The 57,671-nt window shown below is 37.3% G+C and carries 59 protein-coding genes, 1 riboswitch and 2 other annotated features (2 of these 62 only partly in view); of the genes, 49 read left to right on the top strand and 10 right to left on the bottom strand.

The window, feature by feature from the left end:
- The 3 genes from ACM26V_RS10610 to ACM26V_RS10600 form a co-directional block, all read left to right on the top strand.
- Positions 1-613, top strand: the 3' portion of a protein-coding gene (locus ACM26V_RS10610; RefSeq protein ID WP_416151388.1) for an ABC transporter permease. The gene continues 368 nt to the left of window position 1, outside the view; 613 of the gene's 981 nt are visible here — the last part of the coding sequence; the start codon falls outside the window, past its left edge; the stop codon is at positions 611-613.
- Positions 614-625: 12 nt separating this feature from the next.
- Positions 626-1,552, top strand: coding sequence for a carbohydrate ABC transporter permease (locus ACM26V_RS10605; protein ID WP_416151387.1), 927 nt, complete (start codon positions 626-628; stop codon positions 1,550-1,552).
- Positions 1,553-1,613: 61 nt separating this feature from the next.
- On the top strand, positions 1,614-2,621 hold the full coding sequence (locus ACM26V_RS10600; RefSeq protein ID WP_416151386.1) for an endo-1,4-beta-xylanase: 1,008 nt from the start codon (positions 1,614-1,616) through the stop codon (positions 2,619-2,621).
- 193 nt (positions 2,622-2,814) lie between these two features.
- Here ACM26V_RS10600 and ACM26V_RS10595 read toward each other — a convergent pair whose 3' ends face one another.
- Together ACM26V_RS10595 and ACM26V_RS10590 are read right to left on the bottom strand one after the other, a co-directional pair.
- Positions 2,815-4,407 (bottom strand): DUF4179 domain-containing protein, encoded by a 1,593-nt coding sequence (locus tag ACM26V_RS10595; protein ID WP_416151385.1) that lies wholly within the window; start codon positions 4,405-4,407, stop codon positions 2,815-2,817.
- Between the two features lie 14 nt (positions 4,408-4,421).
- Positions 4,422-4,895, bottom strand: coding sequence for a sigma factor-like helix-turn-helix DNA-binding protein (locus ACM26V_RS10590; RefSeq protein WP_416151384.1), 474 nt, complete (start codon positions 4,893-4,895; stop codon positions 4,422-4,424).
- Positions 4,896-5,074: 179 nt separating this feature from the next.
- On the opposite strand from ACM26V_RS10590, the gene ACM26V_RS10585 reads away from it, so the two are divergent.
- The 11 genes from ACM26V_RS10585 (at position 5,075) to ACM26V_RS10535 (ending at position 17,056) form a co-directional block, all read left to right on the top strand.
- Positions 5,075-5,527, top strand: a complete 453-nt coding sequence (locus ACM26V_RS10585; protein ID WP_416151383.1) for an NUDIX hydrolase — start codon at positions 5,075-5,077, stop codon at positions 5,525-5,527.
- 189 nt (positions 5,528-5,716) lie between these two features.
- Positions 5,717-6,910 carry a LysM peptidoglycan-binding domain-containing protein gene (locus tag ACM26V_RS10580; protein WP_416151382.1) on the top strand — a complete coding sequence of 398 codons (1,194 nt, stop codon included), beginning with the start codon at positions 5,717-5,719 and terminating at the stop codon, positions 6,908-6,910.
- A 20-nt stretch (positions 6,911-6,930) separates the two neighbouring features.
- Entirely contained in the window at positions 6,931-7,842 is a 912-nt protein-coding gene (locus tag ACM26V_RS10575) for a hypothetical protein (RefSeq protein WP_416151381.1), read from the top strand.
- Positions 7,839-8,849 (top strand): spore coat protein YsxE, encoded by a 1,011-nt coding sequence (gene ysxE / locus ACM26V_RS10570; protein WP_416151380.1) that lies wholly within the window; start codon positions 7,839-7,841, stop codon positions 8,847-8,849. The genes ACM26V_RS10575 and ysxE overlap by 4 nt, the downstream gene beginning before the upstream one ends.
- Positions 8,850-9,456: 607 nt before the next feature.
- Positions 9,457-9,749, top strand: a binding site (T-box leader).
- A gap of 58 nt (positions 9,750-9,807) precedes the next feature.
- The gene (locus ACM26V_RS10565) at positions 9,808-12,456 is read left to right on the top strand and encodes a valine--tRNA ligase (RefSeq protein WP_416151379.1); all 2,649 of its coding nucleotides are present in this window, start codon (positions 9,808-9,810) and stop codon (positions 12,454-12,456) included.
- 63 nt (positions 12,457-12,519) lie between these two features.
- A complete protein-coding gene (locus tag ACM26V_RS10560) occupies positions 12,520-13,350 on the top strand; it encodes an aminotransferase class IV (RefSeq protein WP_416151378.1) in 831 nt (276 codons plus the stop codon).
- Between the two features lie 176 nt (positions 13,351-13,526).
- Positions 13,527-13,895: a flagellar basal body rod protein gene (locus ACM26V_RS10555; RefSeq protein WP_416151377.1), complete on the top strand. Its 369-nt coding sequence runs from the start codon at positions 13,527-13,529 to the stop codon at positions 13,893-13,895.
- A 22-nt stretch (positions 13,896-13,917) separates the two neighbouring features.
- Positions 13,918-14,574 (top strand): PspA/IM30 family protein, encoded by a 657-nt coding sequence (locus ACM26V_RS10550; protein ID WP_416151376.1) that lies wholly within the window; start codon positions 13,918-13,920, stop codon positions 14,572-14,574.
- A 79-nt stretch (positions 14,575-14,653) separates the two neighbouring features.
- Positions 14,654-15,382 carry a cell wall-active antibiotics response protein LiaF gene (gene liaF, locus ACM26V_RS10545; protein ID WP_416151375.1) on the top strand — a complete coding sequence of 243 codons (729 nt, stop codon included), beginning with the start codon at positions 14,654-14,656 and terminating at the stop codon, positions 15,380-15,382.
- Positions 15,379-16,428 (top strand): histidine kinase, encoded by a 1,050-nt coding sequence (locus tag ACM26V_RS10540; protein ID WP_416151374.1) that lies wholly within the window; start codon positions 15,379-15,381, stop codon positions 16,426-16,428. Before liaF ends, ACM26V_RS10540 begins: the two co-directional genes overlap by 4 nt.
- Positions 16,421-17,056, top strand: coding sequence for a response regulator (locus ACM26V_RS10535; protein WP_416151373.1), 636 nt, complete (start codon positions 16,421-16,423; stop codon positions 17,054-17,056). Before ACM26V_RS10540 ends, ACM26V_RS10535 begins: the two co-directional genes overlap by 8 nt.
- A gap of 101 nt (positions 17,057-17,157) precedes the next feature.
- On the opposite strand, the gene ACM26V_RS10530 is transcribed toward ACM26V_RS10535, so the two are convergent.
- Positions 17,158-18,024, bottom strand: coding sequence for an ATP-grasp domain-containing protein (locus ACM26V_RS10530; protein WP_416151372.1), 867 nt, complete (start codon positions 18,022-18,024; stop codon positions 17,158-17,160).
- A complete protein-coding gene (locus ACM26V_RS10525; RefSeq protein ID WP_416151371.1) occupies positions 18,021-18,944 on the bottom strand; it encodes an ATP-grasp domain-containing protein in 924 nt (307 codons plus the stop codon). The genes ACM26V_RS10530 and ACM26V_RS10525 overlap by 4 nt, the downstream gene beginning before the upstream one ends.
- A gap of 148 nt (positions 18,945-19,092) precedes the next feature.
- Between ACM26V_RS10525 and ACM26V_RS10520 the strand changes: the two genes are divergently transcribed.
- The 4 genes from ACM26V_RS10520 (at position 19,093) to ACM26V_RS10505 (ending at position 24,176) form a co-directional block, all read left to right on the top strand.
- A complete protein-coding gene (locus ACM26V_RS10520; RefSeq protein ID WP_416151370.1) occupies positions 19,093-20,391 on the top strand; it encodes a bifunctional folylpolyglutamate synthase/dihydrofolate synthase in 1,299 nt (432 codons plus the stop codon).
- 167 nt (positions 20,392-20,558) lie between these two features.
- Complete coding sequence (locus tag ACM26V_RS10515) at positions 20,559-22,256, top strand: diguanylate cyclase (RefSeq protein ID WP_416151369.1); 1,698 nt, start codon at positions 20,559-20,561, stop codon at positions 22,254-22,256.
- A gap of 120 nt (positions 22,257-22,376) precedes the next feature.
- A complete protein-coding gene (locus ACM26V_RS10510) occupies positions 22,377-22,640 on the top strand; it encodes a hypothetical protein (RefSeq protein WP_416151368.1) in 264 nt (87 codons plus the stop codon).
- A 33-nt stretch (positions 22,641-22,673) separates the two neighbouring features.
- Positions 22,674-24,176 (top strand): VanW family protein, encoded by a 1,503-nt coding sequence (locus tag ACM26V_RS10505; protein ID WP_416151367.1) that lies wholly within the window; start codon positions 22,674-22,676, stop codon positions 24,174-24,176.
- 54 nt (positions 24,177-24,230) lie between these two features.
- Here the strand turns inward: ACM26V_RS10505 and ACM26V_RS10500 are convergent, their stop codons facing one another.
- From ACM26V_RS10500 to ACM26V_RS10490, 3 genes are all read right to left on the bottom strand, one after another.
- Positions 24,231-25,598 carry a hypothetical protein gene (locus ACM26V_RS10500; RefSeq protein ID WP_416151366.1) on the bottom strand — a complete coding sequence of 456 codons (1,368 nt, stop codon included), beginning with the start codon at positions 25,596-25,598 and terminating at the stop codon, positions 24,231-24,233.
- 93 nt (positions 25,599-25,691) lie between these two features.
- Positions 25,692-26,144: a PilW family protein gene (locus ACM26V_RS10495; RefSeq protein ID WP_416151365.1), complete on the bottom strand. Its 453-nt coding sequence runs from the start codon at positions 26,142-26,144 to the stop codon at positions 25,692-25,694.
- 4 nt (positions 26,145-26,148) lie between these two features.
- Positions 26,149-26,583: a prepilin-type N-terminal cleavage/methylation domain-containing protein gene (locus tag ACM26V_RS10490; RefSeq protein WP_416151364.1), complete on the bottom strand. Its 435-nt coding sequence runs from the start codon at positions 26,581-26,583 to the stop codon at positions 26,149-26,151.
- Positions 26,584-26,819: 236 nt separating this feature from the next.
- Between ACM26V_RS10490 and ACM26V_RS10485 the strand changes: the two genes are divergently transcribed.
- The 24 genes from ACM26V_RS10485 (at position 26,820) to ACM26V_RS10370 (ending at position 48,783) form a co-directional block, all read left to right on the top strand.
- Complete coding sequence (locus tag ACM26V_RS10485) at positions 26,820-28,484, top strand: GspE/PulE family protein (protein ID WP_416151363.1); 1,665 nt, start codon at positions 26,820-26,822, stop codon at positions 28,482-28,484.
- A 9-nt stretch (positions 28,485-28,493) separates the two neighbouring features.
- On the top strand, positions 28,494-29,534 hold the full coding sequence (locus ACM26V_RS10480; RefSeq protein WP_416151362.1) for a type IV pilus twitching motility protein PilT: 1,041 nt from the start codon (positions 28,494-28,496) through the stop codon (positions 29,532-29,534).
- Positions 29,534-30,739 carry a type II secretion system F family protein gene (locus ACM26V_RS10475; protein WP_416151361.1) on the top strand — a complete coding sequence of 402 codons (1,206 nt, stop codon included), beginning with the start codon at positions 29,534-29,536 and terminating at the stop codon, positions 30,737-30,739. Before ACM26V_RS10480 ends, ACM26V_RS10475 begins: the two co-directional genes overlap by 1 nt.
- A 4-nt stretch (positions 30,740-30,743) precedes the next feature.
- Positions 30,744-30,825, top strand: a riboswitch (cyclic di-GMP riboswitch).
- Positions 30,826-30,910: 85 nt separating this feature from the next.
- Positions 30,911-31,345: a competence type IV pilus major pilin ComGC gene (locus tag ACM26V_RS10470; protein ID WP_416151360.1), complete on the top strand. Its 435-nt coding sequence runs from the start codon at positions 30,911-30,913 to the stop codon at positions 31,343-31,345.
- 125 nt (positions 31,346-31,470) lie between these two features.
- Complete coding sequence (locus ACM26V_RS10465) at positions 31,471-32,253, top strand: prepilin peptidase (RefSeq protein ID WP_416151359.1); 783 nt, start codon at positions 31,471-31,473, stop codon at positions 32,251-32,253.
- Positions 32,238-33,230, top strand: coding sequence for a type IV pilus biogenesis protein PilM (gene pilM / locus ACM26V_RS10460; protein WP_416151358.1), 993 nt, complete (start codon positions 32,238-32,240; stop codon positions 33,228-33,230). Before ACM26V_RS10465 ends, pilM begins: the two co-directional genes overlap by 16 nt.
- Positions 33,231-33,233: 3 nt before the next feature.
- The gene (locus ACM26V_RS10455) at positions 33,234-33,866 is read left to right on the top strand and encodes a PilN domain-containing protein (RefSeq protein WP_416151357.1); all 633 of its coding nucleotides are present in this window, start codon (positions 33,234-33,236) and stop codon (positions 33,864-33,866) included.
- Positions 33,863-34,687 carry a hypothetical protein gene (locus ACM26V_RS10450; protein ID WP_416151356.1) on the top strand — a complete coding sequence of 275 codons (825 nt, stop codon included), beginning with the start codon at positions 33,863-33,865 and terminating at the stop codon, positions 34,685-34,687. The genes ACM26V_RS10455 and ACM26V_RS10450 overlap by 4 nt, the downstream gene beginning before the upstream one ends.
- Before the next feature lie 182 nt (positions 34,688-34,869).
- Complete coding sequence (locus tag ACM26V_RS10445; RefSeq protein WP_416151355.1) at positions 34,870-35,937, top strand: hypothetical protein; 1,068 nt, start codon at positions 34,870-34,872, stop codon at positions 35,935-35,937.
- An 89-nt stretch (positions 35,938-36,026) separates the two neighbouring features.
- Positions 36,027-37,463: an aspartate ammonia-lyase gene (gene aspA / locus ACM26V_RS10440; protein ID WP_416151354.1), complete on the top strand. Its 1,437-nt coding sequence runs from the start codon at positions 36,027-36,029 to the stop codon at positions 37,461-37,463.
- 114 nt (positions 37,464-37,577) lie between these two features.
- Complete coding sequence (locus tag ACM26V_RS10435; protein ID WP_416151353.1) at positions 37,578-38,144, top strand: Maf family protein; 567 nt, start codon at positions 37,578-37,580, stop codon at positions 38,142-38,144.
- Positions 38,145-38,222: 78 nt separating this feature from the next.
- Positions 38,223-38,903, top strand: coding sequence for a RadC family protein (gene radC, locus ACM26V_RS10430; RefSeq protein ID WP_416151847.1), 681 nt, complete (start codon positions 38,223-38,225; stop codon positions 38,901-38,903).
- A 252-nt stretch (positions 38,904-39,155) separates the two neighbouring features.
- Complete coding sequence (locus ACM26V_RS10425; RefSeq protein WP_416151352.1) at positions 39,156-40,196, top strand: rod shape-determining protein; 1,041 nt, start codon at positions 39,156-39,158, stop codon at positions 40,194-40,196.
- Positions 40,197-40,209: 13 nt separating this feature from the next.
- Positions 40,210-41,094 carry a rod shape-determining protein MreC gene (mreC, locus tag ACM26V_RS10420; RefSeq protein ID WP_416151351.1) on the top strand — a complete coding sequence of 295 codons (885 nt, stop codon included), beginning with the start codon at positions 40,210-40,212 and terminating at the stop codon, positions 41,092-41,094.
- Positions 41,094-41,618, top strand: coding sequence for a rod shape-determining protein MreD (gene mreD / locus ACM26V_RS10415; protein WP_416151350.1), 525 nt, complete (start codon positions 41,094-41,096; stop codon positions 41,616-41,618). Before mreC ends, mreD begins: the two co-directional genes overlap by 1 nt.
- A gap of 45 nt (positions 41,619-41,663) precedes the next feature.
- Positions 41,664-42,362: a septum site-determining protein MinC gene (gene minC / locus ACM26V_RS10410; protein ID WP_416151349.1), complete on the top strand. Its 699-nt coding sequence runs from the start codon at positions 41,664-41,666 to the stop codon at positions 42,360-42,362.
- A 76-nt stretch (positions 42,363-42,438) separates the two neighbouring features.
- Positions 42,439-43,239, top strand: a complete 801-nt coding sequence (gene minD, locus ACM26V_RS10405; RefSeq protein WP_416151846.1) for a septum site-determining protein MinD — start codon at positions 42,439-42,441, stop codon at positions 43,237-43,239.
- 247 nt (positions 43,240-43,486) lie between these two features.
- A complete protein-coding gene (locus ACM26V_RS10400; RefSeq protein WP_416151348.1) occupies positions 43,487-44,314 on the top strand; it encodes a peptidoglycan DD-metalloendopeptidase family protein in 828 nt (275 codons plus the stop codon).
- Positions 44,307-45,146 (top strand): M50 family metallopeptidase, encoded by an 840-nt coding sequence (locus ACM26V_RS10395; protein ID WP_416151347.1) that lies wholly within the window; start codon positions 44,307-44,309, stop codon positions 45,144-45,146. The genes ACM26V_RS10400 and ACM26V_RS10395 overlap by 8 nt, the downstream gene beginning before the upstream one ends.
- Positions 45,147-45,241: 95 nt before the next feature.
- Complete coding sequence (locus ACM26V_RS10390) at positions 45,242-46,759, top strand: Rne/Rng family ribonuclease (protein ID WP_416151346.1); 1,518 nt, start codon at positions 45,242-45,244, stop codon at positions 46,757-46,759.
- 63 nt (positions 46,760-46,822) lie between these two features.
- Positions 46,823-46,903, top strand: a sequence feature (ribosomal protein L21 leader region).
- Positions 46,904-46,915: 12 nt separating this feature from the next.
- A complete protein-coding gene (gene rplU / locus ACM26V_RS10385; RefSeq protein ID WP_416151345.1) occupies positions 46,916-47,224 on the top strand; it encodes a 50S ribosomal protein L21 in 309 nt (102 codons plus the stop codon).
- Between the two features lie 16 nt (positions 47,225-47,240).
- The gene (locus ACM26V_RS10380) at positions 47,241-47,573 is read left to right on the top strand and encodes a ribosomal-processing cysteine protease Prp (RefSeq protein ID WP_416151344.1); all 333 of its coding nucleotides are present in this window, start codon (positions 47,241-47,243) and stop codon (positions 47,571-47,573) included.
- 20 nt (positions 47,574-47,593) lie between these two features.
- Positions 47,594-47,887, top strand: coding sequence for a 50S ribosomal protein L27 (gene rpmA / locus ACM26V_RS10375; protein WP_280769758.1), 294 nt, complete (start codon positions 47,594-47,596; stop codon positions 47,885-47,887).
- 155 nt (positions 47,888-48,042) lie between these two features.
- The gene (locus ACM26V_RS10370) at positions 48,043-48,783 is read left to right on the top strand and encodes an MBL fold metallo-hydrolase (protein WP_416151343.1); all 741 of its coding nucleotides are present in this window, start codon (positions 48,043-48,045) and stop codon (positions 48,781-48,783) included.
- Between the two features lie 188 nt (positions 48,784-48,971).
- Here the strand turns inward: ACM26V_RS10370 and ACM26V_RS10365 are convergent, their stop codons facing one another.
- Positions 48,972-50,327: an IS1182 family transposase gene (locus ACM26V_RS10365; protein ID WP_416147931.1), complete on the bottom strand. Its 1,356-nt coding sequence runs from the start codon at positions 50,325-50,327 to the stop codon at positions 48,972-48,974.
- Between the two features lie 284 nt (positions 50,328-50,611).
- On the opposite strand from ACM26V_RS10365, the gene ACM26V_RS10360 reads away from it, so the two are divergent.
- The 7 genes from ACM26V_RS10360 (at position 50,612) to ACM26V_RS10330 (ending at position 56,299) form a co-directional block, all read left to right on the top strand.
- On the top strand, positions 50,612-51,601 hold the full coding sequence (locus ACM26V_RS10360) for a PstS family phosphate ABC transporter substrate-binding protein (protein WP_416151845.1): 990 nt from the start codon (positions 50,612-50,614) through the stop codon (positions 51,599-51,601).
- A gap of 81 nt (positions 51,602-51,682) precedes the next feature.
- Positions 51,683-52,621, top strand: coding sequence for a phosphate ABC transporter permease subunit PstC (gene pstC, locus ACM26V_RS10355; protein WP_416151342.1), 939 nt, complete (start codon positions 51,683-51,685; stop codon positions 52,619-52,621).
- A 1-nt stretch (position 52,622) separates the two neighbouring features.
- Complete coding sequence (gene pstA, locus ACM26V_RS10350) at positions 52,623-53,501, top strand: phosphate ABC transporter permease PstA (protein ID WP_416151341.1); 879 nt, start codon at positions 52,623-52,625, stop codon at positions 53,499-53,501.
- 24 nt (positions 53,502-53,525) lie between these two features.
- Positions 53,526-54,365: a phosphate ABC transporter ATP-binding protein PstB gene (pstB, locus tag ACM26V_RS10345; protein ID WP_416151340.1), complete on the top strand. Its 840-nt coding sequence runs from the start codon at positions 53,526-53,528 to the stop codon at positions 54,363-54,365.
- 16 nt (positions 54,366-54,381) lie between these two features.
- On the top strand, positions 54,382-55,038 hold the full coding sequence (gene phoU, locus ACM26V_RS10340) for a phosphate signaling complex protein PhoU (RefSeq protein WP_416151339.1): 657 nt from the start codon (positions 54,382-54,384) through the stop codon (positions 55,036-55,038).
- 26 nt (positions 55,039-55,064) lie between these two features.
- On the top strand, positions 55,065-55,826 hold the full coding sequence (locus ACM26V_RS10335) for a response regulator transcription factor (RefSeq protein ID WP_416151338.1): 762 nt from the start codon (positions 55,065-55,067) through the stop codon (positions 55,824-55,826).
- 113 nt (positions 55,827-55,939) lie between these two features.
- Positions 55,940-56,299, top strand: coding sequence for a YisL family protein (locus ACM26V_RS10330; RefSeq protein WP_416151337.1), 360 nt, complete (start codon positions 55,940-55,942; stop codon positions 56,297-56,299).
- A gap of 33 nt (positions 56,300-56,332) precedes the next feature.
- Here ACM26V_RS10330 and ald read toward each other — a convergent pair whose 3' ends face one another.
- Both ald and ACM26V_RS10320 read right to left on the bottom strand, forming a co-directional pair.
- A complete protein-coding gene (ald, locus tag ACM26V_RS10325) occupies positions 56,333-57,454 on the bottom strand; it encodes an alanine dehydrogenase (protein ID WP_416151336.1) in 1,122 nt (373 codons plus the stop codon).
- Positions 57,455-57,614: 160 nt separating this feature from the next.
- Positions 57,615-57,671 carry the end of a KTSC domain-containing protein gene (locus ACM26V_RS10320; RefSeq protein WP_416151335.1) on the bottom strand. It continues 162 nt past the right edge of the window, so only the last 57 of its 219 coding nucleotides appear in the window; its start codon lies beyond the right edge, outside the window; it ends in the stop codon at positions 57,615-57,617.

Genomic DNA, 57,671 nt, shown 5'->3' with positions numbered 1-57,671 from the left:
ATTACAGAACTTAACTTTCAAACGAGTCGTTCAAACGATTAGTTATATGCCTCACTTCTTATCGTGGGTAGTTGCTGCCGGTCTTGTTTCAGCAGTATTATCGATGGAAAGTGGTATTGTAAATATTATCCTTACAAACCTTGGGATCATAAGAGAACCTATTATGTGGTTAGGTGTAGGAGAGTATTTCTGGGGAATCATCGGTGCCTCTGATGTGTGGAAAAACGTAGGGTGGAATACGATTATCTATTTAGCTGCAATCACAATGATTGATACAGAACAATATGAAGCAGCGGAAATCGATGGTGCTTCACGACTACAACGTATTCGATATATTACGATACCAGGTATGAAACCAGTTATTATCATACTATTAATCATGAACTTAGGTTATATTTTAGAATCTGGCTTTGAAGCACAATACTTATTAATGAATCCAATGAATATGGATTATGCAGAAAATCTTGATATCTTCGTGCTAAGATACGGTATTTCTATGGGGAATTTCTCATTAGCAACGGCAGCCGGAATATTTAAAACAGTGGTCAGTTTCATCTTCTTATTCTCTGCAAACTCCCTTGCTAAGAAAATGGGAGAAGCAAGGTTATTCTAAAGGAGGGGCATCATGAATTTTTTATCTAAATTAACAGGAAAACGGCGTGGAATTGATGATCTTATTTTTGATTCAGTGAATGTTGTTTTTATGATTTTACTTTGTATCGTGATGTTGTATCCAATGTTAAATACATTAGCAGTTTCATTTAACGATGCAACAGATACAGTAAGAGGTGGAATCTATCTTTGGCCAAGGGAAATATCTTTCTATAACTATCAACATGTATTTGGGGAAGCGCAAATAATGCAATCAGGTGTAATTTCTGTGTTAAGAACTGTCATAGGTACAGGACTTTCTGTATTTTTCACAGCTATGCTTGCTTATACAATTAGTCGTAGAGAGTTTGTATTACGTAAATTTGTTACGATTGCATTTGTACTAACTATGTACTTGAATGGGGGACTTATCCCAACGTACCTGTTAATGAGAGAGTTATCATTAATCGGTTCATTCTGGGTATATATATGGCCAACCTTAATAGGTGTATTTAACTTAATTGTTGTACGTTCATTTATTGAGGGATTGCCTGATACGATTTTTGAATCAGCAAAAATTGATGGTGCGGGCGATTTCACTCAGTTCATGAAAATTGCTTTACCATTATGTCTCCCAGTTATTGCAACTGTATCTCTGTTTGTTGCAGTTCAACAGTGGAATATGTGGTTCGATGTGTTTCTATATAACTCACACGTCCCAGGGTTAAGTACACTTCAATATGAATTAATGAAAGTATTGCAAAACTCGAATGCTTCTTTAGGTGGAGGATCAGCTTCAAGTGCTTTTACCGCTTCACAAGGTGGAGTTACTGAAACTGTTACACCACAAGCTGTCCGAGCAGCAATGACGATCATCGTAAGTGTACCAATTATTTGTGTATACCCATTCTTACAAAAATATTTTGTTAAGGGTCTAACTCTAGGAGGAGTAAAGGGCTAATTATTAAATATAGAAATAAGATTGATCGTAAAAGTTATATTCGATGTTGGAGGTAAATGAAATGAATGAAAAATCAGTAGAGATTCCTTCACTATGGTCTGTCTATCAAAATCACTTCCCAATTGGAGCGGCTGTGAATGATATTTCTATCCGTTCTGACAAGGAATTGTTAGTAAAGCATTTTAATAGTTTGACATCTGAAAATGATATGAAACCTGTAAGTTTACAACCAGTAGAAGGCGTGTTTACTTTTGAAAAGGCAGACAAAATGTTTGCCTTTGCAGACAAAAATAACATGAAAGTTCGTGGTCATACGCTTATTTGGCATAATCAAACACCAGATTGGTTTTTTGAAGATGAGAGAGGAGCACAAGTTAGTAAGGAAAAGCTTCTTTCTAGGATGGAGTCGCACATTTCAACAGTAGTGAAGCGTTACAAAGGGCGTATATATAGTTGGGATGTTGTCAATGAAGCGATTTCTGATGATGAAAATGAATTTCTGCGAAAGTCAAAATGGTTTGAGATTTTAGGGGAAGATTTTATTGCGAAAGCATTTGAATTTGCTCATAAAGCAGACCCAGAAGCTTCATTATTTTATAACGATTATAATGAATGCCATCCGGAGAAACTAGAAAAAATATATCGATTAGTTAAATCCTTAGTTGATAAAGGAGTTCCAATCCACGGCGTGGGTTTGCAAGCGCATTGGAACTTATTTAAACCAACTATTGAAGATATTCGTATTGCACTTGAACGATATGCGTCTTTAGGCCTGCAAATTCAAATAACAGAAATGGATGTGTCTGTATTTGATTGGGAAGATCGTCGCACAGACCTCAAAGAGCCAACGGAACAAATGCTTGAGATGCAGGAGCAACGTTATGAAGAGTTCTTTGATTTGCTAAAAGAATATCGTGATGTTATTACTAGTGTAACATTCTGGGGAGTAAGCGATAAATATACATGGTTAAGCGATTTTCCAGTGCCCGGAAGGAAAAATTGGCCATTTGTTTTTGATGATAACCATGAAGTGAAAAATTCTTTTTGGAAAATTGTTAATCAAAAGTGATTTAGAAATGCTAATTTAAGCAAAGATTTACGGTTCTTAAAAAGGTTAAATGTATTATCGTCATACGTATGACGATAATACATTTAACCTTGCAGATTGATTGATTTCTCTTCAATAATGCTCACCGATAAATGCAAATGAGGCTGTCACCAATAATAATACATTGGGACAGCCTCTTTCTTTGATTACGTTATTATCTATCGTCAATCAGTTTAACCTGTTCAAGAGGAAATGATTTATTGATCTCGATATTCTCTATATATCCGTCGATTCTAATTTCTTTAAGTGTTACTTTGTCATCATTGATGCTATCAAATCCAATCTTGTATTCTGTTGTGTAAAACAGTGGTTGATCTAGTGATTCCATTTGGCCGTTAAATGGGTAATAGGAATGTTCTTCTCCGTGTCGGTCAACAAAGATACCTTGGGAAGATTGAGAATAATTATGGTTCTCGTAATTATCAGTGACACCATTAATAAATAACGTCTCATGGCTTCTTCCTTGATAATATTCATCCTTAATAACTACGGAGGATTGACCTTCCCCCTGCTCAAATTCTTCGAGTGTAATATGACTGTCTAAAAACTCAACCTCATGAGGAAATGACATTGTTTCATCTAGTTCAATTACGATAGAGTCGTCGTTATTTTTTCGTATAGAATCAAAGCTGATCGATAATTTGTTGGTGTCTTCAAAAAGAATCGAATCGAAAACAACGAAGTAATCGCCAGTATTATCATACTGTGACATGTAGCTAAAGTTGTCAAAACGCTCCCCATCGATTAATAATGCGCTTGGACTAAACGTATCGAGATGCATCGATTGTTCGTGTCTGTCAAATTGAAAGTTATAATTTAACTGTGTACTGGTTGGTCCAGATATTAATTTTAGAAACGTAAACTCAACACCTTCCACTTTGACTGATTGGTCGTGGAGATCATATTCATTAACCGGCATCAATTGAATCGGTACTTCAAAGTGCCAAGGTCCTTGTATTTCTTTCATATCATAACTCATGGAGTTATTCATTTCTGTTAATTTCTCATACTCTTCTTCCGTCGGTAACGACGCTATCGAATTAATTGATAATTGCATGATCGTTTCCGACTCTTCTATAGGAGGGAACTCTAGTCTCCCACGCTCGACATTCTCCTGCTCGGAAGATAAAATTTTATGTGATCCCATATGGAACCAGCCTTGATGATCGTCACTCCAAATTTCTTGACTATTTTCAATGTTGAACTGACCGCCACCCTGAATAGAATAGATTTCGTCATCTTTTGTATTTTCCAGTTCATAATAAATATGAGTAGCTAGCTCGTCGGCGACAACTTCGGTAATTGTTATTAGAATTCCTTTATGTTCTTCTTGCATGTGGAATTCTTCTCCGTAACCTTCTGCAATGGTTCGATCTAAGTGATCATAATCAATGGAAGTAAAGTCCAACACCGAATAATAAAAGCTTGTGGAAGCAAATAATGCGATCATAAAAGTAGTTATCAAAAGTACGACAGGAATTCCTATTTTGTACTTGCGCATTTGCGTAGGTTTGGTCGAATGCTTCTCTGCAGGAAGTTGCGCTTTAACATTCTCGACAAAGGATGAAGGGATCTCAATAGTAGATGCATCTCTGTGAAAATCTTTGAGAGTTTTTGTTACTTCTTCGTATTCCTCTCTACAAGTAGAGCATTGATCTAAATGCATATGTACGCGATGTCTATCTTTGTCATGAAGTAGATAATCATAGTATTCAAGTAAATTATTTCTACACGTTTCACAATTCACAGATCTCACCTCGTTTAATAGCATGCTTGTATGTATTTTAATCCTTTATAGCTTTTTGATATAACTTGCGATTTAGGAACATCCAATAACTGCGCGATTTCTTCATAAGTGAAACTGCCGTAAACATTCAGGACAATCATTTCCCTCGTTTGCCTGTCTAAAACGGTTAGTAATTCTTTCATTCTCGGTGTCGAGTCTTGTCTTAAGTTAACAGTTCGGTGTTGTTCAGATTGTTCGAGGTATGTACTAATAACCCAGTCTTTAAATAAGTCAGCATTTGAAAGTGAGTGAACACTTTCGTACATTTGCTGCATCGTTTTTATTAGAACAGATTCAATGTCTGCTTGATCGTAAAAATAAGCATAGCCAATTTTATAAAAAGTAGATTCGCTCATTTTTACCCACTCAAGCAAGGGGAGGCTATTTCCTCCTTTTAAGGCACGAACAACAAAACTAGTGTTCTTTTGTTTTGTATTTAATGAAATCATTTAATGACCTCCTCGTAAAAACAAAGTATGTCTTAAAATTATACAGGAGTTTACTAGATTTTTACAGAGAAACGCCGTTTGTGAACTAGAAACAACACTCACTACAGATTACAATAGAAGGTATCGGTAATCGTAAACGAATGCTACTCATATGCTTAAGAAATGGAGAGTTGTAAATAATGGACTACTATCAAAAATTAAGAAAACACGTAGGAAATGAAACACTGATTCTTCCAGGTTCAGCTGTAATTATTCTTGAAGGGAATCTCGTGTTGTTACAAAAAAGAAACGACGGAGACTGGGGGTTGCCTGGTGGTTTAATGGAAGTAGGGGAAAGCTTTGTCGAAACAGCGGTAAGGGAAGTGAAAGAAGAGACGGGATTAATCCTGAAAGAAAAGAATTTACATCAGTTTGATATTTTTTCGGGGAAGAATTATTACGTTGTTGCCCCAAATGGGGACCCTTATTATGCAGTAACTGTTCTGTTTTATACGGATCAATTCGAAGGAGAATTATCAATCGATCAAGATGAAACGTTAGACTTAAAGTATTTCGATATGAATCGACTTCCTCAACAAATTCGTCCATCACATGCATATTTTATTCAATTATTTTCATCTTCCAAAAAGTGACCAAACAGGCGAACATCGTCCTTTATCTTTTTTTCCTCCTGCAAAAAAAACGTTAGATAGGCATAATCAAGCTATTTTACTCATAGAAGTGTATCGTAGGAGTCTCTGTAAGTTAAATTGTTTGGTTAACGAAATGTTTGCCCTGAAAAGGGTTGTGTTATTAGAACGTTGAGAAGAGGAGGAATCACATTGGCGAATGAAGGATCTTCACCATTATCTTTTTCTATGAAAGAATCAATTTTACTTGACCGAGGAAAAAGAGTGGATGAGCTAATGTCATTGTCATTAGAGCCAGATATTAGAGTTAATGAATTTGAAGGGGAGGTCACTGTCAAAGGAACACTTCAACTACATGGAGAATACCGCCCTGCCGAGCGCGAAGATAATTTTGAAAATGGCGATGATTCATTAGCAAGTCGTGCGCTATTTCGTTCGATTGAAGAAGTATCATTATCAGAGGACGGAATTGCTGAAATACGTCATCAATTTCCAATTGATGTTACGATTCCTAAAGAAAGAATTGATCGCTTAGAAGATGTAGATGTGCTTGTAACTGATTTCGATTATAGTTTCCCAGACAGTGGCTCTTTACAAATCGTAGCAGATCTAGCGATAGAGGGTGTTCGATCAGAGGAATTGATGACAAATGAAGACGAGAGTCAAACCGAACAATTAGAGGGACGAACATTTTCTTTTGAACAGATGAGAGTTGAAAAATCACTTGATGAAAATACAGATTTTTCTGAAGATGAAATTGAAAGGCAGCAGGAAGAAGAGCCTGAAGCTGACTACGGTGATGAGAATGTAGAATCAATGTTCCCAGAAATAACCAACGAAAATGTAGAAGAAATCGAACGAGAACCAAATATTGTTTTTAAAGCGAGTAAGCCAGAAGAGGCGCAAGCAAATACAGAAGCAGCGCAAGAAGATATTGATAACGAAAAGGTCTCGTCGTCCGATTCAAATGAACCTGAAGAGCGAATGATAGATGAAGATGTTGAAACGCAATACGATATGGACATTGAAAATAACCAAGAAGAACAAGATACAAATGAGATAGTTGAAAATACAGAGAGAACTGAGGAAGGCATTCAATATTCTGGTGAAGTAGTAGAAGAAGTAGAAGAGGAGATAGAAAAGCGGGACGATGAAGAATCTGAAAATGCATTGTACTTAACGAAAATGCTTTCAAATAAAGATGAAGAAGGATATTCAAAACTTCGAATGTGCATTGTGCAAGCAGGGGAATCGATAGATCAAATTGCAAATCGTTACAGTCTAGAAGTTAATCAAATTAAACGAATGAATAGATTGAAGGATGAGCAAGTCACAGAAGGACAGATTTTATACATTCCTGTGCGCCAATCACCAGCAACTAAATAAAAGGGAGGGGGGGAAGCAGTATGATCCAGCTTGATCATATAGAAAGAAGCTATCCATTTCGAAATGTGTCTTGGATTCAAAAAAATAAAATAATTAACACAGAAAAAGGCAAGAAAGCAATTGAGGTTTGGACGGATGAGGATTTACTAAACTGGCATATTCAATGGAGAGAGCGCCTAGCGGAAGAGACAGGAGTTTTGACAAACCGAGTCATTCAAACGAAGACAGGTGCTAAGGCCTTATCGACTGATATAGGCTGGATCACGATTCATGATGTAGTGGATTCGTTATTTCCAATTTCCGAGAATCCATATGAATTGGGGCGTTTTCTTGGTAAGTATGCTTCTATCGAAACAGAACAACTTCCCCCTCCTATCATTGATCAAGCAATTCAGCGAAAAATCGAATTTGAGGATGTTCACATGGCGCCTACTCCGTCAAGTTCATTGTTAGAAAAAACGAGAAGAGAGGCTGTCCGTCGAGTTAAAAAAGCAGAAGAGTTAATGGAAGGTTGCGACAAACGTGTTTCGAAGACTAAAGTAACTAAAGTAGAATCATTAGATCAAGCAAAGAGTGTTCAAGGACAATTATTTTGGGAAAATAAAGAGAAAGAAGTAGAGCATTGCATTGATATGCTCTGTTCTTGTTTTAGAGAATGGGTGACTAGCTACGGTATAGACGATATAGGAAGATTGCTGGATGGTGTGAATGAAACCTTTCAGTTGGAAGAAGACGCAGGTCAAATGTTGTTAGCTCGATTTGTCTATCCAAATGAATATGAATCTTTTGTTGAATGGTTTCATGATAAGAGAAACGAAAATGAAATAAATACGCAACTAAATCATCTAACACAACAGTGGGATGTGACCAAAACCATTGTTGAGCAACTCGTTCATTGGCTAGAGCAAAAAAAGGAGAAGGTTTCAGTATGAATAACATCACAAATCAACATGAGACTGGTGCAATATTGTTTCAATACGATCTCTATTCCAATCAAATCGAGTCGTTTGGAAAAGTATTAAAAGTAAAAACGAATCAAGGGACTTTTGCGCTAAAAAAGACTACGATGAATCGAAGCGAAACAGATTGGTTTATTTACGTAATTCGTAGACTAGAGCGAATTGGATTCCCTTTTTTTATTCCTGTTTTACTAACAAAGTACGGGGATTATGCAGTAACTGATGGTTATTTCACCTATTATTTAATGCCTTGGTACGAGGATCATCGTCAGTTTCGACACCCGGTTCAGCCGGAAGAAGTTCTAATCGAAGAGTTATCGAAATTGCATGGATTAACGGAAAAAACTCAAGATGGCAATGAAGAGTCGTTAGATGATTCTTTTCAGTCATTGAAAACAAGATGGGATACGAGGAGGTTAGCGGTAGAAAAATATGTAGATAGCATCGAGCAACACACGTATTATTCACCATTTGAATTGACGTTACTCACTCATTTTGAACGGATTACATCCATGTCTCAGCAAGCAGAAAAACATTTACAACTCTGGCTTGACAAAGCAAAGGAGAAAAAGAACTTTCGTAGTGTACTTTGTCATGGAAGACCAAATAGAAGTCACGTAAGCTTTGATGAATATGGAACAGCCCATTTTCTGAATTTCGAAAAAGCAGTGCTTGATACACCAGCAAGAGACTTAGCTTTGTTGTTCCGCCATTTTTTTCAAACTCGTCCTTGGGATGAAGTGGAAGGCCAACATTGGTTGAATATTTACGAAAAACACTTTGCATTTTTTGATGAAGAACGGCATTTGTTTATTAGCTATTTGGCGTTCCCTGAAAATATCTATCAAATGATTGATCATTACCAGCATCCAGATCGCACAAAATCTGAGCTTCACATGGTGATGCAGTTGGAGAGAAGAATATTAACAATGAATCGGATTTATAGATTCATGAACGCCGTGTTTAAAGAAGAAGATTGAACGCTAGAAAACGGTTCACAATTGTGATCCGTTTTTATATTTTTAGCCTTTCCAATATAGCAGGTAAAGGGAAACGAAAACAGTAAGTAAAATGACATCAAACGTGGTTGGAATAATTAATGTTCGAATAAGTTGAAAAATGATCAATGGAAGCAATAGTTGATAAAATATATCAACGATTCTTCGCATTCGCCAATGAACCTTAGCTTTTGGAAATCTTCTTCTCATGGAACGAGAGAATTTGTGGTGAGAAAATCTTCTCATTGATCAGCGCTCCTTTCCAGAAGGGTTACTCTAACCTATGCAATAAAATCAAGATAGTGTATAAGAATGCAAGAGAAATGTCTATCCTAAACAAAAGAGGAGGAGAGAAATTGATCCAGTGATAAAAAAAGTCGCTCCGAAGGAAAGATGAGTGACTACTATTGATTCTCTTGCACAAAAAAGGTAAACTATGAAGGAGCATAATGTATAATAAGAGTTACATAAGCTTGTTTTTCATAAGATTATCCTCACGAATGAGGAGAGAGACTTGAAGCTACAAGCCGTTCCGAGGATAGAGAAGTTGAAATTTCTCTGTATCTTTTTAGGATAACTTATAATTATTTGAAAGATGTTGAAAGGGAGGAGTACATCTCGAACCCATTAGAGAGGAGAACCAGTGCAGCGTAATTGCACTTGCTGGAAGGTTTTCTTGGAGGGAAAGGTGGAAAGTCGCCCTGGAGTTGTGATTATGAACGAGTATGAAAAAGGGTAGTGTTATTTCGTGCAGTAGTAATCACCGGATCAGCCCCGTTAGCGCTTTGAGTGTTCAGTTCAGGATGATTTATTTTTCGCGTGACTTAAACGAGCTGTAAACAAAGGTGGTACCGCGAGGATTCAGCTCCCTTCGTCCTTTGACGAGTGGGGGCTTTTTGTATGTCAAAAATAATGAAACAATTAAAAGGAGGAATTTGATATGTCTGAAGAAAAACAAGAAATATCAATGCCATCGAAATACGATCCACAAGCAACAGAGGCCAAATGGTATCCTTATTGGATAAACGGGAAATTTTTTGAAGCCACTGGTGATCCAAACAAGAAACCTTATACGATTGTGATTCCCCCGCCAAATGTAACAGGAAGGCTCCATTTAGGTCATGCTTGGGATACGACACTCCAAGACATTCTTGTTCGCGTGAAGCGAATGCAAGGGTATGATACACTGTGGCTTCCTGGGATGGATCATGCGGGTATCGCAACTCAAGCAAAAGTAGAAGGAAAGCTGAAGGAGCAAGGTGTATCACGTTACGACTTAGGAAGAGAGAAATTTGTTGAGAAGTCGTGGGAATGGAAAGAAGAATACGCAGATTTTATTCGTGAGCAATGGGCGAAAATGGGGCTCTCACTTGATTATTCCCGTGAGCGATTTACATTGGATCAAGGATTATCTGATGCAGTTCGTGAAGTGTTTGTTCGGCTGTATGAAGAAGGTTTAATTTATCGCGGAGAGTATATTATTAACTGGGATCCAGACACAAAGACGGCCCTTTCAGACATTGAAGTTATTTACAAAGATGTTCAAGGTGGCTTCTATCATATGAAGTATCCACTCGCAGACGGATCAGGTCACATTGAAGTTGCGACGACTCGACCTGAGACGATGCTCGGAGATACGGCAGTCGCTGTTCATCCGGAAGATGAGCGCTATAAACACTTGATTGGACAAAAGGTAAAACTACCGATCATAGGTCGAGAAATCTCCATTGTTTCCGATGATTACGTTGACATGGAATTTGGTTCTGGTGCCGTGAAAATAACTCCAGCACACGATCCAAATGACTTTGAAATTGGTAATCGTCATGATTTAGAGCGTGTTCTTGTGATGGATGAAGGCGGGAAAATGAATGAGAACGCTGGGAAATATCAGGGGATGGATCGTTTCGAATGTCGCAAGCAGATTGTCAAAGACTTACAGGACGAGGGCATTCTATTCAAAATCGAAGAACACCCTCATAGTGTTGGGCACTCAGAACGAAGCGGAGCAGTTGTTGAACCTTACTTATCAACGCAATGGTTTGTAAAAATGGGCCCTCTTGCAGAACAAGCGATTGAACTGCAAAAAGGCGATGGCAAAGTTAACTTTGTTCCAGACCGTTTTGAAAAGACTTACATGCATTGGATCGAAAATATTCGCGACTGGTGTATTTCAAGACAATTATGGTGGGGTCATCGTATACCAGCTTGGTTCCATAAACAGTCGGGGGAGATTTATGTAGGCCGAACAGCGCCTGATGATATCGAAAATTGGGAGCAAGATGAAGATGTATTGGATACGTGGTTCAGTTCAGCGCTTTGGCCTTTTTCGACGATGGGGTGGCCAAATGAAGAAGCGGATGATTTTAAGCGTTTTTACTCGACAGATGCGCTTGTCACCGGTTACGACATCATATATTTTTGGGTTGCGCGAATGATTTTTCAAGGACAGCACTTTACAGGTGAACGTCCATTTAAAGACGTATTAATTCATGGACTTGTGCGAGATGGTGAAGGACGAAAAATGAGTAAATCGCTTGGAAATGGTGTCGATCCGATGGATGTTATTGATAAGTATGGAGCAGATGCGCTGCGATTCTTCTTAAGCACAGGTAGTTCACCAGGAAATGATCTTCGTTTCTACTGGGAAAAAGTTGAAGCAAACTGGAACTTTGGTAATAAAATCTGGAATGCGTCTCGATTTGCTTTAATGAACATGGATGGGCTAAAGGTTGACGACATTGATTTATCAGGTAAGAAGTCGATTGCTGATCAGTGGATATTAACGAGACTGCAAGAAACAATTGACCACGTAACGAAAATGATTGATGTCTATGAATTTGGTGAAGTGGGTCGTTCACTTTACAACTTCATTTGGGACGATTTCTGCGACTGGTATATTGAAATGGCGAAACTTCCTTTAAACGGTGAAGATGAAGAAGCTAAACACACAACACGTTCAGTGCTAGCTTATGCGCTCGATGAAACGATGCGTCTATTGCACCCGTTCATGCCTTTTATAACAGAAGAAGTTTGGCAGCACTTACCTCACAAAGGAGATTCTATTACGGTCGCTTCTTGGCCTGAGAAAAAAGTAGAGTTAACGAATGGCCAAGCAGTGAAAGATATGCAGCTATTACAAGAAATTATTCGCTCTGTCAGAAACACACGATCAGAATTAAATGTACCAATGAGCAAACAAATCACCCTTTATGTAAAAGCAAATTCTAGCGAAGTACTTGCTCAATTAGAGCGTGGAAAAGCGTATATAGAAAAGTTTTGTAATCCGAGTGAATTAACAATTGCAACAGATGTAGAAGCGCCTGAAAAATCAATGAGTTCGATTTTGGCAGGAGTGGAATTATACATGCCTCTAGCTGGATTATTGGACTTAGATGCAGAAATAAAACGACTGCAAAGCGAATTAAAACGTTTAGATGGCGAAGTTACACGTGTGCAGAAAAAGCTTTCGAATGAAGGGTTTGTGAAAAAGGCTCCTGAGAAAGTGATTGATGAAGAGCGAGCGAAAGAGAAGAATTATCTTGAGCAACAAGAAAAAGTGCGCGTGCGGATTGAGGAGTTAAAACAGTAGATATTTAATCAGGGGAAGTTACTTCCCCTGATTAAATAATGACGTTAATGAGAGGTGAGATTCATGCCTGAAATTGCATATTATCAAGATTCATTTGTAGATTTACATGCGAAAGTTGTTCCGATTCAAGAACGAGCTCATCAGTTTGGAGATGGTATTTACGAAGTGATCCGTGTTTATCAAGGACGTTTATTCATGATGCAAGATCACTTACAACGACTGCAAAGAAGCGCTGATGCGATTGACCTTGAACTTCCATATTCATTGGAAGAAATCGAGTCCATTTGTAAGCAAGGGCTGGAACGATCCGAGCTGATGGATGCGGAAATTTATCTTCAAATTAGTCGCGGAATCTATACACGACAGCACTATTACCCCGATCCCCCATGTGCTGCATTTGCAATGACAATTAAGCAAGCTAGAGTAATACCAGACGAGAAACGAATCAAAGGTGTAAACGTGATGACAATGGAAGATGAACGATGGAAGAATTGTTATATAAAATCGCTAAACTTATTACCGAATGTGATGGCTAAACAAAAGGCATTGCAAAATGGATGTGAAGAAGCGATTTTTCAAGAAGCAGGAACGGTGAAGGAAGGGTCTTCTAGTAACTTATTTGCCGTGAAAGCTGGGATACTTTACACATACCCAGCCCTTAAAGGTATTCTCCACGGAATCACAAGAAAAGTTGTCCTAGAGTTAGCAAATGAATTAGACATACCAGTTGAAGAAACGGCATTTTCAATTGATTTTCTATATGATGCGGACGAGCTTTTTCTAACTAGTACAAATATGGAAATTATGCCTATTCGACAAGTAGATGAACATATCTTATCTGCCGAACGACCGTACAGTGATAAATTAATCGAGCAATTTCAAAAGCTCATCTAATTGTTTGTCCCCCTCTGAAGTGAAGAGGGGGCTTTTATGTTTGCGCCAATCTTTTAGTATAAAAGGAACTTACGCTAAATTACGCCTCTAGTCTTAGCAAAGATAACTCTAAGGATCGTTATGTAAAGACAATATTCCCGGTAAACTAAAGGTAAGAAAGATGAGAGGAGGAAATAATGATGAAAACATTTTTAATGTTTTTACTAGCAATGGTGGCACTATTTATCTTTTTAGCAAATTTAGGACCACTAATTTTACTTGGAATCAGCGTATTTTTACTTTATCTGATTTTCAAGCAGTTCGCTAAAGCAACTTCAACGGGTGCGAAAGTGATGTGGGTCATCTTAGGTTTGATTGTGTTGAGCATGACGATATCAAATGTTTTTGCGATAGTGGGGTTACTAGCTCTTTACTTGCTATATGTTGTATTTAAGAATGAAAAAGAAACGCCGCAATCACCTAGTACTGGATCATCATCTACAACACATACGAAAAGCGATCCTTTTACTAATTTTGAACGGCAGTGGGCGGAGTTAAACAAATAATTCAATTAAAGGAGAGAGTGACATGTCAAACGTATTTACAAGAATGGTTGACAGTATTGAAAGTGATATTCACGAATTTATGGATAAAAAAGAAGAACAGAATCCGATGCAAGCGTTGAATCAGTATTTACGACAAAGTGAGAAAGAAGCGGAAAAGGTTCGCAAACTTGTTGAACGGCAGCAACGCTTAAAAGATGAATTTACTCGAGAACGGCAGCTAGCAGATGACATGGCTGAGAAAAGGAAACACCAAGTGAAGATTGCGGAACAAGCAGGAGAAACAGAGCTTGCTGCATATGCTGAAAAAGAATACCAAGAATACATCCAACGAGCAGAAAGACTTACGTATAGTCAGGTTGAGGCGATGCGTCAGCATGAATCGCTGGAGAAAAAATATGAAGAAATGAATCACAAGCTTAAAGATATGCGCTTAAAAAGGATGGAACTAATGGGTAGAGAAAACGTTGCACGTGCACGTCATCAAATCAGTCAACTTTCAGACGAGTCAGCTGACAAACCCTATTCAAGATTCGGTGAAATGGAACGGTACATCGAGGAACTTGAATACAAAGTGAATGGTGATTATTATCATCACACGCTTGATAGTAAGATAGCACAGCTTGAAAAACAACTCAATGATACGGAAAAACCGGTCGGTGATAACGAAAAAATGATATGATAGAAAGGGTGCGAAAGATGCACCCTTATATTTGTAAAATCAACATCAAAAATTTTTATAATGAAAAGGAGGCTGCCGTATGTTTAAAAGAATTCCAACTAGAACATTTAATTCGATCCTATTGATTACGGTAGTTATTCTTTTATTTGAATTAATGTTTTTTGGTGGAGGATTTATTTTCACTGCTTTATTTCTTGGATTTTTAATGTATTTGGGTTGGAAAAACTTTGATTCATTAATAGGGAAAATATTATTTTGGGTCGGGATTGTTAGCCTTGTTTTAAATGTGTTGAATATGTTTGCCGTCAGATTTCTATTTATAGCACTTATTATCTTATTTTTTCTACAATATCGTCGCTCTAAAAATGAGCCTGAATACATTAAACCTAGGTTCATAGAAGATACCAAACAGCAAACAGAAACGTTGACGGAATTGAAACCGTTGTTCCAACATCGTTTTTTTGGAGATCAAAAAACGGATGATGTTCCATATCAATGGCGTGATGTGAATATTCATGGTGGTTTTGGTGATAGAGTGATTGACTTGAGTAACACTGTCATTCCTGAAGAGGCAGTAATTTCGATTCGGCATTTGGTTGGGAATATTATTATTTATGTGCCCTATGAAGTCGAGGTATCCGTGCATCACAGTTCCATGTTTGGGCAGTTATCGATTTTTAAAGGCCATGAAATGAAGTTATTTAATCAGTCAGTCGCATTCCAAACCGAGAATTTTCAGCAAGGAAAGCCAAGGGTGAAAGTTGTCACCTCTATTTTCTCCGGAGATATTGAGGTGAGAAGAATATGAGCTCGTTTATTAAACAAACTCTTTTGGCAATGCTAATCTTTTTTGTGTTTGCTTTCTTGCTTCTTTGGCTAACGTTTACTTCTTTTCCTCTCGAAAACTGGTCAGATTTATGGCAACGAAATATGTATGATGTGTCTTACCTCTATTTTGTGTTTGCGATGATTGGTTCGTTTGGATTGTTTTTTGGATTATTTTACAGCGGTTATTGGCGAAAAAAGTTGAAAATGATTAGTCAACACCTCGATGATTTAATGAAAGGACAAAAACGGTCAACCAATACAGAAGAATCGATGACGGAATTAGTTCACATTCAAGATCAACTGAAAGAAGTCAACGATAAAATGATCAAGCAAGCAGAACTATCGCAAAAGCTTGCAACGGAAAGGGCAACTGAAAGAGAAAAAAGTCTTCAAGAGGTCGTTGTTCAAGAGCGAAACCGCCTTGCTCGTGAATTACATGACTCTGTTAGTCAGCAATTATTTGCGGCATCGATGATGATGGCAACGATTAACGAGACGAATCCACCGAATGATCCGGTCATGAAAAAACAGTTATCTTTAGTCGAAAAAATGATTGATCAGTCACAATTAGAAATGAGGGCACTTCTTCTTCACCTTCGCCCGGTCGCATTAAAAGGAAAATCATTGGTAGAAGGAGTTACCGAATTACTTGCCGAATTAAAAGAAAAAGTTCCTTTAATGATTGTCGCTAAATTAGAGAATTTACAGCTTGATAAAGGTGTCGAAGATCATCTTTTTCGAATCTTACAAGAGTCGATTTCTAACACCTTACGACATGCGAAAGCAGATCAACTTGAAGTGATGCTTATTGAGCGAGATGATAATGTGATTATGCGCATTTGGGATGATGGGAAAGGATTTGATGTTCAAGAAGTGCAAAGTCACGGATCCTATGGAATAACTAATATGCAGGAGCGGGCCGCGGAAGTAGGGGGAACGTTAAAAGTGGTTAGTATTCAAGGTGAGGGTACGAGATTAGAAGTGAAAGTTCCAGCGATAAGGAAAGGGGAGGGAAGTCTTGATTAGTGTATTGTTTGCTGATGATCATGAAATGGTTCGGATTGGTGTCTCATCTTATTTGTCAGCACAGCCTGATATTCAAGTGATTGCAGAAGCGGATGATGGAACAGAGGCCGTTGAGTTGGCACTCAAATTGAGGCCCGATATTATCTTAATGGATTTAGTGATGAAAAAAATGGATGGGATTGAAGCAACAAAAAGGATCATTGAGAAATGGTCAGAGGCTAAGGTAATTATCGTAACAAGCTTTTTGGATGACGAAAAAGTATATCCAGCATTAGAAGCTGGAGCAACAAGTTATATGCTTAAGACATCGAAAGCGAGTGAAATTGCCAGAGCGATTCGTGCGACGCATCAAGGCCAATCGATATTAGAGCCAGAGGTAACAGGGAAAATTATGTCCAAGATGAGGGGCGGACATGCGGCAGTCTTGCATGAGCAACTAACGGAACGAGAAAAAGGCGTATTAAAACTCATGACAGAGGGGAAAAGCAATCAGGAAATTGCAAACGAATTATTCATTGCTTTGAAAACAGTGAAAGTTCACGTTAGTAATATTTTGAGTAAGCTAGATGTTCACGATCGGACACAAGCGGTTATTTATGCGTTGAATGAAAAAATATTTTCAGAGTAATTGGATAGAATCACTACTAAAGGAAGAAGCTCTCCATCATTGGATGGGGAGCCAAGAACTTTTTTTGTATAACTTAGTTAATATAAGATGGTTAGTGATCGTCATTGAGATATTTCCTGGTAAATATATTCAATGAAGATTTCTGCGATATTGATTGAACTGGTCATATATAAACTCCGGCAGCCAACAGCATCTTCCATTTCATTAAAGAGTAAACTTCCATCTTCAGCGATAAGAAAATCTAAACCAACGAAATCCATTTGCATCGCATCTGTGATTTTTTCGACGGTGGAAATCTCATGTTCGCGAAGCTGATAAAAACTAGAATTCCCTCCGATAGAAATGTTTGCTCGGAAATCTGTCGCTGATTCGCGAAGGACGGCACCGACAATCTTGTTTCCAACAATATAGATTCGTAAATCCTTGCCCTTTTTTCCCCCAACTGGTTGGTGAAGAAGGTCCTCAGGTAATGTCGTAGAAAGATTGCTAATTCCCCGTGATGGGTCGATTAATTCTACTCCGGTTCCACCTCTTCCAAGCGGATCCTTTAATATATAGGAGGAAGGAAAATGCGATTCAGTTGCCGTAAAAAAGTCGCGATGAACGGCAGTAGTATGTAACATAGGAATATCGATATTCGCTAAAACAGCATGAGCTAATCGTTTATCATTGGCTATTCTTGCTACATATGCCTGATTAAAACAACGAATGCCCTGTAACTCGACAACTTCATTTAGCCATGGCGATACCGAACGGTTGATAATGAAGTCAGGTTTATTAAGCATATTTTGATCAGTTAAAGGTAGGATAAGGTCGTGTTGTGAAACACTGAGGCTTAGCTGTTCATAAGGAATGACCTCTAATAATATTCCTCTCGATTTTGTTGCATCCTTGAGCATAGTAATGAATGCTCTGTTACGAAGAATATCCTTCTTCCGATAAATTAGCCAGCCATTGATTGTCGTCATCTCGACCTCCTGTCTGAGGTTGTCGGAACTTGTTGAATGATATGATGGATCATCGAAATAGCTACATCGATACCAGTACATTCATAAATACTGCGAATGTGTGGATTAGAGTTCACTTCACATACTAGAGGTCCGTTTTCCCCGATTAATAAATCAACTCCAGTAAAATCAGCTCCAACAGCTTTGGTCGCAGCTAATGCTAGCTCTATTTCTTGTTTTGAAGGTTGGTAAGATTTCGTTGTACCTCCAGCCGTAACGTTTGCCCGAAAATCATCCCATGACGTTCTCTTCATTGCAGCGACTACTTGATCTCCTACGACATTTAATCTAATATCAACTCCAATACTTGTAAATACCGGTTGTTGATAAAGGTGAGGAATACCAGCTAATTCTTTAGCCTTCTCAGCCAATTTTGATGTTGAATCAATCCAATAAACTTGCTGCCCAAAGGAGCCGTATGCTTCTTTCATGATAAGTGGAAGACCAATTTCACTCTCAATAGCGTCAAGATAGTGTAGATTAGTTAATTTGATCCCAGGATAAATCATAGGAGCAATAATTGTTTTTGGAGTTTGGATATGATGCTGCATAAGGTGCTCGTGCATTAGCGATTTATTATCGCATATGGCAATTGATTCAGCAGAATTAAATAATGGAACGCCAAGTCTATCGAGCTGACGAGCTAGATGGAGATCTTTATCGGCAAAATGAACGAAATCTGGAAGGGTAACATGTCTATTATCCTCAACATCAAATATGGGAGCTGAAGGGTCTGTTGAAACTAGTAGTTGATCATTCGATTTGATAAACATTTCAATATGAAATTGTTCAGCTGTTTTTTTAAACCACTGCACGTAGTCGATAAATTTTGTCGTCTTGAGATGGCCATTATAAATAATCCATCCGGTCCGTTTATTCAAGGTTGAATTCTTCCTTTCATTATAAAAATAGTTTATAGTGAAATCTCATTATCAAGCAGAGGTTGAAATGGTCTTTGATAGGATTCTTACTGAATCATGTCACGTTTCTTAGTCTAAATCAATATAAATTGTTAAAAGGAGACTCGTTATGATCACTAATATGAATCAAGCTCGTGAATTTATTCAGTCGAAGCGAGGGGCGGGGATAGTTTATACGCTGGATCGTATGAACGCTTTGATGATAGCACTTGATCACCCAGAGAAAAAAATTAGTGCTATCCACATAGCTGGTACAAATGGAAAAGGGTCGACTTGTGCGTTTGTTTCTTCGATTCTTCAAGAAGCTAATTTTGATGTTGGTGCATTTAACACACCTGTTTTTGGAGAAGACAAAGATCAGATTACAGTTAATCAAACGCCGATGTCGGAAGCGGATTTTGTGAACGTTTGTCAAAAAATAGCTCAAGTTGTATCCATTGTTGAAAGTCAAAGAAATGAAGAAGTGAGTGAATTCGAATGCATGGTTGCTATCACTTATTATTATTTTGCGTTTGTTCATCCAGTCGATGTCGTTTTGGTTGAAGCGGGAATGGGTGGGAGGTTGGATGCCACCAACATTCTTACTTCGCCACTTGCGACGGTGATTACAAATGTGGGAAAAGACCATCAACGTTTTCTTGGAAAACAGATCAAAGACATTGCCCAAGAAAAAGCAGGGATTATTAAACGAGGTGTACCGCACTTTACGGCTTCAGATTCAAGAGAAGCGCTTGAACAAATGGAGCAAATGGCAGTGGAAAATGCAACAGATGTTATGTCATTGAATGATCTTGTAACGTATAGAACAGATAAGATAAATGGTGAGCAACGTTTTACATATATCAAAGATGGTGAGATGCCGAAACAATATACAACCTTGCTAGTAGGAGAACATCAAACTACTAATGCAAGTCTCGCTTTATTCGTTCTGAATGGTTTAGCCGACCGTTTTCAGGTAAGTGAGAAACAGAAAGTAGATGGGTTAAAAAATGCGTTTGTTCCAGGAAGATGGGAATGTATAGAAAAGTATCCAGAGATCATTTTAGATTGTGCTCACAATGAAGAAGCAATTGATACCGTTTGTGCACTTATTGATAGAAATTATCGTGAGAGGGATCTAACTATATTATTTGCAGCGATGAAAGACAAACCAGTTAAAGCAATGTTCAAAAAGCTTGACTCACTAAACCGACCTATGGTTTTAACCAGTTTTTCTTCGAATCGAAGTATGACTTTCAAAGAATATCAACAACAATTACAGCTAAATAAACTGAAAAATTTGTGGGTTGAAGATTGTAACACTTGGATTAAACAGTGGCGTAAAAAAGCGAAAGCTGATGATGTGTTAATAATTACGGGGTCACATTCTTTTATTGGCGAGTGTCGTCGAGTATTTAGAACTAAATAAGAAATTTAAATCTAAAATTTTTGACATTAATATAGGAAAAAAGTTAAGTGATATGGGTAATTCGACTAAACAAAAGTGACAAACTATGGTAAAATGTTATGATAGATTTAAATATTTTGAGAATTGAAATAACAGTAAAGAGAATAATTTATAAGGGTGTGGCGCAGATGTCTCGAAGGCAACAACAATTTTTTTGGTTACTTTGGTTACTGACATTTCCGCCAGTTGTTTATTTTATTATCGATAATACATATGAAATTTGGCAAAATTCATGGCTGCCGATTATTTTCTTTTTGATTTTGATGATTAGTACCTCGCTTTTTCCAATTAAAATCAGACATGCTTCAATTATTCCATTACACGGGATATCTTTAGCTGTTTTTTTACAGTATGGCTTACTTATAGAAATTGTCCTTACACAGGTGGCTATTGTATCTACTTTAATAAGGTTAAAGGTTACTAGAAAAGAATTATATCGTTTTCCAATGAATTCTATCATTTTTTTATTAACATCTGTAATATCTGGCGGAATGTTCTTTGCCTTCGGAGGACAAGTAGGTGGTGTGAATCTCGGGAACTTAACGAGTTTACTAATTCCGGTCGTCATCTACTATATGACTTGTGTAATAGTGAATAATGGGTTGGTTCATCTTCTTAGGGTTATTATATTAAAGATGAAAGATATTAAGTTTTTTGATGAAGCACTATTATGGCAAATCCTTACAAGAATCGTGATTTTGCCATTAGGTTTAACACTAGCCATCTTATTTGAAGATATTGGCTCTATTGCTTTATTGCTGATTGGGGTTCCAATTGTATCTGTTTCTCTTATATTAAAGATCTATAATGATAATAAAAAAACGATAGGGCTATTAAAAAAAGCAAGTCGATTTGGGTATGAAGTGAATGACCGTTTAACAGTAAATGAAATTCTCCAGTTATTTATAAAAACGTGTTCAATGGTTTTCCCAGCTCATGGTATTTATTTGTATGAATGTTCAGCATTAAATGGGATTCGACCTATGTATATATCGGATTCCTCAGGAAGATCTGATTTGAAAGTATTTCAAGGAGATAAAATTAGTAAATCAGTTTGTAAAAGAAGGGAACCTGTTCTTTACTATTCTAAGAAACAATGGAAGCACTTTGGTCATACCCAATTAAAATCAAATGTTCAATCAATTTTGTCGGTTCCATCTATCCGGAACAATGAAGTCATCGGTGTTGTTACTCTGACGTCAGATAAAAAGAACGCATTTGATAGAAGTTCACCTGTGTTTTTGGAGATTATTGTAAACTATTTCACTGTGGCGCTGCAAAACGCAAGACATTTAGAGAAAACGAAAAATGAAAGTGAACGCTGTGCATTAACAAACCTATATAATTTTAAGTACTTTGAACGTTTATTAATGAAAAAATATGATGGTTCAACAGAGGATGACCAATATTCAATTGTTTTGCTAGATTTAGACCACTTTAAAATAGTAAATGATACATATGGCCATCAAAGTGGTAATGAAGTACTCATCCAAGTTTCTGACGTCTTAATTAATACAGTGGGAACGAAAGGTGTCGTTGCCCGTTATGGTGGCGAAGAATTTGTCGTTTTGTTAGAAAAAACGTCTCTGATAAAAGCTTATGAAATAGCTGAGAAATTGAGAGAAGTGATCGAGAGCTATCATTTTGCCGTAACAGAAGATCTAGGCGGTGGAGAAAGAAAAACAGTTTCTATCACGGCGAGTTTTGGTGTTGCTGTAAAAGAAGATGAAGAAGAGTCACCAATTTCTGTTTTAAGAAACGCCGATCGTGCGATGTACACAGGAGCAAAACAAAAAGGCAGAAATAAAGTTGCACAGTATTCGTAAGGAAGGAAGAGATCTGTGAAATAAATAGATTGATTCTCGGTTTGATTATTGCTTACTTGTTCTTTCAATGGTTTAATGAAAGTATAAGATCATTTATAGTTATGGAAAGGATGCGATTGAATGATACAATTAATCATTGCATTTATTGGAATTTTGATTTTAATTCCTATTCTACTAATATTGCCTTCTGTATTCACTAGACTTGCAACGCTTTTACATATAATCATTTCATCTCTTTACTTTTTACTTGGAATATTATTGATTGAGCATTTGCATTGGAGTATTGTAGGCGGAATGGTTGTCTTAATGCTTATATTAACTGCGTTCCTATTCGCTCAACGATTAGACTCACTCAAATTGAAAAAGAATGAATTGGAATATTGATTGAGATGTCTCTCTAATGAAAGAGGTAATTCTATGAATAAATGGAAATGGTTTATGTCTTCCTTGATTATTATGGTAGGAAGTGTTATTTTTTTATCAATATTTACATACTCAGGAAGTCTTGTCTATTCAATTTTGCTTGAAGAAGAGCGATTTGAATCGGAAACAAAGATTGCAAATATGGATATAAGTAATTTAAATCAAGAAGAGGCTACGTTAGAATTACAAAATGAAGTCGAAAATTGGAAAGAGAGCCATAAGGTAGAATTGCGATGGTTCGATAAAACACTAACGTACCCAATGGAGGGGTTAACTTTTTTAGTTGATGAATCGATAGAGGATTTGATGATCTCAGACGAGAGGAATGATATTTTTCTTGTCCAATCGTCGCAGCAACAACTAGTAGATATGTTGCAAGTGTTTGAGTTTTATTCGGATGTATCAAATGTAGTTTTCCTCGAGGGGATTTTAGATGATATAGAATCAGAAGTATCGACGCTTCCAAATAACGATGTCATGATTAATGTTCATGAATATTACTTTGAGGATCAATTAAATGAAGATACTCTCTCTTCAACAACTCGTTCATTTGAATCGACGCTTCTAGAAGCGTGGATTGATGATCTATCTTTGATAACGATTGCTGCTGACAGTCGCTTTTCGATGAGGGAATCTTTGGATGAGGCGCAGATTCATTCTTTGACTGAAAAGCCCCTCTCTATTTTGACTTCTGCTATTTATGAGACGTTACTTCATAGTAATTTTAGTTTGATAGAGAGAGTTCAAAATGATTTGATAAGTGATGATATACCTATTGGATTCGATGTGAAAATGTCTCCTGAGCATGGTGATTTAGTGTTTAAGAACCCTAACCCTATTGAATACCAACTTCAACTTGAGTATTCAAACAATGAGTTATCTGTTCAACTTGTTGGGGACCCGTTTCCTTACTTAATCAGCGTCGATGTTAAAAAAGAAGATAGTATTAATCCTAAAACGATTGTTCAGTATTCTGACGAACTTTTAAAAGGGGCGACAGAGGTTGTTGAGTATGGAGAAGAAGGATTAAACTACGAGTTGGTTCGTTCGATGACCAGTCCAGTATCTGATGAAACTGAGACTGAACTAATAGCGGAGGACTACTATACGCCGGTTCATCGTGTTGAAATCCATAGTCGGGATAATTTAGTTGAGAAATCAGATAATATCATGGATTCTGAAAACGATGAATTCATAAGTGGACCAGCCAAGGGAAATGATGAGGACCAAACGCCAACGGACGGTTCAGACCAGTCTTCGAATAGTTCTAGTGACCAAATTTTATCTGACTCAGAAGGTAATTTCTTGAATGATGAGATGAATCAAAATACAGCCACTAACGATGATTATAATGAAGCTGAAACTTCAGGTACACAAGGTGAAAATGGTGGTGACGATGGCGAACAGGAGTCGATTGATGGATCGATGAATAACGATCAAGCTCCACCAGTTTTTCCAAAATACGATGAAGACGGTCACCCGATTAAAGGATATTAAAAAGAAGGCATCCCTTATGGGGTGCCTTCTTTTGGAATCTATTTTTCAATCATACTATTTTTCGCGAATAGGATTTTTTGTAATGATAGTATCAGGACTAACAATCGTGTCTTCTTCATCATCTTCTAAATCAGGGAAAAAGGGGAGTGGCAATTCTAACTCTCCGTAAGTAACAGAAGTTCCTCCGTCAGCTTTGAACGTATCAGAAATAACAGCACCGGAAATTTCTCCGCCTCCTTCTAAAGAGAACTCTGCATTAGGTGCGAAAAACAAACTATTATTATATGACCCACCGGAAATAGTAACTGAACTTCCGCCAGTAAAAACATGCCCTTGAAAACCACCGCTAGCTGTCAAAGTGATATTTGTATCTTCACCATAGAAGGAACCAAATATTTTTTGATTTCCAGCGAGTATCAGGGTTTTAGGAATGCTGTCACTTCTCTTTAAATAGATATTTAAATCATTAATATTCCCATTATTATTTATTGTACTTCCACTGCCCATGGATATATTACCAGTGACATAAAAGGTTAGGGATCCATTTCCACGTAACTCAATGTGGCCATTTTGTACATTTAGATGATCTACTAAAATAACCCGGTCCTCGTTACCTGTATCAATAATTAGATTTCGATTTGAATTTATAATTATTTCAGGCATATAATAGCTATCTGTCATTTCGAATATATAGTTATGAGCTAAATAATGGTTGATTCGAAGATTCCCGTCTTGAAATACTTCGTGTATATTGTGTCCACCAGAATCGCTAATTTGTTTGTTAGGGTGTGGGGATAAATTGATTGGAAAAGTCGGAAAAGATGGTAATTTATAGGTTTTATCTAGATTTGCTTTTGTATTTCCATTAATGTTTGCACCACCACTAATTGAAATACTACTTAGAGGAGCATTTGTCCCTACATCTCCATTTATTGTTGCACCTCCACTAAGCTCAATTAATCCATTTGCAAAAATTGCAGAATCATAACTTATTGACTCACCACCGCTGTTTTTTTCGATCCATTGAACGTTAAATGAAGACTCGACGGTTCGTTTTCGATCTCCAATCACACCTACCGATTCAATAGGGTAGCTATGAACACCTTCAATATTATTCGTTTTATTTTCAACTTTGACATTGATAGTAGATTTAGGAGTATGCCCAAAGGATTCCTGAAATGTGTCATCATAAGTACGTGGAGTGTTTTGCTCTTGTTGAAAGAAGTTTTCAACTTTCGATAAAAACTCGCCTTCATTTGCACTATCTAAGTACAAATTAACTATTTGAGGCTCTATTTCGTTTAAAAATATTGTTATTCCCGAGTCTGCGATATAATAAGAAGATTGATAATCTCTTTCACCTGCATTGAGTTTTAAATTAGTTGCAGTTAGTGCAAATAGGCTTACAGCAGTGATAGACATAACAGTCAACAATATCAATACAACTATTAAGGATATTCCATTTTGATTTGTGAGTGAGCGTATTATTATATTATCTTTTGACAAAAGTATCACCTACTTTCTAGTATAGATCTCGGTGCTAAACTGAGTCTTTTTCCCATTCGTTAATTGTGTACTTTCAACGAAGATTTCTAACTTTCCATCATTGTGTTCTTTAACCCAAAAGTTCCCAATATCCTCAACGAAGTTTATCTCATTTTTTTTTATCGTGTTTGTTGATTCATAAAACTCGTATGAGACTTCGTTCATTTCAATTTTATGGAATTTATCATCATTTCCTTCTTCTAATAGTACAATTTCTTGGGCTTTCCTAATTTCTTTTGTAACTGTGTTCAATACTAAACGAACATTAGATTGATGTTCTATGTGTGTTGTTTGATGATTAGATTGGTTTATAGAAAAAAGATGGATAGAAGTTATTATGAATAAAACCATAGAGAGCAGTGTTATTGATACAAGTAATTCAATTAGTGTTAATCCGTTAGATGTTTTCAATAAATTTCTCATAATGTTAACTCTCCCATGTAACATAATTCTCCATTTTTGCTTCTAGTTTATTTTTACTATTATCTTCATAAATAGATATCACGATTTGGGTTAAATTAGAATCATTTACCTTTTGTATTTCAATTTCTCCGAAATATTTGTCAGTTTCAATTAAAATGTTATAACTTGTTTCGTTATTACTAATCAGAGAGTATTTCGAATCAGTATTTAAAAATGATATGGCTTCATCAAATGTATAAGTTTCACTTATATTATGAATGTCTTCCATATGAGTCTGAGCAAAATAGGTTGCATCAAGAATTGTATCTGAATGATTGATAGATTTAGTAGTTTGAATAAAAACAGACAAAAATGGAATGACAACAATCGAAATAATAACTATAGAAACTAGAATTTCTATTAATGTTCTACCTTCTTCGTTAGTATATAAATGATCCATTATTATTCTAATTTTAAACCACCACCTAATTTTTTATATCAAATAAATAAAATGGATAATAAATCTCTGTTTTTATTTGTTAAATTGCTTTATTTTATCCTATTATACATTATAATAGGTATATATAGTGGATTTTAAAAGAATCACTTGTGAATATTGACCTAATTAAATTCAAAATAGAGAACTATTATAATATATTTAGTAGGAAGAAATAAAAAACTAAAGGTGGTGGGCATGTGAAAAAATCACGAAAACGCTTAGGAGACCTCCTCGTGGATACTGGTTTAATCACTGCAGACCAACTTTCACAGGCACTTAAGCATAAAACAAACAAACAAAAATTAGGGGATTCTTTACTTCAACAAGGTTTTATTACGGAACAGCAGTTAATCGAAGTATTGGAATTTCAACTTGGTATTCCCCATGTGAGTTTGTATCGTTATCCGATCGATCCGAAAGTGACGAGTATGATCGCGAAAGAAGTAGCAATAAGAAATTTCATTATGCCCCTAAAACGTGAAGGGGACAAGCTCTTTATAGCAATGGCTGATCCAATGGATTACTTTACTATCGATGATATTCGATTATCGTCGGGGTTTCAAGTTGAAGTAGCGATTGCAACGAAAGATGACATTGTTCGTACAATTCATAAATACTATGATTTAGATGAGTCTCTCGAAGATATGATAGATGAAGATGATATGCAAGCAAAGTCTAATGAAATTAACGAATCTAGTGATGCAGATTCACCGATGGTTAAGTTAGTAAATCAATTGCTTTTAAGAGCAGTGCAAGAGAGAGCTAGTGACATACATGTTGACCCACAAGAAAGTAAAGTGATGATAAGGTATCGAATTGACGGTGTTTTAAGGTCAGAACGGACAATACCAAAACATATGCAAAATATGTTAACTGCTAGAGTGAAGATTATGGCGAACTTGGATATTACTGAAGCACGTGTGCCTCAGGATGGACGGATCAAAGTTAATATTGACTTTCATCCAGTAGATTTACGAATATCCACGTTACCAACAGTTTATGGTGAAAAAGTTGTCATGCGTATCCTTGATTTAAGCAACTCTTTAAATGACATGGAAAAGTTAGGTTTTAGTGAAACGAATTTAAATCATTTTAAAGGCCTTCTTGAAAATCCAAATGGAATAATTTTAATTACTGGGCCTACAGGTTCAGGTAAGTCCTCGACGTTATATGCGGGGCTTAATCGGCTAAATACGGAAGAAGTCAACATCATCACTGTAGAAGATCCGGTCGAATATCAACTTGAAGGTATTAATCAAATTCAAGTTAATACGAAAGTAGGCATGACATTTGCTAACGGTTTACGTGCTATTTTACGGCAAGATCCTGATGTGGTAATGGTTGGTGAAATTCGAGACTCAGAAACTGCCGAAATTGCTGTTCGGGCATCGTTAACTGGACATCTTGTTCTTAGCACGATTCACACGAATGATGCAATTAGTACGATTAATCGGCTCATAGATATGAAGATTGAACCATTTCTATTGGGGTCTTCTATCTCAGGCATTTTATCACAGCGTTTGGTTCGTCGGATTTGCCGAGATTGTAAGACATCTCGAGAAGTCACGGTCCGAGAACAAGATATTTTTTCACGTCGTAACTTTGATGCGACTCATGTTCACTATGGAGAAGGGTGCCCGACGTGCAACATGACAGGCTACCGTGGAAGGTTAGCTATTCATGAATTACTAGTCATTGATGATGAGATCAAATACATGATTATGAATGAAAAATCGAGTCAAGAGATTCGCGACTATGCTTTAGAAAAAGGGATGGCTTTTCTTGTAGACGATGGGTTACAAAAAGTAATTCATGGACTTACGACGACGGAAGAAGTACTTAGAGTAGTGACAGAAAAGTAGGTGACAGTCATGGAAGAAAAAATTAATCACTTATTAAAAAAAGCCGTTTCGATTCAAGCATCTGACCTTCACTTAACTATCGGAATGCCACCTGTGTTTCGCATCAATGGTGATTTAGTAAGGATGGATAGCGAAGTGATTTTGCCGGATATGATGAAAGGGATGACCGAAGCATTATTGCCAGCGGATTATAATGAGACACTAAAAGAAAAAGGCGAAGTAGACTTTTCTTACGGTATTCCAAAAGTGTCGCGTTTTCGTATTAATGCCTATCGCCAGCGGTCACATATTAGTTTGGCGATTAGAGTGATTTCAACTAGTATTCCGAATTTAGAAGATTTGCAAATGCCGCAAATTTTAACTAAAATAGCTGAGAAAAAACAGGGATTAGTGTTAGTAACAGGACCTACTGGAAGCGGGAAGTCTACAACGTTAGCAGCAATGTTAAAACATATAAATGAAACGCAAAAGAAGCACATTATTACGTTAGAAGATCCAATTGAATATTTGCACAAGCACGGAAATAGTATCATTGATCAACGGGAAGTAGGCAGTGACACCATGTCGTTTGCGAATGGTCTTAGAGCTTCGCTTCGACAGGATCCAGATGTAATCTTGGTCGGTGAGATGAGAGATTTAGAAACGATTGCTACAGCGATTACGGCTGCAGAGACCGGTCATTTAGTGTTTGCTACGCTGCATACGTCTAGTGCGCCTGCGACAATTGATCGAATCATTGATGTATTTCCACCAGGCCAACAAGCGCAAATACGAATTCAACTTGCTAGTGTTTTAACAGCAATTATCTCACAGCGCTTGTTTCCAACTGCAAATCGCCAAGGAAGAAGAGCAGCTACAGAAATCTTAATTAATAATCCGGCAATTTCAAACATGATTCGAAGTGAGAAGATTCACCAAATCCAGAATGTCATGCAGACGAGCCGAAAAGAAGGTATGAATACGTTGGAAATGTCGATTCAAGAATTGCTTAATCGAAAAGAAGTCAGTCATGAAGAAGTTTATCCGTACTTGCAGGAGAGGAATGGCTAATGCCTCAATTTAAATACAAAGGAAAACTAAAGAATGGCTTGAAAAAAGAAGGAACGATTTCAGGACAAACGAAAAAGCAGGTGATTGAAAAATTAAGGACGCAAGGATTGGCTTTAGCTTCGATTGAACAAATGGAATCGACGTTTTTAAATAAAGACATTTCAATAGGGAATCCAGTGAAATTAGAAGACTTCGTGATGTTTCTGCGACAATTTTCTACTCTATTAAACTCTGGTGTGTCATTAAGAGATGCAACAGCAATTCTCGCAAAACAAACCTCTAGTAAAGCACTAGGGAGAGCACTTGATCAAATTGAAGACGAACTAGTCACTGGCCGCGCTTTCTCAGATGCAGCGGCAGAGCACAAAAAAGTGTTTCCTGTGATCTTTATTCATATGGTGCGAGCGGGTGAAGCGAGTGGGGCCTTAGATGAGACATTAGATCAATTGGCGCTTCAATTCGAAAAGCAGCATGAAACAAGGCAAAAAGTCAAGGCGGCTTTGGCCTACCCTGCGATTGTAGGCGTTGTTGCGATAGCTGTTATCATTTTCTTGTTATCATCGGTGGTGCCAACATTTGCTTCGATGCTCAGTGATGTAGGAGGTGAGCTTCCTGGTATCACACTGTTTGTCCTAGGAGCAAGTGACGTAGTTGCACAATTATGGTGGTTAATTATTCTCTTGTTTGTTTTAGTAGGAATATCACTTTGGGCAGTGGTGCAAAAGCCAGAGACGAAATATTATGTCGATTATGCATTACTGAAACTCCCGGTATTTGGTCCGTTGTTGCAAAAAGCAGCACTTGCTCGAATGACGAGAACGCTGAGTTCATTATTTTCTAGCTCAGTACCAATTTTACAGTCTCTGCAAATGGTCGAGCGTGTCGTTGGAAATGAAGTAATATCGCGCTCGTTAAAACAGTCACGTGATGCTCTTGAAAGTGGACAACGATTAACAGAACCAATGAGGAAGCACTGGGTTTATCCACCGCTCGTTGTGCAGATGATCTCGATCGGTGAAGAAACCGGATCACTCGATCAAATGTTGACAAAAGTTGCGCAGTTTTATGAAAAAGAAGTGGAATATGCTACTGATAAGCTAAAGGCATTGATTGAACCAGTTATGATTGTCTTCCTTGCAGTAATTGTCGGAACGATTGTGATTTCCATTATCGTCCCAATGTTTCAAATTTACTCAGAAGTTTAATGAGATAACAATGGAGCAATGAATTTTGACCATTATTTGGGCACTTAGGTCAATTGGAGCGAGTAGTGCAACCGGCCAAAAAATATAGGCGTTGCAAATAATCTTGATGTTGACAGACATTGGAATTGTGTAAAGCCAAAAAATAAAACAGAAAAAAGGAGAGAAACAAACATGTTTAAAAGAATGTTGAAGAATCAGAAGGGTTTAACACTCATCGAGTTACTAGTTGTCGTCGTCATACTAGGAATCATCGCAGCAATTGCGATACCTAGTGTAGGAGGGTTGATTGATAATTCAAGGCAAGATGCTCATATTGCCAATGCACAACAGATGATTAGTTCAGCTAGACTTTATGATGCAAGTAATCCAGGTGAGGATAGTGTAAGTTTAGATGATTTGGTGGATGGAGGTTACCTTGAAGAAATAGAAGATCCATGGGGGGGAGGATCTTACAATGATGGTACGGTCTACATGGGAGATGATAGCAATGAGAATAGAGTTTATAGAGTTTATCTTGCAGATATAGAAGGGGATTATGTTATTGGAGAAAACAATTTTGGAGGAGCAATACTCGCGTCCAATTTAGACAGAAGTTTATTTGACTGATTGGATAATTAAATCTTAACAGGTTCAACAAATCCCTCCTACTGGGAGGGATTTACATATAAGAATTTGAAAAGTATTATTAATTACTACTACATTTTTCTTTTCTCAAGAAAGGACGTCTACTCATGGAATTATTTCTTCATTTCTATTTATTTCTTGTTGGACTCGTTTTAGGCTCTTTTTATAATGTTGTCGGTCTTCGCGTGGCGAAAGGGACTTCGATTGTCAAACCACGTTCCCATTGTCCAAACTGCGAAAAGACATTGACATGGATAGAGCTTATTCCCGTCGTTTCCTTTCTTTTTCAAAAAGGACGCTGTCGTAACTGCCAGTCGTCTGTTTCAGTTAAATACCCATTTTTCGAACTGACAACGGCATGTCTTTTCACGATTTCACCACTCATGGTGGGATGGTCAAAAGAATTGCTGGTAGTTTTAGTATTCATATCATTATTAGCAATCATTTCGATTTCAGATCTGGAAATGATGCTCATTCCCGATAAAATCCTCTTATTTTTTCTTGTTTTATTAGTGATTCTACGATTGATTGAACCACTTTCCCCTTGGTGGGATAGTTTAGCTGGTGCTGGATTTGGTTTTACTCTTTTTCTGCTTCTTGCTATTGTCTCAAAAGGCGGTATGGGTGGCGGAGATATTAAACTTATGGCAGTGATCGGTGTCGTCTTAGGTTTTCAAGGCGTTTTACTGACAGTTTTTCTTTCATCTCTGATCGGTGCGGTTTTTGGGATTGCAGCCGTTATAATGAAAAAAGCGCAGCGGAAAAGTTCTATTCCATTCGGGCCGTTTATAGCAATCGGTGCAATGGTCAGTTATTTTTATCATGAGGCTATTTTTCATTGGTACATCAATGTATTCATGTATGGAGGTTTTGTATGGGGGCTATCATAACAGTTGGAAAAAAGGAGCAAGTGAGTTTTCAAATAAAAGATCATGTCTTGCGCTGTGTCGTGACGAAACAGCCGGCGGTAGATACGGTCGTTAATTATTTTGAGAGAGTTATCCCTGAAGGTGTTTTAGAAAAAGGTAAAATTATAGATGAAGATAGTTTTGAGATGATACTATCTGAGTGTGTGACAGAGTGGAAGCTTAAACGTAAAGATATTAAGTTTTTAGTTCCAGACTCGTCTATTTTCTTTCGCCAAATAGACGTCCCTAAAGATCTATCAAAAGAAGAAATTCGAGGATACATAAACTTTGAGATTGGTTCAACGATTCATTTACCATTTGATGAAGCGTACTTTGATTTTTTCTTGTTGAATGATGAAGCGGAAAGAGAAATAAAACAAATTCTTTTGTTTGCTGTTCCGGAACAGTTAACCAACAAATATGTCTCTCATTTTGAAGAGTTGAAAATGAATCCTATCGTTGCTGATGTGGCACCATTGTCAATGTATCGATTGTATATGCAAGATCATAAGGATGAGATCGATGAGCAAGTGATGCAACTTGAATGGGACCTTAGTTCAATCAACATTAGTATATTTGATGAACATAAGCCTGTGTTCATGCGGAATATCACGCAAAGTTTTAGCAGAGAAGACTGGGAAGTGAGCCAAGAGAAAAATCTCATTGAGTGGGTTTGTAAAGAAGATGAAAAAGTGCAAGGAGAACTGCAAGATTCTTTCACTGAAGTGGAAAGAGTTATCGATTTCTATAAGTATACGGTGAACAAGGGTGAAAAAGAAGTGACGAAAATCTTCTTAACAGGTGATCATCCTAAAATATTACTTATTCAAAAACTGTTAGAAGATTCGATTGGAATTAATGTAGAGACGGAAAAATCTTTAGATATTTTGTCAAAGGTGAACATATATGTTCCATATCGTTTTATGCTTCCTCTCAGCCTTTGTCTAAAAGAGGTGTAAATAATGAATGTAGAAATAAATTTACTACCTAAAAAACCAGTAAGAAAACGTATTTTTATTTATCTGTTTTCAAGTTTACTAATAATATTTATCATTGTATTTATTTTTGCTTTTTTATACCAGCAAAATTTAGAACGGGAACAAGAGCACTTAGAGCAAGAAATTCACACAGTTCGTCTGCTACAAGAAGCAACGAGGAACCAAGAACAAGATTCTAGTTCAGAAGAAAAGCGATTAGATACAATTGTAGAACTGTTAGAATCTCAGCGGAAACCAACAACGCGTTTAGTGAGCACCTTAGCGGAGCAACTTCCAGAGCGAGGCTTCTTCACAAATTTCCATTACCAGCAGCCATCAACTGTTAATGTAGATGTGCAGTTTGAATCACAAAGAGAAGCTGCAAGTTATTTGCATGCACTTAATGCGCATTTTCTTTTTGAGGAAGTAATGATTAATGACGTAACTACCGAAGATCTGTTCGTTCCTGAAGACGAAGACAGTGCTGATGAATCAGTGATGCCGAGATACAATGCTTCATACACGATCACTATAAATATGTCTGTGTTTTCTAACGTGGACTTGTGGGATGAGCTAGTTGAGGAGCGAGAAAATGAGCAAGGGGAGGTACAACAATGAATGTAGATTTCCAAAAAGTTCAAACGACATTAATTGTTGTATTAGTTCTTTTATCGATTGGGCTACTCGCTTATTTCTTTTTCGTAATACAACCGTTGAAACAAGATGTATCAGAAAAAGAGCTCGAACTTTCTTCGGAAGAACAAGTGTTGACATCTATTCAAAACTCACAGGAAACGGTTGAGACATACGAGGAGCATGAAGTTCATACGTTACTCCGTACTTTACCTGTTCACCCATGGCTTGATCATTGGATGTTGGATTTGGAAAAAGCGGAGCTCATATCTGATACAGAAGTCCACAGCTATATGTTTTCCAGAGGGGTTCTGCAAGATGGCTATTTCAGTGAGCTAGAAGAAGCCGAGCCAGAAACAGAAGGAAATGATGAAAGCCTAGAAGATACGAATGAAGATGAGAATGTTAGTCCAGATTTAGAGGATAATTTGGATTTGACGTCAGGGGACGTCGCTGAGATGGAAGAAACTTCTGTTGTCGTAGTAGGTGAAGATGAAGAGGTTAACCAAGTGATGGCAACATTGTCTATTGATGCAGACTCTTATGACCAGTTGTTTCAATTTCTTTATGAAATTGAGCAATTAGATCGTTTTACAGAAATTGATGCCTTATCATTTGCATCGCCGTCAGAAGAAGCATTCTTAATGAATCAAACAGAAGAAACTAATTCGGAAATATTATCGTTTGACGTACATGTAAGTACCTATTACTTAGATGACCTAGTAGAAGCGTTTGGTGAGTATGAACCTGGAAGACCGTTCGTTGATCCTGCAATGAAAGATACACCTATTTATCGAAATCCATAAGCGATTATAGTATTAATCTACTTAATCTATCTTTCTCAAGTGCGTCTATTCTATGTCTAAATTCACAATATATTTTAACTTGAATTACCTTCTACTTTTCTTATATGAATCGGTTCTATCATTTTTGATTCGTTAATAGACTTATAGTAAAGCCTGTTCCGAAAAGAAAGGAGCGATTTATTATGAGGAAAGAAAAGGAAGTTCTCGTTCGTTTAGATGGTAAATATAAAAGGATTCAAGATCATCTCATAAAACCTGAACGTCAAGAAAAGATAGAAACGCAATTAGTAAAAGATGATGACTCACAGCAAAACGAGGAACAAAAAGTTATCGACTTTAATAAACGTCGCAAGCTTTATGAAGAGGAAAATGCTCCTTTTTGGGACGACGGGAGAAGTGAGCGTAGTCCTAAATTGCCTCCTTCTAAAAGAAAAAACAATAAACAAAGTTGGGATAAATTTTCTTTAGATTATTTTAAAAATAAAGTATTTCTGTCAGTCTCTGCTGCGATTCTAGTCGGTGGAGCATTTGGAATGATGTTATTATCATTATTTACAGGCAATGACACAACTGTTGGACAAGATCAAGCAGTCACATCAAATGAAATTGGGATTTCTGATTCTGCGGTGGGGGTAGCTAATGGACAATCTCCATCAAATCTTTCCTCTCTTGATGCACATGTCGTCCAAGCGGGTGCTTTCTCAACGATTGAAAAGGGAGAAGAAATGGCTACCTTGATTAAAGAAAAAGGTTTTCCTTCTTTATTATTTGAAAACGATGGCACTCATTTTTTATTTGTAGGAATGGGCCTCGCGCGGGAAGAGGCTGAAGTCTTAGCGAACCACATAGAAGATCAGGGGCAAGAAACGTATGTAAAACCTTTTGAGATTTTGAATGATCAAATAGAAGTTCCTGAAGATATTCACACCTTTGTAACGAAGGGAGTAAATTGGATGGCCCACGCTTCTAATATAGCTGTTCAAGATATTGTAGGGGAGGCACCTTCTGATGAGGCTGTTACGGAGCTTTTCGATGCAGGACAAGCTTGGCAGGATGCTTACGATGAGATGGATACAACAAATGAGGAGATTGCCGCGCTCTCTTCGCAGTGGATGGACGCAAGCCAATCAGTAATGGCTGTTTATTCATCAAACCTCTCAACTACTGAGTTTGCCTGGGAAATGCAAGAATCTCTATTGAATGGGTTAATTATTTATCAACAGCTAATCGTTACTCTCGAAAAAGCTTAATTTTCTATAACTCGGAACTCTTTTGTGCATCTTAAATAATGATAACAAAGAGAGAGATAACGTACGTTAGTGTCGGAAAGGGGTCGGATATGAATAGATCATCTTCAGATAAAACGAGAATAGAACGAGATCTAATGGGGGAGAAACAATTACCAGCCCATGCGTATTATGGGATTCAGACAATCAGGGCTCAAGAGAACTTTCCAATAACAGGATATCCGCCCCACAGTGAATTAATTAAAGCGTTTGGCTATGTGAAAAAGGCTGCAGCAAAGGCAAATGCAGAAGTAGGTATGTTAAACAAAGGCATTGCAGGAGCGATCATAGAAGCAGCTGATGATGTCATTGATGGCAAGCTAAATAGCGAATTTATCGTCGATAGCATTCAAGGTGGAGCAGGAACGTCGTTTAACATGAATGCAAATGAGGTCATTGCGAATCGGGCGATTGAAATATTAGGTGGTCAAAAGGGAGAATATATGAAAGTAAGTCCCACCACCCACGTTAATATGGCGCAATCAACAAACGATGCGTTTCCAACAGCGATTCATATTGCATGTCTTCATTTATCAACCGGATTGATTACTGCTTTAACTGATTTAGTAGCTACAATGGAGAAGAAAGAACTTGAATTTGATGAAGTTATTAAAATGGGAAGAACTCATTTGCAGGATGCTGTTCCAATTCGTTTAGGGCAAGAATTTGGCTCATACAGACGATTGCTTTCAAGAGATCTTACTCGCATAAAACAATCTGTTGACCATCTTTATGAAGTCAACTTGGGTGCTACCGCAGTTGGAACTGGATTGAATGCAATGCCAGAATATATTGATAAAGTTACAAAGAACCTCGCAGAAATGACCGGAATGCCAATTCATCGAGCGGAGAATTTAGTTGATGCTACGCAAAACACAGATGCCTACACCATGCTTTCAAGTACGATGAAAATACTGGCGATCAATCTATCTAAAATCGCCAATGATCTTCGTTTAATGAGTTCAGGACCACGAACTGGGTTGAATGAAATCAACTTGCCACCAAGACAGGCAGGGTCTTCTATCATGCCAGGAAAAGTCAATCCTGTCATGTGTGAAGTAATCAACCAAATATCTTTTCAAGTGATTGGGAACGATCACACGATTAGCCTCGCATCGGAAGCTGGGCAATTAGAACTTAACGTGATGGAACCTGTATTGGTATTAAATTTATTACAGTCATTTACAATTTTACAAAATGGAATAAACGTATTCGAAAAATTCGCGATTGATGGTATTGAAGCTAATATTGATCGTTGTAAAATGTTGGTAGAAAATAGTGTTGGAATTATTACGGCAATTAATCCTCATGTTGGCTATGAGACTGCCGCCCGCATTGCTAAAGAAGCGATTACATCAAATCGTCCTGTTAGGGAAATCTGTCTGGAACGAGGGATTTTATCAGAAGAAGAGTTGGATCGAATTCTTCATCCGAAAGAGATGACCAATCCAGGAATTGCAGCAAAAGAACTGATTTTTGGAGAAGAATAACTGGAAATTCCGATTAATTAACTTGATTGATAAGGAAGAGTCAAGTAGAATTAACTTAGTTTCTTCCTTATCTTTCTAGTATATAAATTTCTGTTATAAAGGAAGTGGACTCGCATGAAACCTTTCGTATTAGCCTCTCAATCCCCACGAAGAAAAGAACTCCTAGAACAAATTGGACTTTCATTTACGGTCATCCCAAGTGAAGTAGAAGAAAAAATAGTTGAAACAGACACGCCTGAAGAGGTAGTTGCTTCGTTAGCGTATCAGAAGGCAGAAGATGTGTTTAGCCGAAACGAAAATAAGCTTATTTTAGCAGCAGATACGATTGTCGTGATTGATAACATCATCCTAGGAAAACCGACTGACAAACATGATGCTAATAAAATGCTCCAATTACTCTCCGGTAGATCTCACCACGTATTAACAGGTGTCACTTTGCTTTCGCAAGACAATAAAATGACATTTGTTGAAAAGACACGGGTTTATTTCTATCCGCTCACATCGGAGGAGATAGTTGACTATATCGATAGCGGTGAACCATTTGATAAAGCTGGAGCATATGGGATTCAAGGTCTAGGAGCAACACTTGTGGAAAAAATTAACGGGGACTACTTTACAATTGTCGGGCTTCCAATCGCAAAGGTTGTGCGTGCTTTAAAACAATTTAATAACAATCGATGATCTCCTTTGACGCGGTGAATATCTTAATACACCAAAACAAGAGGTGATCAGAAAAAGGAGGATTTATTCTGTATGACGATGTCAATGATGATCAGAGACGTCCCTAAAAGTGAAAGACCAAGAGAACGATTGGTAAGAGATGGTCCCCAAGCTTTATCAAATCAAGAGCTAATTGCTTTACTACTAGGTTCAGGGACGAAATCAGAGTCGGTACTGCAACTTGCGGCAAGAGTGATTCAACATTTTGACGGATTGAAACTTTTGAAAGATGCTTCCATCAAAGAGTTAATGGATATTCGTGGAATTGGTGAAGCAAAAGCTGTTCAGCTCCGAGCAGCGCTTGAGTTAGGTAAACGAATTCAACAATTTCCCGCAGAGGATCGTTACGTGATCCGTTCCCCAGAAGATGTCTCTCATTATATGATGGACGAGATGCGTCACCTCAATCAAGAACACTTCATCGTTCTTTATTTAAATACGAAAAATCAAATTATCCACAAAAAAACTATTTTTATAGGAAGCCTCAATGCGTCGATTTGCCACCCGAGAGAAATTTACAAAGAAGCCTTTCGTTACTCAGCAGCCTCGATCGTCTGCCTACATAATCACCCCTCCGGCGATCCCGCACCAAGCCAAGAAGATATAGACGTAACAAAGCGATTAACTGAGTCCGGAAAAATGTTAGGAATTGAACTTCTCGATCATGTTATCATCGGTGATCAACGGTTTTGTTCTTTAAAAGAAAAAGGTTACGTCTAACTAAAAAGCATATTTCCCTACCTAAGTGATGTTCCTTTCGACTAAAATCTGTTACTATAATCTGAATATGTACATGAATTCAAGGTTGTGTTAGGATAAAATAAGGATTTTTGTGTGTATCTGTGAAAAAGCTACTCATAAGAGCAAAGATTGAGTATAATTATTCTTATGAGACTTTATCATGAAAATTAGGATTATTATCTAACTAATGAGACAGATGAAAGTTTTTACGAACGAAGGGAGATTACATAGATGTTTGCAGGTTTTTCAAAAGATTTAGGAATTGATTTAGGGACAGCTAATACACTAGTTTACGTAAAAGGAAAAGGGGTCATTCTCCGAGAACCTTCCGTAGTTGCGATACGCTCAGATTCAGGAAATATAGAAGCGGTAGGAAATGATGCGAAAAATATGATTGGTAGAACCCCAGGAAATATTGTTGCGATTCGTCCAATGAAGGATGGCGTAATCGCTGATTTTGATACAACAGCGACAATGATGAAACATTTTATACAACAGGCTCTGCGCAATCGCTCTATTTTCACAAGAAAGCCGAATGTGATGGTATGTGTCCCATCTGGAATTACTGCCGTTGAAAAACGAGCAGTAGAAGATGCGACAAAGCAAGCTGGAGCAAAGGAAGCATACACTATTGAGGAGCCATTTGCTGCAGCGATTGGTGCGAACTTACCGGTTTGGGAACCAACTGGAAGTATGATTGTCGACATCGGTGGGGGAACTACGGAAGTCGCAATTATTTCTTTAGGCGGCATTGTAACAAGTGAATCAGTTCGAGTTGCTGGTGATGAAATGGACGATGCAATTATTCAATATGTCAAAAAGACGTATAGCTTGATGATCGGTGAGCGTACGGCAGAAGCGATTAAATTTGAAATTGGTAGTGCTGGAAATCCAGATCCTAACGAGGAAATGGATATCCGTGGACGTGATTTAGTCTCTGGTTTGCCGAAGACAATTACGATTCATTCAGATGAAATTACAAGAGCACTAGCAGATACCGTGACACAAATTATTCAAGCAGTAAAAGATACGTTAGAACAGTCACCGCCAGAATTAGCAGCAGACATTATGGATCGGGGAATAGTGTTAACAGGTGGAGGAGCACTCCTACGAAACCTTGATAAAGTGTTGAGTGACGAAACGAATATGCCAGTGCTCGTGTCCGAAGATCCGTTGGATTGTGTAGCTATCGGAACAGGGCGCGCATTGGAAAATCTTCATTTATTTCGGTCAAAAGCAGGAATTACAGTTCGATCAAATAGAAAAGGGTAAGTAGGTGTCGCACATGTCTCCATTTTTTTCGAATAAGCGACTGATCGTCTTGTTAGTTTGTATGATTATCCTTGTCGCATTAATTGGCTATTCGATCAGTGACCGCAGAGCTTTATCTTGGCCAGAGCAAATTGTTACGGATACAGTCGGTTCGGTGCAGTCAGCTTTTTCAAGACCCGCTCATTTTGTAGCGGGTTTCTTTGAGAACGCGAATGATATGAGAAACTTATATGAAGAAAATCAAGTATTGAAATCTCATCTTGATGAGTACGCTTCGTTACAAGTTGAATTGAGCCAATTGCGAAGACGAAACGAGGAATTAGAAGGTGCGATAGGGTTATTGGATGATCCAGATTTAATGGATTATACTGTTCGATCAGCTCTCGTTATCCATCGCTCTCCAGACCGATGGAATGAACAAGTTGGTATTAACAAGGGAGCACAGGATGGTATTGAAGAAAATATGGCTGTGATAACTTCTGGAGGGCTTATTGGTAAAATTGCTCAAGTTTCTCAGTTCTCATCTTCTATTCAGTTACTCAGTGATCAGGATGTAACGAATCGGATTTCAGCTATGGTTCTCGCAGACGAAACGATTGATGGCTTCATCGAAGGTATCGATCACGAAAGCGGGTATTTACAGTTTACAATGATTGATATTAACGTGGAACTTGAAACAGGGCAAACCGTTGCAACTTCTGGTAAAGGCGGTGTATTTCCACAAAATCTTGTAATTGGGGAGATCGTTGACTATGAATATGATGAGTTCGGCTTGACGCAAACTGCGTATGTCGAGCCATCTGCAAATTTTTATCATCTTGATTATGTGATGGTAGTCGAACGCAGTGCACCGACGATTGAGGATGAAATTAATCCTGATGTTGAGGACGAAGACTGATGATTATTCGCTATTCTACATTCATTGTCCTGTTTATTCTGTTTATAATAGAAGGTACAGTCTATCAAGTTTTTGCACCTGATTTTTACGGGGTCGCATATCAACTGATTCCAAGATGGATGTTTATGCTCATCTTGGTAGCGGGGATATATCGCGGTAGAGGCTATGGTCTCTTGTACGGAATTATCTTTGGTATTTTCTATGATATTATTTATTCACAAGTTCTTGGTATTTACACGTTTGGTATGGGGTTACTTGCTTACCTTTTATGTAATCCCCTGCCTTATATTAAGAAAAATATTTTTGTTGTCATATTAATGGTAACTTTTGGAGTTGCCCTACTAGAATATTATGTCTATGGGATGATGTTGTTATTAGGAAATACAACGCTTCTTCACGAAACATTTCTCTCTGTACGGTTTATACCAACAATGATCATGAACTTCGTTATCATAGCTGCACTTGCTTTTCCATTGCGATTATGGTTTCAGTATTCAGAGCGGAAAATGCAAGATCTCAACTAGACAAATGAATGGTATATGTTAATGATTGTGAGGTGAGAAGGTGCTATGACGAGCAAACAAAAGAAAGCTCAGCATGTTATTATAAAAGGGACAAAGGATGGCTTGACGTTTTTATTAGATGATCAATGTTCTTTAGACGCCTTAATTTATGAATTGAAAGATAAACTCTCGGACCGTCCAGATACGAATTACAATGGTAGCCAGGGTCCGGTTAAAGTAAAAGTCCTTATTGGAAAAAGGTATTTAGATCAATATCAAATAGAGGAACTTGAAAGTCTTTTCTCGAAAGAAATGAATGTGATTATTGATGATGTAGAGTCTGAAGTTATCACAAAAGTAGAAGCAAATGAAGTGAAGCAAAACAACGATATCACTAGAATCGTCAAAATGATTCGATCTGGTCAAGTGTTAGAATTAAAGGGAGATTTATTGCTAGTTGGGGATGTAAACCCAGGTGCTACTGTTAAAGCAACAGGTAGTATCTACATATTAGGAAGACTACGAGGGGTTGCTCATGCTGGGTATACAGGCAATGATGAAGCGATCATCTGTGCCTCTTCCATGACACCATCACAACTAAGAATTGCTTCGATCATTCGCCGTCCTCCAGAAGATAATGAGGAAAAAGAAACAAAGCAAGACGAAATGGAATGCGCTTTTGTAAATGGGGAAAAAGAAATGATTATTGAGAAATTGCAAAAACTTTCTAACATTCGTCCAAATTTATCAATGGGTATAGGATAGGGTCATAAGTTTTAGAGGGATATGATATTTCTAAACGAATAATGTTAAAATGGAATGGAAGAAGGGGGAGAATGATGTGGGAGAAGCGATTGTTGTTACATCTGGAAAAGGTGGCGTTGGAAAAACAACGACGACTGCCAATCTTGGAACCGCACTTGCACTTTCTGGGAAGAAAGTTTGTTTAGTAGATACAGACATTGGATTACGGAACCTTGACGTTATTATGGGGTTAGAAAATCGTATCATCTATGACCTCGTTGATGTTGTTGAAGGAAACTGCCGACTTAAGCAGGCACTCATTAAAGATAAGAGATTTGATTGTCTTTATCTTCTACCAGCTGCCCAAACAAAGGACAAGTCTGCTGTTGAACCTGAACAGATAAAAGTACTTATTGATGAACTAAAGCAAGAATATGATTACATTTTAATAGATTGCCCCGCGGGGATTGAACAAGGGTACAAAAATGCGGTTGCAGGCGCAGATCAGGCGATCGTAGTGACAACACCGGAAATATCGTCTGTTAGGGATGCAGATCGTATTATTGGTTTATTAGAAAAAGAAGAGAATGTTGCCCCCCCTAAATTGGTAATTAATCGAATACGTAATCATATGATGAAAAATGGAGACTCAATGGATGTAGAAGAGATTGTTTCGATTTTGGCGATTGATTTATTAGGTATTGTTGTCGATGATGATGGTGTCATCAAATCAGCCAATAACGGAGAACCAGTTGCACTTGATCCAAAGTGTAAAGCATCTATTGCATACAGAAATATTAGCAGAAGAATCATAGGAGAGACGGTACCTCTTATGTCTTTGGAAGACCAAACAGGTGTATTTGTGAAAATGAAAAAATTTCTCGGTATGAGAGGTTAGGAAAAACAACGACAAATCGTCGTTGTTTTTTACTTGTAATAATAACAAAAACATTTTGCCTCACATATTTGTATGTTGCGAATACAATACCATAACCCCCTTATATTAATATATTTCCCCTCTTTTTTTTGAAGAGGGATTTTTTGCGTTCATATACAATATATGTTTAGCCATTTTAAGTTCTAGCAAGGGTGGACAAGACATAAATATGAACTATGACGAAACTATTGACGAGGATGAGTGACATATGGCAGACAGAATATCAAAATTAAAAAAACAAATTGAGGCGAAAAGACGTAGGCGAAATATACAAAAAACGCCAGAAAGACCTAGGGAAAGGCTTCGTAGTGACGGGTATCCTATGTGGGGAATAAAACATGATGAGGAACGCGAAGAAACAGTTTATTCGTTTGACTCATCAAAAGGTCTTCCAGCACCGAAGCGAAAGCCTGAACCATTTTTTCGAAAAGATATTTTTATGATGCAAACTCTTGCTAGCATTTGTTTATTTTTAATAATGGCAATTGTATTGCAATCAAGCACCGGTGTATTGGAACAACCAAGGAATTATATTCGCTCGGTTTTTGAAACGGAGTTTGAATTTGATCGTGTAGCTTTGTGGTATGAGGACCTTTTTGGGCGTCCACTAGCTTTAGTTCCAACGCAAATGGAATCGGTAGCACCAGGAGACATGGATGAAGATTTACTTGAACAATATGCGTTACCTGCATCAGGTATCGTTCGAGAAACATTTCATGAAAATGGACGAGGTATTTTTGTTGAGACAGATGTGAATGAATCTGTTGAAGCAGTTAAAAGCGGTGTCGTCCGATTTATAGGGGAAGATGAAGAAAATGAATGGGGAAAGGTGGTAGTTATTCGTCATTATGATGGTGGAGAATCTTGGTATGGAATGTTAGAAGATATCCACGTTAATTTGTATGATCATGTAGATACAGGAGAAGTATTAGCGCAAGTTTCACATGAGGAAGATTCAGCAGTAGGAGTGTACTATTTTGCATTGAAAGAGGGGGACTCTTTCATTGACCCAATTGAAGTGATCTCCGTTGATTAGTTTATTTAGGAAGATTAAAATTCACCCTCTCTTTTGGATGATTTTAGGTATCGGTGGTATTACAGGGCTATTTAAAGAAATTATAATGGTTTTTGTCATAGTGTTGATTCATGAATTGGGACACGCTTTCATGGCGCACAGATTAGGGTGGCGTATTCGCCAAATTTCGTTACTTCCATTTGGAGGAATGGCAGAAATGGATGAGTATGGGAATCGTCCAGTAAAAGAAGAAATTCTTGTGACAATCTCAGGGCCGCTTCAACACATTTGGTTGATGGGATTAAGTTACCTGCTAGTAACGATGCCAGTCTGGTCAGCAGGCGACCATCGCATGTTCCTGTTTCATAACATGACGATATTATTGTTCAACTGCTTGCCTATTATGCCATTAGATGGAGGCAAGCTTATTTTTTCGTTAAAAACGCTATTTTTACCGTTTCAGAAATCATATCAATTTAGCTTTACATTATCGTTTATGGTATTATTGGGACTAACTTATGGAAGTTTATTTCTCCTTCCCTTTCATTTGAACCTTATTTCAATTATTATTTTTTTATGGATTCATTTATATTTGGAGTGGAAACAACGCCATTATCATTTCCTTCGTTTTTTATTGGAAAGAAAAAGGATTCAAGTAAAAAGACCAATAAAATATATTCGCGTATTACCTTCGACTACGGTATCTGAAGCAATGAAAAGGGTATATCGAGAGAAAAGTGTCGTGTTTTTGTATACATTGGACTCATTAGAGGTAGGTGTGCAAGAGGAGAGATTATTACGAGCATTTTTTGAGACAAACAACAAACATCTTCCACTTCATAAGATTGCTTAATTCTTCGATTTTATCAAAGCTCAAAGCGAGCCTTTCTAGACTAATGAACGTTACTTAAAACAAAGAATGTTCTCCAACAAGGAGGAGTTAACAGTATGCGGAAAATTATACTTCACAGATGGATGAATGTTATCCGAGGCGCGATTGTAGAAGATGAAAAAGTAGTGGAGTGGTTATTTGACACAAAACTCGAAGGTCCACAACCAGGAACGGTTATAAGAGGTAAGGTGATCGATATCCTGCCAGGAATTGATGCAGCATTTGTCGATATTGGTTCTGATAAAAACGGATTTTTATATAAAAAAGAACTTGTTGCTTACCATCATTTTATGACGATAAATGATTCAGATACTCCAGTTAAAGAACCATCGATTACATCTCTTGTCACAAAAGGTCAGTGGATCAATGTACAGGTGAAAAAAGAGGAAACAGGATCAAAAGGAGCTAAATTAACGGAACTATTATCATTCCCAGGGAAATATCTTGTGTACTTACCAGAAGCAGATTATATTGCTGTATCTAAAAAGATGAAGACAGATGACATTCGTGACAATTGGAGAAAGAAAGCACGTGAATGGGTGGAGAATCATGAGGGTGTGATTATTCGTACATTGGCTGATGAAGCTAAAGAGGAATTGGTTCACGAAGAATTTATCCGATTAAAAGAGATGTACAGCAACATTTTTAACAGTGGAGGTAATTTGCCTAATAAAGTGGCTACTTTGTATAATGAATCCTCTATACTGGCTAGGATAACAAGAGATTTTATTATGGATGATGATACAACAATTGTCGTTGATAAATTAGAGGACTTTCAGTACATAAAAAGGCAACTTTCCAATTTGCACTCATCTAAAGTTGAGCTTTATCAAGGAAAAGAGAATATTTTTTCTTTTTATGAATTAGATAAATTTCTAGAGAAATCAGTGAAGCCATTTGTTTGGATGAAGAATGGTGGTTCTTTACATATTAATCATACTGAGGCGATGACGGTAATCGATGTGAACTCTGCTAAATATACCGGTAAGCAAGGGCTGAGAGAAACGGCTTTAGCTATTAATATACAAGCTGCAAAAACGATTGCTGAGCAACTTCGCCTTCGTGACGTTGGTGGCATGGTAGTGGTAGATTTTATTGATATGGATTCTGATAAAGACCGCGCTAAGGTTACACAAATGTTAAGAACCTCTTTACAAAAAGATCGAACGATGACAAACGTCTTAGGTTTTACGAAACTAGGTTTGCTCGAGATGACGAGGAAAAAAACGAGGAAACCTTTGCTCGAAACGACTCATACGACGTGCCGATCTTGTAATGGTACAGGGCAAGTAAGAAAAGCAGAAGAAATAGCGAGGGATTTAGAAGAAGAACTGTTTGCGATGAGATATCAAGAAGATGGTGCTTTTCTGATAGATATCGAAGAAAGAGTAAATGAATTGTTTGCAGATAATGGCCAGTCTCGTTTATTAAAACTAGAAGAGTTATTGTCTAAAAAAATTTTTCTCGTTCCAGTAAATGATCGAGAATATACGATTCGATTTATGGGTGGTTTAGAAGAAGCCCGTAAGCGTTGGAATGAACGAACACAAAGTGCTGTTCATAAACAAGGATGATCCCATTGACACGGCATTTTCATGTGTGATATGATGTCCTTTGTTAGTTGTTTGGTTGCGCCCAAAGAGCTACAACCGCACGGAGTAGGTTTTCAAGCTTAATGGTGACATTTTGCACCTATGATGGCGAGTCTTAGTATTGAAGGAGGTGCGCATATGTACGCAATAATTGAAACTGGTGGAAAGCAAGTGAAAGTTACTGAAGGACAAGAAATTACCATTGAAAAACTAGATGTAACAGAAGGTGACACAGTTACTTTTGATCGTGTTCTTTTGGTTGGTGGAGATGAAACAAAAGTAGGTTCTCCATTATTGGAAGGAGCAACTGTTACAGCGAATGTTGTGAAACAAGGCAAAGGTAAAAAGTTGACTGTTTTCACTTATAAAGCAAAAAAGAACTACCATCGCAAACAAGGTCATCGACAACCGTTTACAAAAGTAACGATTGGTAAAATCAACGCATAAAGATAAAGGTGTGCTGATGATGATTACTATCACGTTTGATCGGAATAACGACGGAACAATTCATTCTTTTACGATGTCTGGGCACGCCGAATCAGGTCCATATGGACATGATCTTGTCTGTGCTGGTGCCTCTGCTGTTTCATTTGGAACGGTGAATGCAATTGCTGAACTATGCCAAACAGAGTTACATGTAGAAATGAAGGATGATGGAGGGTTTCTCCGCTGCCGTGTTCCTGAACATTTAAATGATGGCATTTATGAGAATGTACAACTATTACTAAAAGGCATGCTCGTTTCCATGAAAACGATGGAAGAACAGTATCGTCAGTTTATACAAATTAAATCATAAAAGTGCAGGGGGTGAAGACCATGTTTTTAAAATTAAACCTTCAGTTTTTCGCCCAGAAAAAGGGTGTAGGTAGTACAAAAAACGGCCGTGACTCAGAATCAAAACGTCTAGGTACGAAGCGTGCTGATGGACAGGAAGTTACAGGTGGATCTATTCTAGTTCGCCAACGTGGAACGCGTATTTATCCAGGCGTGAACGTTGGAAAAGGTGGAGACGACACATTATTTGCTAAAGTAGACGGCGTTGTGAAATTCGAACGCGTTGGACGTAGCCGTAAACAAGTGAGTGTATATCCTGAAGTACAAGAGGCATAAAGTATATGAAAAGACTCTGATGATTAGAGATAATCGTTGGAGTCTTTTTGTTAAAAATTCTTTTCATATAGAATTACTGAAAGAATTTTACGAACGGAACTTTGTCATAATCAAATGAACAAATTGTAACAATACGAGTACGAGGGGGATACAAGATGAAATTAACCGTGATTGGATTTTGGGGTGCTTATCCAGAAAAAAATGAAGCAACTAGCTGTTTCTTGCTTGAGGAAGAAGATACGAAAATAATCTTAGATTGCGGAAGCGGTGCGGTTTCACAAATACAAAACATTCTTGATCTTCGAGATATTGATGCTGCAGTAATTAGCCATTTCCATCATGATCATATTGCTGATATCGGAGTACTTACATACAGCCGTGTGGTAGATATAAATTTAAAGCGAACAAAAAAGCCATTAAGCATTTATGCACATCGTGAAGAAGATGATTCCTATACTAATTTAGCTAAGCCACCGTATACAGATGTTCAGTCATATGATTCGTCGAATCCGATATACATTGGACCATTTACAATTTATTTTCAAAGGACAACGCATCCTGTTCCTTGTTATGCGATGAAAGTAATTTCGACTAAAACAAATAAGTCTTTAATCTATAGTGCTGATACTACGTATGACGAAAATCTTATTCCATTTTCGTTGGATACAGATTTATTGATTGCAGAATCAAGTTTTTATGCTAATCAGTCTGCAGCGAAATTTGGCCATATGAATAGTGTTGATGTTGCTAAGCTAGCAAATCAATCTCAAGCAAAATCTGTCCTCCTTACTCATTTGCCACATTTTGGCGTTCATCAACAATTAGTTGATGAAGTTACTGAACGATATACAGGAACTGTAGCAATTGCAAAAACAGGCTATAGTGTTACAATCTAAATTAAAAACTGGACTAGTCGATAATCGGCTTGTCCAGTTTTTTTGTCGTGAACTGATTAATAAATCTATCATTCTAAATTTTCTATATGATTCTTTGTAAATTCTACATTTGAATCAATTTCATAATTCACCTTTTTAAAAATTCAAAGACCTGCAGAATTTTAATAATGTCGTTTTTAAAAATTTCTTTAAGCAGCTTGTTGCTGATTTAACAGTAAATTGATACGATCACTTGCTAATTTTGATGCATTATAAATAAGCGTGACGATGTCAAAATGAACTTTTGCGCGTTTTCCCGTTCGATAACGTACATTGTCTAGTTGATAATATTCCTTTAGATAAGCATTGACGCGTTCTACTGCTGAGCGGCGTTTGGATAGATGTTTCCATGCTTTTGAACCACGTGCTGGTGCTGTATATTTTCGGAGGTCTGTCGTGATTTTTACTTTATAAACCTTTTGGCAAATGCCTTCGTTAGCTAAAGGACAGTCGCTACATTCTTTTGGACTTGTGTATTTCAACGTTTCATACTTGGCATCAAAACTATCATAACGATAGGAATGTTCCCTAAAACAGGTTGGGGCAAAGTGTTTATCAAACCCGATGGGTTCTGCTTCATTTTTCTTATTATAAGCAATCACAGATTGGTTTCCCATTCGATGAACTTGTTCATAAATAGGGGCGTAGTCATAGCCTGCGTCCATTGTCTGGTAGGCCAAAGAAGGCAAGGATAGGCATTCATCCACTCCCTTTAATAAAGGAATAGCTGCTTTTCCATCATTCAAACTGCCAGAAGAAAAAAGGGACTGTAAAATGTATTGACTGGATGTACCAACAGCTAAGTGACCTTTGTAGCCGTACCAAAAGACATTTTTTCCTTCGCTGTTCTTCTTTACACCCCATTTAGGGTCTTGAGGAACTTCCGAACGTAACTCATGTAAAGGAACATCCAACTGAGCTTCTATTTTCTTTTCGAAAAGTGGAAGATTTGCTTCCTTTTCTGCTTGTTCCATCAGCCATTGTTCTCGCTCGTCTTTACGTTTGCGCCCACGCTTGTTAGGTTCTGCTTTTGGCTTTTCTTCTTTTGGTGGTGCTTGATCACGTGCTTCAAAATGGGTGGCGTCAATAGCGACCGTGTCATCCATAATAAAGCCTTCCGCCATGGCTTGAAGAACAACTTTCTCTTGTGATTCCTCTAAAACAATAGAGTCATCCAGTTTCGTTATAAGTCGTGAATAGGCAGCTTCAGAGGGAGTATTGTCAGACACAAGAAAACCACAATTCAACTTAAATATAAAGTCATCATTCAAACGTTTTATTAAGTCCTTCATCGTTGGAATGCGCTCAACGATTCGTACAAACATAGAAATAACCATTGCCGCATAATTCAGCTCTACGGGTGCACCAAGTCGGGATTTTTTGGTTATTTCATCGTGGATCGCATCTAAATCTATCGCTGAAATAATCGATTCATAACGTTGGGTAGGTTCCATCTCATATAAGTCTTGAATGCTAAATAAGCTCGTTTGTCGTATAATGGCCATAGGGAGTATTTCCTCCAGTCTTTTTGGTTGTTTTGGTCAACCACCATTATACAGGACTTGGGGAGGTACTTCCTTTTTTGTGTCTCAAACTCCTTGGGACGCAAGGGCTCTAAATTATGAAATTCACTCATTTACAAACTATTAATAAATCATTTACGTAGCGTTTATTCTGCCTTAATAAATAAGAACTATACTAAGTTTGTGGCCAAGAGGTTACATACTAGAAAAAGATACAATATCTGAGGAGGAAGTTGAAATTGAAAAAAGCTAGCTTATCTATTATCATGGTGGGTCTTATGGCATTTACGGTTGCTTGTGGTGAAGGAGAAAACGAAGCTTCTGGAAATACTGGAGAAAGTAACAATAATGCTGACAATAATTCAGCTAATGAAGAATCAGATAATGAAAAGAATTCGAGTGACGAAGACACAGGAGAACTAGAAGGTGAAATCGCGATTGATGGATCTTCAACCGTATTTCCAATTATGGAAGCAGTTTCTGAAGAATTTAATTTAGTTCAACCAGGAATTAGAGCTTCAGTTGGTGTTTCAGGTACAGGCGGTGGATTTAAGCGATTCACGATTGGTGAAACAGATATAAGTAATGCTTCAAGACCAATTAAAGAAGAAGAAATAGCGATTGCTGAAGAAAATGGGATTGAATATATAGAATTAGAACTGGCATATGACGGACTTTCAGTAGTAATTAATCCCGAAAATGATTTTGTCGATTATTTAACGGTTGATGAACTGAAAATGATGTGGATTGAAGGAAATGGTGTTGAAACTTGGAAGGATATCCGCGATGAGTGGCCTGATGAAGAAATTGAATTTTATAGTCCTGGACATGACTCAGGTACTTATGACTACTGGAACGAAGTCATTTTAAATGAAGAGGAAATGCGCCGTGACGCCCAATTATCTGAAGATGACAACGTTTTAGTAAATGGTGTTGCAGGTGGAGAAAATGGACTAGGTTATTTCGGGTATGCGTATTATATTGAAAACAAAGACAAACTGAAAATTGTTCCTATTGATAACGGAGATGGAGCGGTGGAGCCGACTGATGACACAGTTAATGATGGATCATATGCGCCACTATCTCGTCCAATCTATACGTATGTGAACAAAGAATCGATTAAAGAAGACCATTTATATGAATATTTGAAATTTATGAATGAAAATGTAGGCGATCTTGCACTAGAAGTTGGTTATGTTAACGCGACAGATGAAAGTTATGAGAATAACTTAGAGAAAATTGAGGCTGAACGCTAAGAAAATTTAAAATTATTGAATTTCAAGGGAGTAGAGGGTCACCATTCTCTTCTTCCTTTTGTTGTATAAGGAGGATATTTTATGACTGGCAACTCAGATAAACCAAGTATTTCAGACTTGATTAAAAAAAATCATCAAAATAGAAGAGGTCTTAAATTAACTGAAAAAGCAATACCGACTTTCTTATTTATTTGCGCTTTTGTTTCAGTTTTAACAACAGTAGGTATTATTTTTACTCTATTAAGAGAGACATTTACATTTTTTGAAGAAGTTTCAGTTGTTGAGTTTTTTACTAGTTTAGAGTGGTATCCGATGGGAGGGAACCCTAGCTTTGGAATATGGCCACTCATTAATGGAACATTAATGGTTACATTGATTGCAGTTGTTGTTGCTATTCCTTTAGGTCTCGGTTCCGCCATTTTTTTGAGTGAGTATGCGTCAGAACGCGTGAGAAAAATAGTGAAACCAGTTTTAGAAGTATTGGCTGGAATCCCCACGATTGTATATGGATTTTTCGCATTAACATTTGTAACGCCATTACTACGTCATTTCTTTGATTTACAAATATTCAATGCGTTAAGCCCCGGAATTGTCGTTGGAATCATGATTATCCCAATGATTGCATCACTTTCAGAAGATGCCATGAATGCAGTTCCAAATTCTATACGAGAGGGAGCATTTGCCCTTGGTTCAACAAGATTCGAAGTAGCTGTTAAAGTTGTCATACCAAGCGCCTTATCAGGGATTATTTCGTCATTTGTTTTGGCTTTTTCAAGGGCAATTGGTGAGACGATGATCGTCACTGTTGCTGGTGGAGCAAGTCCTACAGCTGCTATCGATATTACTTCTTCAATTCAAACGATGACTGCTTACATCGTGCAAGTGAGTCTAGGTGATGCAACGTTTGGTTCGACGGTTTACTATAGTATTTATGCTGTAGGAATGACTTTGTTTGTATTTACATTGGCGATGAATGTGATAGCAGGTGTTATTTCTAGACGGTTTAGGGAGGAATATTAGAATGGAATTAGTCAATCATCAGAAAGTGTCGAAGTCTATTCCAACTAGACTATTAAAAAATAAATTTGCATTTCTTGTTTTCGGTCTTGCAATTTCCATAGCAATCCTATTTCTCGCGGTGTTGTTAATACGTATTTTCACTCAAGGAATTGGTTATTTAAATTGGAACTTTATATCAAGCTTCCCTTCAAGAAATGCTGATGAAGCGGGGATATTGGCCCCACTTTTCGGAACTATTTGGATGATGGTAATTACTGCACCCATTGCGTTTGTTTTAGGTGTTGGTACAGCGATTTACTTAGAAGAATATGCAGGTAAAAATCGTTTTACACGTTTCATTCAAATGAATATTGCAAATTTAGCGGGTGTTCCATCAATTGTATATGGATTATTAGGATTAACATTATTTGTTCGAAGTCTAGATCTTGGTAGAAGTTTGCTTGCAGGTGGTATGACAATGGCTCTTTTAATTTTGCCCATTATTATCGTAGCATCTCAAGAAGCGATACGGTCCGTTCCGAACGAAATGAAAGATGGGTCATTAGCTATGGGAGCTACAAAATGGCAAACAATTAAAAATATAGTCCTTCCAGCTTCCATACCAGGTATTTTAACAGGGAATATTCTTGCGCTCTCAAGAGCTATCGGAGAAACAGCACCGCTTATTATGATTGGAGCATTAACTTACATTGCATTTTTACCTGATGGAATGTTATCTGAATTCACAGTGATGCCTATTCAAATCTTTAACTGGACGAATCGTCCTCAAGAAGAATTCCATTTTATTGCTGCAGCAGGAATTATTGTATTACTTGGTATGCTTTTATTCATGAATTCAGTAGCGGTGTATATTAGAAACAAATTCAGTAAACGGTACTAAACAATTGTAAAGAAGGAGAGATATATGATGGCGGTAGCTAACGAAATAAAAACTGGTCACACTTCAGTATCAAAAAATTCAAATACAGATTCACAGTTATCTGACTCTAAAAATTACGTATATTCAGTAAATAAATTAAATTTATGGTATGGAAAAGAGCAGGCATTAAAAAACATTGATTTGCAGTTCGAAACTAAAAAGGTGACAGCGATCATCGGCCCTTCAGGTTGTGGAAAGTCCACCTTTATTAAAACATTGAATCGAATGGTTGAGATGGTTTCGACTGTTAAAATTGTTGGAGAAATTAATTACAAATCAAACAATATTTTTAATTCGAAATTTCCAGTAGAAAATCTAAGAACGCAAGTAGGCATGGTCTTTCAAAAACCCAATCCATTCCCTAAATCTATTTATGAAAATGTTGTTTATGGACCTAAAATTCACGGGATAAAGAATAAAAAGATCTTAAATGATATTGTTGAAAAAAGCTTAAAAGGAGCAGCTCTTTGGGAGGAAGTAAAAGATAGGTTGTCCGAAAATGCATACAGCCTATCGGGCGGACAACAACAGCGTCTTTGTATTGCTCGTTGTTTAGCTGTTGAACCTGAAGTGATTTTAATGGATGAACCTACGTCTGCATTAGACCCTAAATCAACTTTGAAAATTGAAGAGTTAATAAAAGAACTAAAGGAAAAATATTCGATTATTATTGTGACTCACAACATGCAACAAGCAGCAAGGATTTCAGACAAGACAGCTTTCTTTCTTAATGGAGAAGTGGTTGAATATGATCAAACAGATGTGATTTTTTCAAACCCAAGTGACAAACGGACGGAAGATTATATTACAGGAAGATTCGGCTAAGAGGAGAGGTTATAAGATGATGCGTGAAGGATTTTTAATTGAGTTAGCTGAATTAAAACAAGAGATAATGTTATTAGGCGAAATGGTCGGAAAAGCTTTTGAAGAAGTTCTTCATGGAATGGAACATGAGGACTACGCTAAGTTTGATAGTGTAATAGCACATGATAAAGCAGTAAATGATTTGGAACTAGAAATTAATGAAAAGGCTACCTTACTAATTGCTAAACAACAGCCTGTTGCTTCAGATTTACGGAAAATTATCGTAGCTTTGAAAATTTCAAGTGATTTAGAAAGAGTGGGAGATTTAGCCGTAGATATGTCTAAAGCAGCAAAACGATTGGAATCATCGGAACATCTACAAAATCATCAGCCGAATTTAATGGAGATGGCCACTAAAACAAAGATCATGTTGAAAGAGGTACTAAAAGCATATAATCAATCAAATGTTCTTGAAGCACAACACATTGCAAACACGGATGATGAAGTTGATGAAGCATACGGTAATTTTGTCAAATCTATTTTTAATGTCGTTGTGAAAGAGCAAGAAACCAGCGAGTGGGTAATACAAATGGCCTATATTTCCCGTTATATCGAGAGAATAGCTGATTATTGTACAAACATCGCCGAGTGGATTATCTATGAGGTAAATGGACAAAGATTTGATTTGAACTAAGAAAAAGTGCGGAAAGTTGTGATTTCATGATTGAGCAAAAATTTATGCCATCCGTATTAATTGCTGTCAATGATTTGGAATTACGCTTGTTAATGGAAAAGACATTTAAAACTAGTGGAATCGAGACGTGGACGGTAGATAATGGCCAAGAAGCGATGAAAATGGCCCTGTCATTAAAGCCAGATGCCATTGTTACTGAATTAGAGCTACCTAAGTTATCGGGTTTGGACCTTTGCAGAGAATTAAGGCAGTCCTACTCAAACTGGACCCCAGTTATTTTGATTTCCAATTACATTGATGAGTTAGATGCGGTATTAGGATTGGAATTAGGTGCAGATGATTACATGGTGAAACCTGTGAGGATGAAAGAATTAGTAGCTCGAATCAAATCGATCATTCGAAGAGGCAGTTTGTGTTGTAATGAACCAAATCAACTAGTCTTCGAGGATGATCAACCATCTCCTCAACTATTAAGTAATGGGGAACTTTCTCTGAATCCAGACCATTTTTCTGTATATATGAGAAATGAATTGGTTGACTTTACTCGTAAAGAGTTTGAACTAATTGCATACCTGCTTAAAAATAAAGGGAAAGCTTTCTCGAGAAATCATTTACTCGACGTGTTATCTAGTGATCATCCTTTGGACGAACGAATAATTGATGTGTTTATTAGCCGAATTAGACAGAAAATTGAGCCAAACAACCGGAATCCCCAATACATAAAAACAGTTCGTAATGTCGGATATATAATGAAAGATATACCTACGATTGCTGAAAAAATAAAATAAAAACTGATTGTTAAACGTCTAATTATTTAGACGTTTTTTTACATAGGAAAGTTTGCATAACCTTAATTATCCGATATACTAAAAGGCAATGAGATGTTTTAGGAGAGGATAATATGGGTCAATATGATATATATTTACATTCACATGCACTGTTCTGGTTTATTACGATGGTCTTATTCGTATTGACAGTAATTATTCTAAAGAGTGGGAAGGTAAGACTTGCTAGAATTGTTCAAATGTCCTTACGCGGCTTTTACATACTAGTACTTATTAGTGGCTTTGCTTTAGTTGTGAAAAATATCTGGTGGGGCTCAATTCTAAAAGGCTTATTTGCGATTTGGCTCATCTATGTCATGGAAATGATATCGACAAGGATGGCCAAAAAGGAACTTACAATGAAATCTTCCATATTTTTATGGATACAATTTATTATTTCACTTTTACTTGTCCTTTATTTCGGTTATCTCATCTAATTTTCCTGAGTATGAAATGCAAATATGACTAATTTAATTAATTTTTAGCGCTTGTTCTACTGGCACATACTCATATCCTAGATCACGTGCAACGGCGCTATAAGTAATGTGCCCGTTTGCGGTGTTAATTCCTTTAACTAAAGCAGGCTTATTTTTTAAAGCTTGATTTAAGCCTTGATTCGCGATTTGAAGTGCATAAGGAACTGTCACGTTCGTCAATCCAATTGTCGATGTCCTTGGCACTGCGCCAGGCATGTTAGCGACAGCATAATGAACAACTCCATGTCTCTTATAAATAGGATCATCATGTGTCGTTATATGGTCAATCGTCTCTACGATACCACCTTGATCAATAGCTACATCTACAATCACAGACCCTTGTTTCATGTCTTTGACCATTGCTTCCGTAACCAACTTAGGTGCCTTTGCACCTGGAATTAAGACTGCTCCGATTACAAGGTCTGATTCCTTCACAGCCAAAGCAATATTTAATGGATTACTCATCAATGTATTTATTTCTACTCCGAAAATATCATCTAACTGTCGTAGTCTTTCAGGACTTAAGTCGATAATTGTTACGTCAGCCCCTAATCCCATTGCAATTTTTGCAGCATTTGTACCAACAACACCGCCACCAATTACTGTCACTTTTCCACGTTTAACCCCAGGAATACCCGATAGCAAAACGCCACTTCCTCCATTCGGTTTTTCTAGGAATTGGGCGCCAATTTGTGAAGCCATTCGTCCAGCGACTTCACTCATAGGTGTGAGAAGTGGAAGGGTGTGGTTTACTTCTACTGTTTCGTAAGCTATTGCAATTACACCTTTTTGAGTTAAGGCCTTTGCAAGATCAGGAACAGCAGCTAAATGTAAGTATGTAAATAAAATGAGACCATTACTAAAGAAATTGTATTCAGACGGCAAGGGTTCTTTTACCTTCATGATCATGTCAACTTCAGACCAAAGTGAATGAGGATTTGTATAAATTTCAGCGCCTGCAGAAAGGTAATCTTCATCAGTGAAACCACTGCCAACTCCAGCAGTTGTTTCGATGATAATTTCGTGTCCCGATTGATTTAATGTGAGCACACCAGCGGGAGTGAGTGCTACACGATTCTCATTGTTTTTAATTTCTTTAGGTACTCCAATCTTCATACAGATCCCTCCTAAGATTAGTTTCACATTTCACTTTCTATTGTATCCAAATCTCCTGTGCTGCACCATCTTTATTATCGGAGGATTAAATGACAAATCACAGCAATTCAATACAATTCATAAAGGACAAAGCTTTACTAAAAGCCTTGTCCTCACAAAATTATTCATTAACTTTTCTAGTAGGAAATCTAGGGATTATTTTATCTTCAAAAAAACT

The sequence above is a fragment of the Salipaludibacillus sp. HK11 genome (assembly GCF_047795645.1).
GTDB lineage: Bacteria > Bacillota > Bacilli > Bacillales > Salisediminibacteriaceae > Salipaludibacillus.
The sequence above is the reverse complement of the archived record's forward strand: the minus strand, read 5'-3'. Positions and strand labels throughout refer to the sequence as shown.

Excerpts from the sequence above, each read along its gene's own strand:
- ACM26V_RS10360 (WP_416151845.1), top strand. The coding sequence starts at position 50,612 with ATGGTGGGTCTTATGGCATTTACGGTTGCTTGTGGTGAAGGAGAAAAC.
- radC (WP_416151847.1), top strand. The coding sequence starts at position 38,223 with ATGTCAATGATGATCAGAGACGTCCCTAAAAGTGAAAGACCAAGAGAA.
- ACM26V_RS10455 (WP_416151357.1), top strand. The coding sequence starts at position 33,234 with ATGAATGTAGAAATAAATTTACTACCTAAAAAACCAGTAAGAAAACGT.
- ACM26V_RS10335 (WP_416151338.1), top strand. The coding sequence starts at position 55,065 with ATGATTGAGCAAAAATTTATGCCATCCGTATTAATTGCTGTCAATGAT.
- ACM26V_RS10515 (WP_416151369.1), top strand. The coding sequence starts at position 20,559 with ATGTCTCGAAGGCAACAACAATTTTTTTGGTTACTTTGGTTACTGACA.
- ACM26V_RS10475 (WP_416151361.1), top strand. The coding sequence starts at position 29,534 with ATGCCTCAATTTAAATACAAAGGAAAACTAAAGAATGGCTTGAAAAAA.
- ACM26V_RS10530 (WP_416151372.1), bottom strand. The coding sequence starts at position 18,024 with ATGACGACAATCAATGGCTGGCTAATTTATCGGAAGAAGGATATTCTT.
- ACM26V_RS10470 (WP_416151360.1), top strand. The coding sequence starts at position 30,911 with ATGTTTAAAAGAATGTTGAAGAATCAGAAGGGTTTAACACTCATCGAG.
- ACM26V_RS10400 (WP_416151348.1), top strand. The coding sequence starts at position 43,487 with ATGGCAGACAGAATATCAAAATTAAAAAAACAAATTGAGGCGAAAAGA.
- ACM26V_RS10510 (WP_416151368.1), top strand. The coding sequence starts at position 22,377 with ATGATACAATTAATCATTGCATTTATTGGAATTTTGATTTTAATTCCT.
- aspA (WP_416151354.1), top strand. The coding sequence starts at position 36,027 with ATGAATAGATCATCTTCAGATAAAACGAGAATAGAACGAGATCTAATG.
- ACM26V_RS10445 (WP_416151355.1), top strand. The coding sequence starts at position 34,870 with ATGAGGAAAGAAAAGGAAGTTCTCGTTCGTTTAGATGGTAAATATAAA.
- rpmA (WP_280769758.1), top strand. The coding sequence starts at position 47,594 with ATGTTTTTAAAATTAAACCTTCAGTTTTTCGCCCAGAAAAAGGGTGTA.
- ACM26V_RS10505 (WP_416151367.1), top strand. The coding sequence starts at position 22,674 with ATGAATAAATGGAAATGGTTTATGTCTTCCTTGATTATTATGGTAGGA.
- liaF (WP_416151375.1), top strand. The coding sequence starts at position 14,654 with ATGTTTAAAAGAATTCCAACTAGAACATTTAATTCGATCCTATTGATT.
- ACM26V_RS10465 (WP_416151359.1), top strand. The coding sequence starts at position 31,471 with ATGGAATTATTTCTTCATTTCTATTTATTTCTTGTTGGACTCGTTTTA.
- ACM26V_RS10500 (WP_416151366.1), bottom strand. The coding sequence starts at position 25,598 with ATGTCTATCACTGCTGTAAGCCTATTTGCACTAACTGCAACTAATTTA.
- pstA (WP_416151341.1), top strand. The coding sequence starts at position 52,623 with ATGGAATTAGTCAATCATCAGAAAGTGTCGAAGTCTATTCCAACTAGA.
- ACM26V_RS10605 (WP_416151387.1), top strand. The coding sequence starts at position 626 with ATGAATTTTTTATCTAAATTAACAGGAAAACGGCGTGGAATTGATGAT.
- ACM26V_RS10425 (WP_416151352.1), top strand. The coding sequence starts at position 39,156 with ATGTTTGCAGGTTTTTCAAAAGATTTAGGAATTGATTTAGGGACAGCT.
- ACM26V_RS10370 (WP_416151343.1), top strand. The coding sequence starts at position 48,043 with ATGAAATTAACCGTGATTGGATTTTGGGGTGCTTATCCAGAAAAAAAT.
- ACM26V_RS10365 (WP_416147931.1), bottom strand. The coding sequence starts at position 50,327 with ATGGCCATTATACGACAAACGAGCTTATTTAGCATTCAAGACTTATAT.
- ACM26V_RS10600 (WP_416151386.1), top strand. The coding sequence starts at position 1,614 with ATGAATGAAAAATCAGTAGAGATTCCTTCACTATGGTCTGTCTATCAA.
- ACM26V_RS10555 (WP_416151377.1), top strand. The coding sequence starts at position 13,527 with ATGATGAAAACATTTTTAATGTTTTTACTAGCAATGGTGGCACTATTT.
- rplU (WP_416151345.1), top strand. The coding sequence starts at position 46,916 with ATGTACGCAATAATTGAAACTGGTGGAAAGCAAGTGAAAGTTACTGAA.
- minC (WP_416151349.1), top strand. The coding sequence starts at position 41,664 with ATGACGAGCAAACAAAAGAAAGCTCAGCATGTTATTATAAAAGGGACA.
- ACM26V_RS10490 (WP_416151364.1), bottom strand. The coding sequence starts at position 26,583 with ATGGATCATTTATATACTAACGAAGAAGGTAGAACATTAATAGAAATT.
- ACM26V_RS10495 (WP_416151365.1), bottom strand. The coding sequence starts at position 26,144 with ATGAGAAATTTATTGAAAACATCTAACGGATTAACACTAATTGAATTA.
- ACM26V_RS10560 (WP_416151378.1), top strand. The coding sequence starts at position 12,520 with ATGCCTGAAATTGCATATTATCAAGATTCATTTGTAGATTTACATGCG.
- ACM26V_RS10575 (WP_416151381.1), top strand. The coding sequence starts at position 6,931 with ATGATCCAGCTTGATCATATAGAAAGAAGCTATCCATTTCGAAATGTG.
- ACM26V_RS10520 (WP_416151370.1), top strand. The coding sequence starts at position 19,093 with ATGATCACTAATATGAATCAAGCTCGTGAATTTATTCAGTCGAAGCGA.
- ACM26V_RS10540 (WP_416151374.1), top strand. The coding sequence starts at position 15,379 with ATGAGCTCGTTTATTAAACAAACTCTTTTGGCAATGCTAATCTTTTTT.
- ACM26V_RS10480 (WP_416151362.1), top strand. The coding sequence starts at position 28,494 with ATGGAAGAAAAAATTAATCACTTATTAAAAAAAGCCGTTTCGATTCAA.
- pstC (WP_416151342.1), top strand. The coding sequence starts at position 51,683 with ATGACTGGCAACTCAGATAAACCAAGTATTTCAGACTTGATTAAAAAA.
- ACM26V_RS10435 (WP_416151353.1), top strand. The coding sequence starts at position 37,578 with ATGAAACCTTTCGTATTAGCCTCTCAATCCCCACGAAGAAAAGAACTC.
- phoU (WP_416151339.1), top strand. The coding sequence starts at position 54,382 with ATGATGCGTGAAGGATTTTTAATTGAGTTAGCTGAATTAAAACAAGAG.
- ACM26V_RS10565 (WP_416151379.1), top strand. The coding sequence starts at position 9,808 with ATGTCTGAAGAAAAACAAGAAATATCAATGCCATCGAAATACGATCCA.
- ACM26V_RS10585 (WP_416151383.1), top strand. The coding sequence starts at position 5,075 with ATGGACTACTATCAAAAATTAAGAAAACACGTAGGAAATGAAACACTG.
- ACM26V_RS10330 (WP_416151337.1), top strand. The coding sequence starts at position 55,940 with ATGGGTCAATATGATATATATTTACATTCACATGCACTGTTCTGGTTT.
- pilM (WP_416151358.1), top strand. The coding sequence starts at position 32,238 with ATGGGGGCTATCATAACAGTTGGAAAAAAGGAGCAAGTGAGTTTTCAA.
- ACM26V_RS10550 (WP_416151376.1), top strand. The coding sequence starts at position 13,918 with ATGTCAAACGTATTTACAAGAATGGTTGACAGTATTGAAAGTGATATT.
- ACM26V_RS10390 (WP_416151346.1), top strand. The coding sequence starts at position 45,242 with ATGCGGAAAATTATACTTCACAGATGGATGAATGTTATCCGAGGCGCG.
- ACM26V_RS10590 (WP_416151384.1), bottom strand. The coding sequence starts at position 4,895 with ATGATTTCATTAAATACAAAACAAAAGAACACTAGTTTTGTTGTTCGT.
- ACM26V_RS10380 (WP_416151344.1), top strand. The coding sequence starts at position 47,241 with ATGATGATTACTATCACGTTTGATCGGAATAACGACGGAACAATTCAT.
- ACM26V_RS10450 (WP_416151356.1), top strand. The coding sequence starts at position 33,863 with ATGAATGTAGATTTCCAAAAAGTTCAAACGACATTAATTGTTGTATTA.
- pstB (WP_416151340.1), top strand. The coding sequence starts at position 53,526 with ATGATGGCGGTAGCTAACGAAATAAAAACTGGTCACACTTCAGTATCA.
- mreC (WP_416151351.1), top strand. The coding sequence starts at position 40,210 with ATGTCTCCATTTTTTTCGAATAAGCGACTGATCGTCTTGTTAGTTTGT.
- ald (WP_416151336.1), bottom strand. The coding sequence starts at position 57,454 with ATGAAGATTGGAGTACCTAAAGAAATTAAAAACAATGAGAATCGTGTA.
- mreD (WP_416151350.1), top strand. The coding sequence starts at position 41,094 with ATGATTATTCGCTATTCTACATTCATTGTCCTGTTTATTCTGTTTATA.
- ysxE (WP_416151380.1), top strand. The coding sequence starts at position 7,839 with ATGAATAACATCACAAATCAACATGAGACTGGTGCAATATTGTTTCAA.